The organism is Streptococcus parasanguinis, from assembly GCF_023109675.1.
Taxonomy (GTDB): domain Bacteria; phylum Bacillota; class Bacilli; order Lactobacillales; family Streptococcaceae; genus Streptococcus; species Streptococcus parasanguinis_I.
Genome location: NZ_JALDUR010000001.1, coordinates 274111 through 322258, shown reverse-complemented (window position 1 = coordinate 322258; position 48148 = coordinate 274111). Strand labels below are relative to the sequence as shown.

Sequence of the window (48148 nt, the reverse complement as noted above, 5' to 3'; positions counted from 1 at the left end):
TATCGTAAACTTGACCAGTTTACTTTCAAGGAACATTATGACAAACTCCCTGCTGTTATGTCCTGGGATGAGTTTGGATTCAAGAAAGGTGAACTTGCTTTTGTGGCGCAAAACTATGAGACCAACAAACTCATAACCATCCTTGATAATCGCCGTCAAACCACGATTCGAAACCACTTTTTGAAGTACCCATTGAAAGTTCGCCAAAAAGTGCAGTTTATTACAATGGATATGTCAGGAGCCTATATCCCACTAGCTCGTAGACTTTTCCAAAACGCCGAAATCATTATTGATCGTTTCCACATCATCCAACACCTTGGTCGAGCCTTTTTGAAGACAAGAATTGCCATTATGAATCAGTTTGATAAGAAGTCACTACCCTACCGAGCCTTGAAAAATCACTGGCGACTCTTCCAAAAGGACAGCCGTAAGTTATCTTGTAAATCATTTCACTCGAAGACCTTTGCTCAAACCTTAAGTCCACATGAAGTCGTTAGGAAGACACTAGACTTTTCAGAAGAACTCGCTAATTATTATAACCTCTATCAGCTGTTGCTGTTTCACTTTCAAGAAAAAAGAGTGGATGAGTTTTTTGAACTCATAGAGGAGAATATAGGCAAGGTCAATCACTACTTCAAAACTGTCTTTAGGACCTTCCTTAAACACAAACCATACATCAAAAATGCGCTAGAAACACATTACTCAAATGCAAAATTGGAGGGCACCAATAAGCTTATCAAAGACATCAAACGTCTGGGCTTCGGTTTTAGAAACTTTATTAACTTTAGGAAGCGTGTTTTCATCACTCTGAACATACAAAAAGAGAAGACCTATCAGGTCCTCTCTAGATGTTAGCTTTTCGTCACCCACTACAGTTGACAAAGAACCAAAATAAGACAGTAACCTCAGAATAGATACTGTCTTATCTCTTTTTTTACTTAAAGCCTTGATAGACTTGACAAATGGTAGAAAAGAACCGTGAGTTCTTGCCAGAAGCTGAAGTTAATCCTTCAACCTGGAAAACCCGCAGAGGTAACTTTTTCTATACATCTCGATTTTTCTGGCAATAATCATTAACCGATAAATATGTCTGTGAATCACCCAGCGACTCCGCTATGTCCATAATCCGCGGTGGTAGTAATCCTACTCGCTGGACAAGTTCGTGATCGCTGAATAATTCCCGTGGACTGCCGGCGAAGCCAAACTTCCCGTGTTCCATAACATACACCGACTCAAACTCGGTGGCGACCCAATCCATGTCATGGGTGATGGTCACAACTTGGTGGCCCGAATCAGCCAACTGATGGAAAATTGCGGTCAACTTGCGCCGGCTTTCCCAATCAAGCGACATCATCGGCTCATCAAATAAATAAATCGCCGGATCCACTGCTAAAACTGTGGCAACGCTCAACAGCTTGCGTTCCGACAATGACAGGTCATATGGACTTTCAGCTGTTTTATCATCCAAGCCAACTCTTTTTAGAGCCGCTAAAGCCCGCCTCGTAATCGTGTCGTGGTCATCCATGACCTGCGCGACACTCCACTCCACCTCTCGTTGAACGGTCGGGTTGAAAAGCTGATCGTCAGGATTCTGAAAAGTAATCCCAACCTTCAGTAACTTTTCGACTGGTTTAAGATCATTAAAATTTTCTCCATCGATCTTAATCACACCGGTTTGTGGTGTCAGCAAGCCCGTCAACAATTTGAAGAGCGTTGATTTGCCGGCACCATTTTGGCCGACAATCGCCACCATCGGATCGGCGAAGAGTTTGTCTTCAACATCCAAGCTAAAGGACCGTTCCGGATAAGTGAACGTCAGGTGGTTCAGTTCAATTGTGGACATAACAAACCTCCTTCAGTTCAGCGTCATTCACCGGATACCGGCCATCAGCCAAGTGCCAATCCATTTTTTGAGCAAGTTGCTGGATTGTCGGGGCTGGAATCTGCCAGTCAGCTTCCAAATGATTAAACACCTCACCCGGCCTGCCCTGGGCTACCATTTGACCCTCGTGCAGCACCCACACAACGTCGGCGACTTCGCACAAATCGTCAATTTCACTGGTGACAATGAAGACAGTCGTCTCTTTGACTTGGGCCAGCCATTGGAAAAATTGTCGGCGGCCAAGGGGATCCATCTGACTGGTCGGATCATCCATAATCAAAACAGCCGGGTTAGCCGCAATCGCCGTGGCAATTGCCAACCGCTGGCTCTGACCACCGGAAAGGCTTTCGGGACGCAAATTCAGCTGTTCAATCAGCCCCATTTGCGTTGCAACTTCTTCAACCCGTTTTTGAATCAGTCCTTCAGCCATTCCCTGATTAATCAAGTCAAAGGCGATTTCATCGGCAACCGTGTCTGCCAACCCGCTTAGTTGGCCAGCTGGATTTTGCAGTACAACTCCATTCATGGCATTATAAACGGGCCAATTGTCGGACACTCGCTGGCCAAACATGTGCCAGTCGCCCTCAATCTCAGCAGACACCATTTTGGGAATGACCCCTGCCAGCACACGGCACAAAGTCGATTTGCCGGAGTGGCTATTCCCGATAATCCCAACCACCTGGCCGGTATGAACCTCCGCGTTAATCTGACGCAGTTGTGGTTGCTCAGTACCCGGATAACGGGTGGTCAAATTTTCAATTACAATCCGTTTATCTTCGTCCATATCTTCCACCCAATCAATAAAATTGCCAATCCAGTCAGACCAATGTGCAGCGTCCGCGACAGGCGATACACGCGCTGGGAGGTTCTGACAGTCCGGTTGGGATTATCAAAACCTCTCAGTTGGAGAGAAATCGACCGCGCCATCGATTGATCCAAGGTCTTAATCACCAATGGAATTAGAACCGGCAGGACTGACTTTAATTTCTGAATCAACGTTTTTTGCGGATTGGTTCCGCGAACTTTTTGTGCCTGCTGGATTTTCCGCATATTGCGCATCATTTCCGGCAAAATATAACACACCGACATCAGAACGTAGACGGTTTTATAAGACAATCCGGACAGTTCCAAATAGGCCGCGTTTTCTGAAATACTCGTGGTCACCATAAAAAAGCCACTGGTCAAAATAATCACCAATACTCGACAACCCAGAGTGGTGGCGTAAATCAGGCCTTCTTTGTAGAACGACACCCCAAGCACAGAAAACAGCACAGTTTGATTCCGACTGTAAAATAATCCTTGGATGATCAGCATGGTGCAAATCAGAAACAAGCTGAATCCCAGCGCCTTAAAGATGGTAGAACTCAATTTGGAAAATAACAATAGCAGTGTTGCGACAAGAATTAATCCGGCCTGAAGCAATAAATTCATACTGGCAAAGCTCAACAACGTCATGTCCAAGATGAACAAGAGCTTAGTAATCGGATCGATCACCTGGTACCACTTGAGCTTGACCCGTGGCGCTCCAGAAATCAATGTTTGATCAGTCATCATTTATCACCGCTAAAGAAGTGCACCATCCGCTTCGGCAGCTGACGATAGATGAAGAATGCCAGGTAGGCCACGCAGACTTTATCCAAAATATCCAAGACAAACTCATCGGTAAATGAGGCCAGCCACACTGGTGCATGATTGGCGACCATTACCGCAAACAATGAGTCACCCCAAGCGATACCGGTCTGACCACCCCAAAAGATGACGTTGAGTGGCGTTGAAATGGCAGCTGAAACGATGGCAATAATAATAGCAGAAACAAATACTCGTCGCGCTGACGAGAACCACCCATTGGCGTGCAAAACTCCGACAGCAATCCCAATTCCGATGCTGGTAATCGCATACACGGTTGAAATTGGCGATAAGGTCAGCCCATAGATCACGTTGTTGATGAAACCACTGATGGCACCGGCAACCGGCCCAGCCAACATGCTGGCAAGAAAGGTTCCCAAAGACCCCAGCCAAACGGGCAACTTTAACCCCTCCGCCAAGGCTTTGGCAACATAGTTAATCCCCACGGCAGCGGGAATCAAAGTCATGGTGGCAGCACTTAACTTAAATTTCCACATACTGGTACGATGAATCGGTTCTGTTTTCATAATCTTCTCCTTTTGTTTTTAAAGAGCCGTGTCTGTTTAGACTTTCGGACGCAACGCTCTATAGATTTTCGATTTGAACCGCTTCTCCTTTCACAGATCCCTTAGTCGACATCAGGGATTTTCTTGAAAATGATTGTTCAACAGTTCACAACTAATCATACTACGATTTTCATAGAAGTCAAGAATTTCCTGAAATTTTTTTGGAAACGTTCGGGAATTGAAAAATAGAGCAAGCGCCCATGAGAATGATCGCTAGACGATTAAAAGAGGCTACTATAAAAAAACAAACACCATTTCTGGTGTTTGTTGTGAACAGAGAAAAATTGTTCTTTTATATAAATCTAATAACTTCTTTAAAGTTTTATTTATTAGTGTTATTCGACCATCTTCTGAAACTTTCCTCTGTGAGAAAAGTGCTAGAAACAATAATGTTTCTAGCACTCGGAATTATTGAGACCTTAGGCTCAATAATTAGTCATGGAACTTCTTCGAAGTTCGCTGACGTCCGCACTCACCTATGGAAAGTTTCTAAGATGACTTTGTCTTTAATATGAACAAACACCATCTCTGGTGTTTGTTTCATTTTATAACGGAAGCACTAGCTTATTTTTTCTTTTTTTTCAAAATATAAGCTGCAATGCTTGCCAAGACAAAGGCTAAAACAAGGCTAATAATGGAGATCGTCGTACCCGTATTTGGTAAGAATCCTAAGATTTTGCCTGGTTTTTTTGGCTCAGGTTGGCTTGGTTTTTTAGGCTCAGGTTGACCCGGCTTTTTCGGTTCAGATGAACTTGGAGGAGTTGGTTGTTTTGGAGTTTCTTTTGGAACATGCTTGTTAGTAATCACAACATTTCCTTTACCATCCTCGTCGTTACGAGCTTCATAGCCCTTTGGAACACTGACTTCTCTCACTGTATAAGTGATGGTGTTTCCATTTGCTTTTTCATCTAAATCTGCAAAGGTATGGGTCCACTTGTTTTCAGCTGACAATTCTACTTCTTGACCGACTTTTTGATCATTGGCATAGAGTTGAACGCGAATACTCTTCGGACGAATTCCATCCTTGTCATTCTCATCATCCCATTTCTTAGTGACCGTGACGCTTGTCTTACCAGGTGCATGGGTATTGGTAATGGTATAAGCAGCCTGATCAATTGTAGTCGTATATTCAGCTACCTTCTCTTCTTGAAGGGTATAGACGATTTCTTTACCATCCTTGAATTTTGGTAGACCAGTAAAGTTCTCTTTCCAATCTGTCGCATTGGTCAATTCTTTTTGAGCAACTGGATCGCCATTGGCAAGAAGATGTACCACGATTCTATCTGGGCGAAGACCATCTTGATTGTCATGGTCATTCCAGATCTTAGTCACTGGAATATCGATCACTGCTGGCGTATGGGTATTGGTCAAGATCGTATGCGCAGCGTCAGAAGTATCAGCACTGACTTGGTAGTCTTTAGGAACATCTACTTCTTCCACACGGTAGCTGATGGCTTGACCAGCTTTCTTTTCAGCTAATTTGGTAAAGGTATGAGTCCATTGATTGTCCGCTGACAATTCAACTGGATCTCCTACTTTTTCATCCCCAGCATAGAGTTGAACCTTAATCGATTTTGGACGAAGACCATCTTGGTTGTTGGCATCTTCCCATTTCTTCGTGACTTTCATCTCTGTGAGAGCTGGTTCATGCGTATTGGTCAAGACAACATTGGCCTTGTCCTTATCATTTACCGTTACTTTGTAACCATCTGGGACAGTTACTTCTTTGACTGTATATGCAATTGCTTTTCCAGCTGCCTTGGCATCAAGGTTTTCAAATGCACCTTTCCAGTCATTCGCAGCTGAAAGTTCTAATACTTGGTCTGTTGGAAGACCATCTTTGTACAATTGAACTTGAATGCTGGCTGGACGGAGACCATCTTGGTCATCTCCATCTTCCCATTTCTTGCTCACTTCTACTTTGGTCTTTTCTGGTTCGTGCGTATTGGTCACGACTACTTGACCTGGATTCGTTGCTTCGACGGCTTGCGTGTAGCCTTCTGGAACATCAATTTCTTTGACTGTATAGTTGATAACTTGGCCAGCTTTCTTCTCGTCTAGATTTGAGAAGGTATGGGTCCATTTGTTATCTGCTGACAATTCAACAGCCTTACCAACCTTTTGATCACCAGCATACAATTGAACCTTGATTGTTTTTGGACGAAGGCCATCTTGGTTGTCTTGGTCATCCCAAACTTTTGAAGCTTCAAGATCGATATACTTGATATCTGCTTCATTAGCGATCTCAACTGGGACTGCTTTTGATCCAACCGCTTTTCCATCCACCGTGACGTGGTAGATTTGTTTGTCCGCATCATAGGTGACAACCACGGCATGTTCTGTTTCATCCAACTTGTAGTTTGCAGGTGCTTTGGTTTCTTTTAGCGTATAGGTTCCTTCTGTTAAGGTGTTAAAGGCAAGTTCCCCTTTTTTATCAGAAGTGGCCGTCGCAACAACCGCGCCATTTGCATCAGTTAAGGTAAATTCAGCACCTTCAAGGACTTTCTTAGGATCATCCTTGTCCACCTTCTTGACGTGGAAAGCAGCCGAGAAGATTTGTGCAGTTACGGTATTAGACTCACGATTTCCTTCGTGACCTTTCGCCTTGTAACCAAACTGGTTATGAGCTTGAACAAGACCAGAACGACCGCCGTTGTCTTCGTTGTCTTTGGTACGTTTTTGCATCAAAGCCTTGACTTCATCGGTTAATTCACTTGGATTTACGACTGGGACACCAAAGCTTGCTTCTCCACGCGCAGGAATCGTAGTACCAGCATTTGCAACTAACTTGATTCCTGTTACTTGACTGTAATCAGTCACAGCTGTCGTCCAGATATCCTTGTCAGCAGCTTGCGCCATGGTATCTGTCGTAACGCCTGTATCAGTTGTATAGTAGACCGTCCATCCTTCTGGAGCTGTCACTGGTCCACGAAGGCTGACCGTGTATTCTGTCATCCGACCAGATCCGTCTAGTGTGTTAACGTCTTTTACTTTTGGTAGGACATCATAGACGACTCCGTCTTCTACTGCCTTATCCGTATTATTTTTAATGGTGAGTTTGTAGTTAAAGGTTTCACCAGGTTTGAAGGTACGCGTCACAATCGAAGCGTCTGACAGGTCATCATTTTTAGCGATATATTTGCGTGCATAGATTCCTTCAGCCGCAACAATCGTATAGTTTGATTGAGCATATGGAATTTTATCCGTTGTTGAACCATTTCCGTTCAGATCGTAAACGTCTTCCGTGACCCGATCAGGGTTGGCATTTTCAAGATCGTGGATCCCGTTTCCAGCGACATATACTTTATTTGTGAAGGTACCACCATCATCTTTCCCTTTCAGATCAGCCACAATAAACGGTAGACGCACGCGGTTAAGATCTTGCAGAGAAGCCTTAATAAACTCTTTTTGGTCCAAATGCATGATGAGAGCTGTCCGTCCAGAGTTGTGGTAGTTTTCAATGACATCGTAGCTCTTTAAGAATTTCATACCTTTTTCATTAGAGGCAAGGTTTCTCTCAAAATCTTTATAGTCGACTTTAAGGGTATTTGGATCATAAAGATCAATGATTCGCAGGTCTCCATAATCCTTATCAGGATCTAAAACTACTTTGGTTGCCATCAAACCAAAACGAATATTTTGTCCATCAGTATAGCGAACATCATTGTAATCAGTCGTTTTTGCAATTTCAAAGCTTTCCTTCATAGGAATCAGCTTAAAGCTCTAATCTGCTGACTGATCTTTGGCAACGTTTGACTGTGTTTTATAAGTCACACGGCCTGTATTCTTGTAGACATTTTTGGTCGCATCATTTTCATCGTAACGCGTCTTTTCAGGATCCTTGAAGCTTGTATAGGTATTGAGGCGAATTCCTTGACCAGATTTTAGGACAAAATCATCCTTCATTTCCATCCGCCAACCGACAACGGTTCCATACTTGGTTAAATCAATCAAGCCATTGCCGTCTTTGTCTGTTTCTGGCTGAATTTCTTTTTTACTTCCATCGTCCAAAGTAAGGATCAAGCGTTTCACGTATTTGCTGACATACTCACCAATACCGTAATTTCCTTGCATGAGACGAGCGTAATCAATTTTGGTAAATTTTAACCGAGAGTCAACTGTCTCATCATAGAAAACAAAATTCTTTTGTGGTGAAGGAGTTTTGTTATCAAAGGCTATGATCCACTTATAATTTGCTGCCTTGTATTCAGTTGAATCATAGACATCACCATCTGCTTTTTTGGCAAAACTTCCAGCCCCTTCCAGGTCACGAGAGGTCAAGCGGAAAATAAGAGAATCTTCAGCTGTAATATCCGGTTCTCCCTCTCCACGGTTAGCAGGGATCCCAACAACACTACCTGTATTTGTCAAATCCTTACTGAGAACATCCTTCAGCGTTTGATCCTTCTCTAATACCAAATCCGGGAATTTCAAGTAGAGGTAACTTGTATTCTTGATTTTTGCCATGAATTCTTGGTGATAAGCTGCTGGATTACCGTTTGCATCTGCTGTAAACGTCTTAGAAACGGTGCCATCTCCATTATCTACCCAACCTTCAGACTTAGCTGTATCTAAAACAGCTGTCCGGGTATTGCCATTTTTATCTGTATAGGTTGGCAACTTATCGGTAAGCGTTACTGATTCTAATTGACGATATTGTCCCCCATACTGTCCTTGCATTCCCTCCAATTGAAATGCAAATGGAACAGATGATGGGGTTTCAATATAATTTTTTCCGTCAGCCCCTTTGACAACACCAGGCATGGCTTCCGCATAGTCCTTGGACATGGCTTCGTTCAAGTTTTGGTTGATATACTTGGTTAAGCGATAGTCATTGTACTTGGGTTTCCAAATGATATCATTGAGTTTTGCTTCTTGACCATTGATATTCAAGGTACCCGTAATATCCAATGAATAATTGGTCGGTGCATAACCGACTTTAAATTTTCCAATAAATGGTAGAGTTAGGACCTCTGACTTTTGGTAATTGTTAAAGTGAAGTGTGACTTGATAATCATCTCCAACTTTTGTAACCGTTGGTTTGTCATGCTCTGAAGCACTATTGAAGTCAGGGAAACTAACTTCTCGTAAGTACTTTCCAGGAACCTTCAAGGTCACCGTTACTTCATTAATATCCGTTGTCAAATTCTTAGGGGTGATCTGGATATAACCAGACATGGTATCCCCTGTATAATAGGACATTCCACCTGGATGATCTTGTTTATCCCCATACATAAGGGTAACATCCAAGGCCCCATTATCCCCGACTGCTAGCTCATTGGCAAAGGCTGTGATCGCCCCTTGACCAAGCTGGCCTAGCATCATGAAAATTGTTAAAATGGCAAAACCTTTTTTTCAAAAAGTCTTTCCATAATGAACGAAGCTTTTTCATGTCTTATCTCCTTTACTTTTGTTAGCCTTCCAAAAGGCCCTCCCTTTAATTTTATCACTTATTTTTTAAAATATCCTTTGCTTTTCAAACTAAATCATCACTATTCAATAATATAGACATTATTTACAATGATGTCTATATTATAAATCACTATCTGGTACTGATTTCCCCTTTCTTCTATCCAAGGGCAAGAAAATAAAACATTTATAAACAAGGAGGAGCAGTCTGCCAATTCTTATTCTTCCTTGATTTTCTTCATACAAAAAAACTCAAACACATCTGCTAGAGTTTTATACACCCTACTATTGATTGGTTATTTCATCTAACTCTTCACCACTTGAAGGAACCCTTTGTTTTTCCTTCTATCTCGCACCCACAGCATAGTTAGTCCAAAAAGGTGGCTGCCAAACAAGGCGGTCACAAAAATCAGCTTGCCCTTATCCGGATTGGAAAGTGGGAGAGTTCTAAACCCGTAGCGAGCCAACTCAATAAAGATCGGATGCGAAAAGTAAAGGGCTATACTCATTTGCTTTAAATACTGTAAATCATAGCTTTTCAAAAAGGACGATCGCAGGCAGGCATTGACAAAATAGACCGTCACAATAGGAAGTAATAAGAAAAAGTTCTTATCGATTCCTTCATGTTGAAAAATGATGGTACCTTCTATACAGAACAAACCAAAGGCGAGAGCTAGCTTTTGCCAACGGTGAACCTTAAAGGTTTGTGCATGAAATTGATCATAGAGATAGTATCCCATATAGATAAAAATAGGCGTGTAAAAGAGACCATTTCGCGCTGTAAAAAATAAATTGCTGTAGAGCTGGTAACCTTTGAGAAGACTTGTGGTGTCCAGATAAGCCGAATAGGTCTCGATCAAGCCCCAGCAGTAAAGAAGAAAGGTGATCAACCCCGTCCAAACCATACCTAGACGTTTGACCAATTGATTGACCAAAAACAAGCCCAGCAAAAAGGCTGGGATATACCAGAGTTGGTAGCACATCCCCAGATAGATCAGTGCAATGAGAACACCTGCTGGAAAAAGATAGATAGGAAGATGGAGACTAGAGAAAAAGAGCCAGGCATAAGGAAGGTAAACAAAACTCCAAAACAAATAGATTTTTACGATTTTGACCAGATAGGCCTTCATTTTCTTAGAATTCCCTAGGGATTGCTTGAGGAAAAAGCTGGCACAGACGATAAAAAATGGCACTGCTAGCCGGCCAAGCATACTCTTGAGACCAAAATGCAGTGGCTCATAAGAGGTCAAGCGACCACTATGCACCAAAATCACTGCAATCGCAAAGAGGTATTGAAAAAAGCTGATACTAGAGGTGTTATAGAGGGGATTCTTTTGCATGGTCCTACTCCTTGCTCAAAGCAGTTTCTATGGTTATTTTAGCATGAAAGGGAAGGCCAAGCAAGGAATCTTGCATCCTTATCTACCTTTTTTCCTCTATTTTTGATATACTCAAAGCATGCATAAACAAACCATTATTGATTTTAAAGAGCTTGGATTGCGCCACCTTTTCACCAAGCCCATAAAGGAATTAAAAACTAGAAACCTCGATCAGGTAGAGGCTCTTCTTAGAGAAGTCGAAGCCTACCAAGAGAAAGGCTTTTATGCGGTTGGCTATGTCAGCTATGAGGCTGCTCCTGCTTTTGAGAAGAAGTTTGCTGTCCATCCAGCCCCTCTCATGGGAGAGTATCTCCTCTATTTTACGATCCACGAGGAGGTCGAAACCCTTCCTTTTCCAGAGGACTATGAAGCTGTGGATCTTCCAGCCAATTGGAAGGAAGAGGTAGAGGCACCTGCTTATCAAGAAGCTATCGAGACCATCCATCACCATATCCGCCAGGGAGATACCTACCAGGTCAACTACACTGTCCAGCTTTCTCAAGAGCTAAAGTCTGACCCTTTGGCCATCTACAACCGCTTAGTGGTTGAGCAAAAGGCCCATTACAATGCCTTCATCCAGCACGATGATGTCTCCATCCTCTCCATCAGCCCTGAGCTCTTTTTTGAGCAAGACGACCGGCTACTGACCACGCGCCCTATGAAGGGAACGACGCGCCGTGGTCTCACTAACCAAGCAGATCTTCAAGAAGCTGCTTGGCTAGAAGCTGATCCGAAAAATCGAGCAGAAAACATGATGATCGTCGACCTCCTCCGCAATGACATGAACCGGATTTCGGAGATTGGAAGTGAGCAGGTGACCCGTCTTTGCCAAGTCGAGCAATACTCCACCGTTTGGCAGATGACCTCGACCATTGAAAGTCGCTTACGAGCTGAGGTCGACCTGGTCCAAACCTTCCGAGCTCTCTTTCCTTGTGGCTCGATTACAGGAGCACCGAAGATCTCCACTATGGAAATCATCCAAAAGACGGAGAAGGCTCCTCGAGGTGTCTACTGTGGAACGATCGGCATCCTTCTTCCAAAAGGGAAACGGATTTTTAATGTTGCCATCCGGACCCTTCAAATGCAAGGGAATCAAGCCATCTATGGCGTGGGAGGAGGCATCACTTGGGACAGTCAATGGGAAAGTGAATACCAGGAAACCAAGCAAAAATCGGCGGTTCTTTACCGGCAAGAACCTCGCTTTGAGCTCCTGACGACTGGCCGCATCCACCAAGGAGAGTTGACTTTCTTAGACCAACATGTAACACGCTTGAGAGAAGCTAGTCGCTACTTTGCCTATCCTTATGATGAGCCAAAACTCTTGAAAGAACTTCAAGATAAGCTTGCTCATTTAGATCTCTACCTTGACTATCGTTGTCGGATCGCCTTGCACAAAAACGGGACCTTTCACCTAGAGATCACGGAGCTGACAGACTTGCCTGCTAGCTATCTACAGGCCCAACTGACCGAGCAGAAGCTTGATTTAGCGACGCCATTTACTTATTTCAAAACGAGTCAGAGAGACCATCTCAACCAGTCAAATCACGAGCAAATTTTTTATCTGCCAGATGGAACCTTGCTAGAGACGACGATTGGCAATCTGGTGCTGGAGATAGAGGGACAACGCTATACCCCACCAGCTCACCTCCCTTTGCTGGACGGCATCTACCGGCGCCATCTTCTTGAGACCCAGCAGGTGGAAGAAAAACTCTTGACTCTGAACGATTTAACAGACGCTGATCGTATTTATGCCTGCAATGCTCTTCGTGGTCTCTACGAACTCGATTTTCAAAGAAAGGATTCCTGATGAAACTTATTTTTTTACATGGACTAGGGCAAGATGTCCTCTCTTGGCAAGGTGTCCAATTTGCACTTTCATCCTTGCACTCCAAAACTTTTGATATTTTCTCTCATCCAAAAGAAAGCTATCAGGAAGTCAAAGAAAGGTTGATGGAGCGCCTCCAGCAAGAAAGCGAACCCTTTATTCTGGTAGGACTCTCACTAGGTGGCGTGCTCGCTCTTGATCTCTCAAGACAAGACTTCCCGCAACTCAAGGGCTTGGTCCTTGTAGGAACACAGTACAAACTCAACACCAATCCCCTCTATCGGCTCCAGATTCTCCTTTTTCGTCTGCTTCCCAAGCATGTCTTTGAAAAACAAGATGCCAATAAACAACAGATGCTTCAAATCTTGACCGAATTAAAAGGGCTCAATTTAACCGATACCGTTAAAGTTTGCCCTCTTCCTAGCTTGGTGATTTGTGGTAGCAAAGATTGGGCCAATCAATCTTCTTCTAAAAAATTGGCCAAGCTCCTGCCAAAAGGCCGCTATCAAGAAATCGCAGACGGAGGTCATCTACTCAATACCGAAAAACCCTATGAACTGGCCCAAGCCATCAAGGAGTTTGTTGCTGGGTTCTAAAATGAAGAGGCTAACTTTTAGAACAGTTATTCTTAATATATATAAAGTCATTTTTAAAACTTTCCTTAGGTGAGTACGGACGTCAGCGAACTTCAAAGAAGTTCCATGACTAAATCAAGATACAAAGGGCGTCTGCGGATAAAGTCAAAATAGGAAGTTTAACGAAGAATCCTTAGATTCTAAGAAAACTTATCTTTTTGACACAATCCGCAGCCCGTGTTCAATTAGTTTTGGACCCCTTCGCTTTTTAATTTCAAAGCTCAGGCTAAAACAGTTTCCCAAACTGTTTTACTCCCAAAACTCCCGAGTGCTAGAAACATGATCGTTTCTAGCACTTTTCTCACAGCGGAAAGTTTTAATATATTTTGGATTGAATTTCAACATTAGAAATTCTTTTTATTTCTTTGTAGAGTCACCTATTCAACATTTTTATTTTTTAAGAAGTCTTTACCGCAATTTTTTAGAAATATTTGAGAATTGCTTGATAGTTATTTGAAAAGCAAGCTGTATACTAAGAGTGTAAAGAAAACAACTAGTCATTTGGACGAAGGAGAAAACCATGGAAAAAGTATTAGAAATTTCCCATTTGAGTAAAAAATTTGGTCATCAATACGCCTTAAATGATGTGAATCTCACCATTCGCAAAGGCGACGTCTATGGCCTGATCGGTAAAAATGGCGCAGGGAAAACCACCCTCATCAAGGTCATCACCCAGCTGATTCAAGAAACTGACGGAAGCGTCTCCCTCTTTTCTTCCACGAATCGCTCTCAGTGGACACAAGCCCTGAAACGGGTCGGATCTGTCATCGAGAGTCCTGTGGCTCACAAGCATATGACCGCTTATCAAAACCTAATCTACTATTGCAAGGCACGCCATATCCCCAATCCCGACCAGGTCATCAAAGAAACCTTGAACTATGTCGGCCTGAATAATACGGGTAAGAAGAAATTCCGCGATTTTTCACTCGGGATGAAACAACGGTTGGGAATTGCGATTGCGCTCATTGCCAAGCCCGACTTCCTCATTTTGGATGAACCCATCAATGGTCTCGATCCAGTCGGAATCAAGGAATTCCGTCAGATGATCAAGCGCCTCAACGATGAACTCGGTATGACCATCCTCATTTCCAGTCATATCCTTTCCGAGCTTTATCTGGTGGCCAATCGTTTTGGTATTGTCGACCAAGGACGACTGATCAAAGAAATTAGCAAGGCTGAATTCGAAGAACAAGGAGAAGACTACATCATCCTCAAGACTAGCCAGCTAGCCCTTGCGAGTCAACTGATTCAGGATCAGCTCCATCACCGCATCAAGGTCATCGATAAGGACGGAGAAATCCATATCTTCGGCCAGACTCACGATATTAAAGTCATTGTCAAAGCCCTCGTTCAAGCGGATATTGACGTGGACGAAATCTACTATGCCCGCCAAGATCTGGAAAAATTCTTTACGGATTTGGTAGACTAGTCCAATCACCGTCTTCCTCTATTACCTATCCCACATATTTCATTTAGGAGATTTATCATGTTGCATACCATTCAAGCAGATTTTTACAGACTTTTTCGCTCCAAAGGTTTTTGGATTACAGAAGCCATTCTCGTTCTCAACATCCTGTCTGGAGTCATCTTTGGAGCTACTGGCTACGTCGGCGTCAATACGGAATCCAAATTGCCCCAAGCGACCGAAGTTTGGACAGGCTTTAAAGCCTTGACCAACTACTCTTCCAGCATCAGTGTGACTATCCTCTTTACCATTATTGTCATCACCTTGGTCCTGGGAACAGACTTAACGCAAAACTTATACAAGAATAGTCTGGCCTATGGTGTTTCGCGTACCAGCTACTACTTTGCCAAAAGCGCCGTTGTCCTGACCATTGCTCTCTTTCAATTTCTTGTTTCTTATGGTCTCGTCTTCTTGATCGCGACCCTCTACAATGGACTTGGCACCATGCCAGAACACTTCTTGGCTCATTTTGGACTGACCGTGCTGATTCAGTTCCTCTCCACCTTGGCTTGGGTCAGCATCATTTCCTTCCTTCTTTATGCTAGCCAATCCATCACCTTGGCCTTCGTTGGCTACTTTATTGGAAATATCCTCTTAAGTCTACCTGCGCTTTTCTTTAAAGATATTGACATTCTCCACTATCTAAACTTGGAGTTCCAATATTCCATGGTCCAAAGCACCACAGCAACGAACAACACTCTCTCGATTGCCCTTGGATTCATCCTTGTTTTCGGCTTCCTAGGACTGGCTACTTTTAAACACAAAGATTTATAACAAAAAGGCTTGAGCAATGCTCAAGCCTTTTTTCTTAGTGTAATGGTCAAAATAAACCAGTCTGCCGCCGTTGCCAGTTGTAAGTCCCCGCCTAAGATCTCTACAAAATTTTGAATGATATAGAGACCCAAGCCAGATGACTCTTCTGTATCCGATAGATTTTCTGAGTAGAAGCGACTAGCCAATTGGTCTAAATGCTGAATCGGTTGTTGCACAATATTGCGCAGCTCGACCCGAATCGTGTCTGCATCCGACATCAAGGTCAAACGCGCCTGCTCCTTTCCATGTTTGAGGACATTGCTGAGCATATTTTGCATGAGGCGCTCCCAGAGCTCTGGATCCGTAGCATAATGAAGATGCTCTTCTAGCTCTACCTCTAGGGCAATCCCCGCCTCAGACAAGCTATCATAATACTGGAACAACTGCTGGGTTAAGACTTGGCTGAGATCGACATCTGAAATCCGAGGCTGAATAGCTCCCTCCATCAAGCGTCTGTATTCCAAGAGAGATTCCAGGCGTTTTGAGACGACTTGAAGATTGGAAGCAATTTTCTTCAGCTTTTCCTCTTCCTGCGTCCCTCCTTTGATGATTTGTTGGGTATAGCCTGATGCAATGGTCAAAGGCGTCCGGATATCGTGAGCAATATTACTGATGGCCATATCCAAGGTCTTTTTCTCTTGAAAGGCAATCCGATTGGTCCGCTCGATCTGGTCAAAGAGATCACTGACCTGCTTGGTCAAGGCGACCAATTCTTTTTTTGAGACCTGAGAGGTCAGCCGTACCCCACTCCCGCTTTGAAGCTTCTGTTGAATCTGCTCCTGCAAATCCCTTAAGGCAGAAAGCAAGCGAGCATAACCCAAGCCCAAGAGAAGGACAAGGACGACAAGAATTAGAACTAAAACCCACATTACTTGTCTCCTTTCAAGCGAACACCCAAGCCCCAGACCGTTTCAATATAGTCCTCATCTGGATCAAGCTGGGCAATTTTCTTTCGGAGATTGCTCAGTTGGGCATTGAGGGTATTGTCACCAGGCAGATAGACTTCTTCCCAGACCGCCTCATACAATTCTTCCTTGGTGAAAATCTTCCTTGGATGCGCCAGCAAGGTCTCAAAAATTTGAAATTCTTTTTTGCCCAAGCGAAGCGTCTGTTCTCCGGACTCCAATTCAAAGGTTTCTGGATTTAAGACCAAATTCTTAAAGGAAAGCTTTTGCGACGCTTGAGCTTCCTGTGCCGGAGAGACGTGATTTCTCAACTGCACCGTCACCCGAGCGGCCACTTCGTCCAGATTAAAGGGTTTGACAATATAATCATTGGCCCCTGCAAGGAGATACTGGCTAATGAGGTGTTTGTCTCCAAGAGCCGTCATCATGATAACCGGTGTCTGACTCTGCAAACGGATCTCCTCCAGAACCTGATCTCCATTTTTCCCTGGAAGCATGATATCGAGAAGAACCAAATCAACAGCTTCTTGCTGGAAGAGCCGCAGCCCTTCTGTACCTGAAAAAGCCTGAAGCACCTCATGGTCTTCGCTTAACAAACTATACAAAATTTCTTGGATATCATTATTATCCTCGATTAATAAAATCCGTGCCACTTGCCTCGCTCCTTTTTCCATTGAACTCCAAATCATTTCTATTTCTCTAGCCTATCAAATAAAAGCTCCTTCGTCAATGAAAATCTGACTAAAAGCCTATAGTCCCCAGGTAGATCTGCATGTTAGATCATCACAAGATGAACTTGACGATCCTTTCTTTCAAAGGGTATAATAGGACCAATGACACAATAGGGAGACTCATCTATGAAAAATAATGCTAAAACTAAAATCAGTCTTGTATCCATCCTTGTCATCCTGGGCGTTGCTGCAAGAATGATGCGAGTCATCCACCGCCAGCAAATCAGGGAGCAAAACAGACAAACCATTCAAACGACTAAAAAGGTTGCAGAGTTTCAGAAAACACTAGACGAGGAAGAAACGAAGAAACGCAACGAAACCTTCAACAAGATTTATAATGAATCCCTTGTTCGGACAAAATTTGAGAACTGGCAAAAAGTCGATGAAGTCCATGGTTTGGGGCAAAGAGCTGGGCAATTTTATATCTATAACTTTGGAAAAAAGGAAGAAATCCTTTTAGAGAATACAGATCAAGCATTTGTTCTACCCATTCGAGACAAGAGCAATAACGTCACATTTGAGGCCATCTTTGCCCACAAGGACGGTCAGTGGCACATCATGAAGCCAGACGGAAGTTCACAGTTGCAACTAGGAGCAGCCAACATTTCCGCTGAATCTAAGTTTGTCATCGAGAACAATGTCTTAGATTACGACCAGTAAATTCGTAAGGACTTGGCTAAACAACATACAAAAAGCTTAGGACCCCAGCTTGTGGTTGGGATTCTAAGCTTTTTCGTTTATAGGAGAGAGGCGGCCAGCAAGTACCGAAAACTTTTATTCTACAGAAGCCCCATTGGTCGCAATGACTTCTTTGTACCAATAGAAGGATTTCTTACGGGAGCGATCCAAGCTTCCCTTACCTTCGTTGTCCCGATCGACATAGATAAAGCCGTAGCGCTTCTTCATTTCTCCTGTCCCGGCAGAGACCAGGTCGATACAGCCCCAAGTCGTATAACCCCAGAGGACAACGCCATCTTCGTGGATGGCATCCCGCATGGCCTTGATGTGGGCAGCGAGGTAATCAATCCGGTAGTCATCCTCAATCTCCCCGGCTTCATTTGGAGTATCAACGGCGCCTAGTCCATTTTCTACAATAAACAGGGGTTTTTGATAACGATCCCAGATGGTGTTGAGGGTAATGCGGAGACCAAGAGGGTCAATCTGCCAACCCCATTCTGAGCTTTCTAGGTAGGGATTCTTCAGAGAAGCAAAGATATTGCCCGCTGTTTTTTCCCTTTCAGCTGGATCCCCTGAAGCGACCCGACTGGCATAGTAAGAGAAGGAAATAAAGTCTACCGTGTGTTCTTTCAACAATTGAAGGTCCTGCTCGGTCATCTCGACCGTGATCCCCTGACGCTCCCACTCTTTCTTGGCATAGTTAGGGTATTCCCCACGCGCCTGCACATCGATGAAGAAATAGTTCTTGCGATCTTCTTCTAGACCAGCCCAGACATCTCGTGGAGCACAGGTATGCGGATAGTTTTGCCCTGCTGCTAGCATACAGCCAACCTTATTGTTAGGATCAATCTCATGGGCTAGCTTGGTAGCAATGGCTGAAGCGACCAATTCATGGTGAGCCGCCTGGTATTTGACCTGCTCCTCATTCTCCCCTTCTTCAAAGCAGAGACCTGCTCCCATAAAAGGCGCATGGAGGATCATATTGATCTCATTAAAGGTTAGCCAGTATTTGACCAAGCCCTTGTAGCGAGTGAAGAGGGTCCGGCAGAGTCGTTCATAACATTCCAACATCTTACGACTACGCCAACCTCCATACTCGGTAATCAAATGCATGGGACAGTCAAAGTGAGTAATGGTCACCAAGGGTTCAATGCCATACTTATGGCACTCCTTAAAGAGGTCTTCATAGAACTGTAGACCTGCCTCATTCGGCTCTAGTTCATCTCCTTTAGGGAAGATCCGAGACCAGGCAATGGACAAACGATAGGTTTTAAAGCCCATTTCCCCAAAGAGAGCAATGTCTTCCTTGTAGCGATGGTACATATCAATGCCATCCTTAGCCGGATAAAAATAGCCCTCTTCAAAGTCGAACATCTTTCTCTGACCCGTAATAATGGCGGGCCGATCAGGCCCAATCGGCACTACATCCACATTAGCCAAGCCACGGCCGTCTTCATTATAAGCTCCCTCACACTGGTTAGCAGCCGTCGCCCCACCCCAAAGGAAACCATCTGGAAATTGAAGTTTATCGGTCATCTCTCTACCTTACTTGATTTGATAGTTCTATTATAACCTTCTCTTTCCAAAAAATCCTACAAGATCCTATGAAAAACTGATACTATTTTAAGGTAACTCCTACACTTGGGAACATAAAAAGACCGGATGACTCCGATCTTTTAAATAGTTCATTTTCTCAAATTCTGTTTTAAGAATAGCTAAGGTTGACGTTAAATGATCACGCGTCCTATTTCATACGATAAAAATCAATCACTAAACCAGCTGGGCCTTTAACTAGCAGGCTTTCGGTTTCCCAATCGGTTACAACTGGACCGTTTAAAACCTGGATACCAAGTTCTTTCAACCGTTGGTAGTTCTGGTCTACATCCTCAACCTCGATATGAAGAATGATTCCTGACTGAAAGTTTTCCAAAGGAACCAAATGATTTTGAGACAACATGAGACAGTGACTGCCAATCGTGAACTGAGCAAAACTGTCGTCAACATAATCGGCTTTTTTATCCAAAATACGCTCCAAGCTAGCACAAACTTGGGTAACATCTGAAACGATAATATCTAATTGATTTAAATTCATTTCTTATCCTCCACAAAAAGACCGGATTGCTCCGATCTTTTTAAGTTCTGCTCTAAGAAAATCAAAGAATAAACAAGGCATCGAACCGCAGACAGTACTGGAGTACGGCAAGGTGAAGATAACGCAGTTTACATTTGATTTTCGACGAGCAGGATTATTTGATTGCGCGTGATTGCAACCCTTCTTCTTCCAAGAAGAGACGGAATGGTACGAGTTCTTCTGCTTCGTATTTTTCCTTGAAGGCTTTGATGGCTTCTTCTGAGTGTTGTTTTGGATCCAACTCAAGAACTTCTACTGGAAGTGGACGGTGTTGCGTGATGCGAGCATCGATGACAACTGTCTTACCTTCTTTGTTCAATTTAACAGCTTCAGCAACGACTGCGTCGATGTCTTCGATACGGTTTACAGTGAATCCTACAGCACCTTGAGCTTCAGCGATTTTCGCATAGTCAGCATTAGGGAAGTCACAACCAAACAAGTGTTTGTTTGTGTCTTCGTATTTGTCCTTGATGAAGGCATATTTACCATTTGAGAAGACAACGTTGATAACTGGAAGATCGTATTGAACGTTTGTGATAACGTCTGGGTAGCACATGTTGAATGCACCGTCACCCATGATGTTCCATACTTGGCGATCTGGATTGTCTTTCTTAGCAGCAATACCACCAGGAAGGGCGATCCCCATTGTCGCAAAGAGTGGAGATGTACGCCACATGTTCTTAGGTGTCATGTGAAGGTGACGAGTAGATGTTTGAGTAGTGTCACCGACGTCGATTGAGTAGATAGCATCTTGATCAGCGTATTTGTTAATAGCATTGTAAACTTGATACAATTGCAATTCACCCTCAGTTTTACCTTCGAGTTTGTTCATGTAATCACGCCAGTTTTGGTTGTTCTTCACGTTTGCACACCACCATGGAGTAGATTCAACTGGATTCACTTTATCAAGGATTGCTTTCGCTGCTTGACCTGCATCACCAAGAATTGAAGCGTCTAGGGCATGACGTTTACCAAGTTTGTAAGGGTCGATATCGACTTGGATGAATTTTTCAGTGTTCTTGAAGGCTTCGTAAACTTCAGCAAATGGGAAGTTTGAACCAAGGAAAAGAACAGTGTCTGCTTCAAAGACCACTTCGTTGGCTGGTTTCCAACCAACACGGTAAGCAGAACCTGTCAAACCTTCGTAGTTCCATTCGAAGGCCTCGAAGTTTTTACCAGTTGTAATGATTGGTGCTTTAATTTTACGAGACAATTCAGTGATCACATCACCCGCACCAACTCCACCGAAACCAGCGTAGATCACTGGGCGTTCAGCATTGTTCAAGATTTCAACAGCTTTATCGATTTCCACTTCGTTCAAGGCAGGAGCGATAAAGTGACGTTCATAAGAACCTGATCCGTAGTAAGAGTTTTCGCCGATTTCTTGGAAACCAAAGTTTACTGGAATTTCAACAACGGCTGGACCTTTTTTAGAAACGGCAGCACGGCAAGCTTCGTCGATTACTTTTGGTAATTGTTCTGCGTAAGCTACACGTTTGTTGTAAACAGCGATACCGTTGTACATTGGGTTTTGGTTCAATTCTTGGAAGGCATCCAAGTTCAATTCGTTAACTGGACGTGATCCAAGGATAGCAAGGAATGGAGTGTTATCCATAGCTGCATCGTAAACACCATTGATCAAGTGAGTCGCACCAGGTCCACCTGAACCAACTGCAACCCCGATAGAGCCACCAAATTTAGCTTGCATAACCGCTGCAAGAGCACCAGTTTCTTCGTGACGAACTTGCAAGAAACGGATATCTTTGTCTTCAGCCAAAGCGTCCATGAGTGAGCTAAGTGTTCCTGATGGGATACCGTAGATCGTGTCTACGCCCCATGTTTTCAATACGTTGAGCATTGCTGCAGATGCAGTAATTTTCCCTTGAGTCATTCTAACTCTCCTTTAAATCTATTTTGATCCTTTAAAAATGTAGCATAGCGCTTCTACTTCATCTTTGCGATCAGGTTTCGTTTTGAAAATGAGTTTTTTCTGACATTTCTCATGAAAACGATTTACAAAACGATTACAGTATTAATTTATCACAAAGAGAGTCACATGTATAAGAATCTGCTCAGAGATGCTCAATCCCTATTACATAACAGATGCTGATTTTGAGAAATTTTTACAAACTATCCTACAATAGGGTATTTTACTATAGTTTTATACTTATCCCTTTTCCTTGTCGTTCTAGGAAAAAGAGAAAAAGAGTGATACAGAATTCTGTACCACTTCTTATTTTCATTAATCAATCTTTGCGACATTGAGGAGCAGAGAGCTAGTTAAAACAGACAAAGAACTAAGGGCCATGGCAAGACCTGCTAGTTCTGGATTGAGGGTCAATCCCAGTCCTACAAAGACTCCAGCTGCAATTGGAATCCCAAGGATATTGTAGATAGAGGCCCAGAAGAGATTGAGTAAAATCCGACGGAAGGTCTTTTGACTCATGTCAAAGGCGCGCACAACGCCAAGCAAATCATTTTGCGTGAGCACGATGCCACCGGACTCGATCGCAATATCCGTTCCAGATCCCATAGCGATCCCCACATCCGCGATCGAGAGAGCTGGAGCATCATTGATCCCATCTCCAACAAAGGCTACCTTACTACTTTCTTGCAGTTTTTGGATGGCGCTAGCTTTTTCTTGAGGAAGGACATCAGCAATGACGGTGTCAATTCCCACTTGCTTAGCAATAGCTTGGGCCACCCGTTCATTATCCCCTGTTAACATGACCGTTTTCAAGCCCCGTTCTTTGAGCTTTTTGATCGCTTCTTTTGAGCTAGCCTTCGGAGCATCTTGAATGGCAATCAAGCCAATCACTTGCCCATCCACAGACAAACTGATCACTGTTTTGGCCTGCTCTTGCAAGTCTACCATCCGTTTTTCAAGCTCCGGATCCATCGCTGTCCCGTCATGAAGTTTGCCATTTCCCAAGGTCACCAACTGCTGGTCGATCTGACCTTGGACCCCTTTTCCTTCAATCGCTTGGAAGTTTTCCACAGGGGATAACACCAAACCTTTTTCTTCTGCTCGTGATAAAACCGCTTGCGCTAGGGGATGTTCTGAAAAAGTTTCAAGACTAGCAGCCAGTGTCAAGACACGCGCTTCATCTCCTACAACATCGGTTACAAGTGGTTGGCCAATGGTAATGGTCCCTGTCTTATCAAACACAACGGTTTGAATCTTTTGCACTTCTTGAAGAACTGTTCCATTTTTAATCAGAACCCCCATCTTGGCACTACGACCAGTTCCGACCATAAGGGCTGTTGGCGTCGCCAAACCAAGGGCACACGGACAGGCAATAATGAGGACAGAGACTGCATAGAGCATGGCCTCTTGGAGCGACGCGCCCAGAAGCACGGACCAAACCCAGAAAGTCGCAATGGCCAAAATCGTCACCACTGGAACAAAGATACCTGAAATCTTATCCGTCAAATCTTGAATAGGAGCACGACTGGATTGGGCCATTTTGACAAAGTCCACAATTTGAGATAAGAGGGTCTCACTACCGACTTTTTCAGCCTTAAAGAGAATGGTCCCATTGCTGTTGATAGTGGAGCCGATAACTGCATCACCAACTGATTTTTCCACAGGCAAGCTTTCACCTGTCACCATCGACTCATCAATGGTCGTACTTCCTTCTACAATCGTCCCATCAACCGCAATCTTTTCCCCAGGACGGACCCGAATCAAGTCATCAATTTGGATATCTTCTGCCGCCACCTCGACATAGTTCCCATCACGGAGAACTTGAGCCGTTTTTGCCTGCAAATCCAACAACTTTTCCACAGCCTCGGAGGCATTGTTACGCATCCGTTCCTCAAAGACTTGTCCTAAGAGGATAAAGAAGATGATAAAACCCGCAGCCTCAAAGTATACTGGCTGACCAGTAAAAAGGGCAAATACACTATAGACATAGGCTACCAGGGTTCCAAGAGCTACCAAGGTATCCATATTGGAATGGTGCTTCTTAAATGAGGCCCAGGCACTCTTGATAAAAGGAACTCCTGCTACCAACATGATCGGTGTTGTCGCTAGAAAAGTCCCCCAGTGACTGACTGAATGGGATACAAATCCTGCCATCATCCCGATCATCAAGATCAATAAAGGAAGAGTAAAGATACTAGTAATCCAAAAGCGACCCAGTAAACCTAAGACACGACGGCGTTTTTCCACAACCGTGTAGGAACCCTTTTGCATCTTCATTCCACATGAAAACTCGAAGTCCCCTGTTTCTGTCGGGGTAAAGGATATCACCTTATCCACACCGACTTCCAAAGGCTCTAAAATCCCCTGATCTTCAAACAAAATTTCCTTGTAACAGCCGGAAGGATTGACCCGATGGAAGGTGATTTCAGCAGGGATCCCTTTTTGAAGTTGAAATTCTTTGGGACTATAGCCCTTTTCTGCTGTAATACGGATCTTTTGCACTCCGTTTTCCACAACTGCTTTTTGTTTTTCTACCATACCTACTCCTTTATTCCACAATCATTTGACCATGCATCATGTTCATTCCACATGAATACCCATATTCGCCCGCTTTTTCTGGCGTAATTTCAATGACATGTTTTTCACCTAAAGGCAAATCTTCATGAACGCCAAAATCTGGAAAGATCACTTGAGCCAGACATGAAGATGGATCCTTGCGATTAAAGATGATCCGGGCTGGAACATTTTTTTTCAGGACAATGGTTTCAGGCGAATAGCCCCCCATGACTTCGACTTCAATTTCTTGATAACCTGATTTCTGACGAGCGTGGCCGCTTACCTTTTCATGCTCTGCAAAGAACCACCAAGCAATAAAAGCAACCAAAAGTAAACAAACAATACTAATTAACAATCCAAACATGGAATTTCCTTCTTTCTATTACATACAATTGCAAGGGACTGTTTCGACAGCCTCTGCTTTCTTTTCTTCCAGGACCTGCTGCAGCTGATTAAGATCTGCAAGCGTAAAGTCACTCTCCTGAATCAAGTTTTCAAGCACCTGGACAATTCTTTTTGAGCAAACCTTGTCTTTCACCTCCTCAACCACCAAGTCTAAACTCTGGTCCTGCTTCAACAAAGCCGAGTAGACAAAGGCTTTGCCAGATTTTTCTCTGGTCAGACAGCCCTTTTCAACCAAGCGCGTCAAGAGGGTCTTGATGGTCGACTTCGACCAGTCAAAGCGCTCGGACAAGACGGCGATCAAATCCCTGCTGGTCTGCTTGCCTTCCATCCAGATAATTTTCATGATGCGCCATTCCGCATTGGAAATTTGCATGGCTTCTCCTTTCTAAATCTACATTTGTAAATCTTATGATGCTATTCTACTCCTAAGATTTACATTTGTCAACCAAAAAGACAAAAAAATTTCCTCTTGGAAATAGAGGAAGGTAGACAATCTGTTTTTACAAAAAATCATCTAAAGAAATCTAAAAAGAAATAGAATTGATTTCAATTATAAGAACCATTCAAATATTTCCTGAAACTTTCCGCCGTGAGAAAAGTGCTAGAAACACTATTGTTTCTAGCACTCGGGAGTTTTGGAACCTTAGGTCCAAAACTAAGTCATGGAACTTCAAAGAAGTTCGCTGACGTCCGTACTCACCTAAGGAAAGTTTTTAAGAAGACTTTATCTTCAATCTGAAATTTTTCTTTGAAGATTTGTCTAGTTGGGCTTTTTCGCTCCCTATTTTGTCTCTATAATGTCTCCTGCAGAGCTTGGGCTAGAACTCGGTAACCAGCCACACTTAAATGGAGGCCATCTGTCGTATAGGCTTCTGCCAACTGCCCCTTTTCATCCAATAAAGACGAATACACATCGACATAGCTGACCTGGTGGTAGGCCTGAGCCAATTCGCGATAGGCCTGGTTGAGGGACTGAATTTTTTCATTGGTCCGCACATAGACCTTTTGTTTGTAGCGCTCTTCTTGACTCACCGGTAAAACCGAGATCAGGTTGATGTGGGTCAGCGGAAAATCTCGCATAATTGCTTGTAAGACCGCTTCTACATTGTCTAGGGTTTCCTTTTGAGGAATTTCTTTTCCGATATCATTGGTCCCGATCAAGAGAAAGATCTGATCCACCGCCGTTCCAAAGACATGGGCGTCTAGATGCTCACGAAGGAGATCCGTCTTATAGCCTCGCACTCCTCGATTGACCATGTGCTTGGGACTTTGTAATAGTTCATGAATGGGAAAATACTCTACGATGGAGTCTCCGATAAAGATCAAACCAGGCTCCTTCAGAGGGGCTTGATTGAGTTCCCGATAGGTTGTTATGATTTTCTCCTGCTCCTTTAAGAGCCAGTCTTCTAACAGTTGTACCGCCATCTATTTCTCTCCCTTCACTTGTTCCCAGGGGGTCAATCCTAGATACTCTTCGATCACCTGGTAGACACCACCTTCTTGATGGCTCGGTGCTAGGTGTTTGGCAACAGCTTTGACAGCTTCTTCTGCATTGGCTACAGCATAGGAGTGACCTGCCATTTCAAGCATTTCGATGTCGTTTCCACTATCACCAAAGGCCATGACCTGGCTGGCGTTAAGCTGCCACATCTCCATTAATTGAGCCAGTCCCCAAGCCTTGTGAATGCCAGCTTGTAAGAGATCCATGCTGCCAAAACCGCTCGAAACCGCCATCAGCTGATCTCCAAAAGCTTGTTGGACTTCCTGGCTCACTTGATCAAGACGATCCAAGCCTACCACCAAGCTCATTTTAAGCACCTGATCAAATAGATCTGCTGTCAATTCCGGAACAAACTTCATCCGCTTGTACAAGGCTTCAATCACTTCTGGCTGCATGAATTTCTCAACTTCTGTAAAGACCGTTCCTTCCTTGACAAAGCCACCATTGACAGCTGACACAACCAGCTGGTCTGAAATTTCCCGCCCCTTAAAATAAGCAAGAACCGCCTCTACTAGTTCTCGATCCCAGAATTTTCCTAGAATCATCTGGTCATCCTCAAAAATCCGAGCTCCGTTGGCGACGACTAGAGTCACCCGTTTGACCAAAGGACCCAAGAGCTGGCGCATGCGATGGATTTCATTTCCCGTCGCAATGACAAAGCGAATCCCTTTTTGATCCAAGTGGTCCAATAGCCTTTCCAGGCGCGGAAGATCTACCTCTCCTCGCTCATCTAATAAGGTTCCATCCATATCTGTTGCAATCAACTTAATCATACAATCTAACCTTTTCCCTTTCAAAGGGTGTAAATTATCTGGTTCCATTATACCACAGATCAAGCCAGTCAAAACCACCCGTGAAAACAGGTGGCTTCCTCTTGGGTTGAAGGTTCCTACTGATGGCCAGGGGATCTTATGAATATAAGCCCTTTTCCACACTTTCCTGAATTAACTCTTCTGTTAGTTTCCATAATTCTTCCGATTCACTTTTTATGAACTTTTTCTTTTCTAATACCATCTCTGAACGGATATGATCAGGATTATAATTGACTTCTGACACTTCCAAGTGATTAATCAGTGGTACCAATGCGTCAATCACTCTTGCATATCTTGCCTCAGGACTCTGCCCTTTTTCAAACTCCAACCACGAATTTTTCATATTCACATAGGTTGCTTCTGGAAGGAGGCTCATTGTTTTTTCTATAGATGCTAACTCTCTATCATGAGAATGAAGCTTTTTTTCATCATCAAACACCCAAGTATCTCCAGCATAAACCTCACCTAAATCATGAATCAATAACAGAAACATGACCTTTTCCATATTCAATTTTTCGGGATAATAATCTTGCAGAACCATCGCAGCTATCGCACCCTGCCAGGAATGCTCGGCACTATTTTCAAACCGTCCATCAAGAGTTCTATTAAACCTTGTTACTGACTTTAATTTCTCGATTTCTTTAATAAATTCAACTGTCTGATTCAAATCACTCATGGCGACTCCAACCTCCCTATTCGAAATTACGACTATCATACCAGAAATCCTGTTTTCCATAAATGAATTCCCGTATTTGCAAAAAGAAAATAATTCAGATTGGATACAAAATCATCTTAGAAAATTTCCTTAAGTGAGTATTTGAATGAGCCTAATAGTATCTATCATTTTAATTTTTTAGGATCACTTAAATTGTTTAATGTAAAAAAGTCCACAATCTATTTCCACTGACGCCTTGATTTTTGTAATTTCTTGCATCATGTGAATTTTAAAAAAACTAACCAGTCTTTACCGGTTAACTTTAGAATGAGACAAACTATTTTAAAGTAAAATAAGTTAATCGATTCTAAAAGTAAGTAAAAATGAGTTCCTATTTTTAGAATGAATCAAGAAAATACAAAAACTTTCCGCTGTGAGAAAAGTGCCTGAAACAATACGTTTCAGGCACTCGGAATTATTGAGACTTTAGGCTCAATAATTAGTCATGGAACTTCTACGAAGTTCGCTGACGTCCGTACTCACCTAAGGAAAGTTTTTGATATGACTTTGTCTTAAATCTGAAGCTCCTGGTTAGCTTCTATTTTTCACCCAACAAAAGCCCAAATAATGGCAATCAACACTGCTGGAAGGAGATTGGCAACCTTGATTCGTTTGCCCCAGATGAGGTTGATCCCCACACAGAGAATAAGGCTGGAGCCGACTAGTGAGAGATTGGACAGGGCTTGTGGGGTCATAATCGGTGCGATCAAATGAGCCAAAAGTGTGATCAAGCCCTGAAAGATCACGAGTGGCACCACCGCAAAAATCGCGCCTTTTCCTTTTGAAACGGTCAAGACCAGAACGATAACCATATCCAGAATAGCCTTGGCCAACAAGGTCGAGGTGTCGCCTGTCAGGCCATCCTGGACAGCTCCGACCACCGCCATAGCCCCGATACAAATGGTCAGGGTCGTGTTCATAAAGGCATCGACAAAGCTGGTATCGCCTTGGTTGCCCGTCTTTTCCTTCAGCCAGGTTCCCAGTCGCTCAAAGCCCTCCTCAATCTTCAAGAGTTCCCCGATAACGGTCCCGATCACTAGACTCAGAATCAACATCATACTGCCGTGACTTTCTACATGACTTCCATGCACCACCAGCATCTTTTCCAAGGTCCCTGCGATGCCCAAGACAAAAACAGCAACACCCGTCACTTTCAGAAGGGTCTCATGAAAATCTTCTGACAAACGTTGACCGATGAGCAGTCCTAAAAGCCCACCAAATACGACCCCTAAGGCATTATAGAAGGTCCCTAAACCGATCATTTACAAACTCCTTTATTCATTTTCATTCTTTTTCAATCGCTTTCAAAGACCAGTATCCCGTCTCTTCATACTGGTCAATCAAGTCCTTGGCTGTTTGCGTAATCTCCTCTGGATAATGCAGGCTTTCTAGGGTATTGACCGCATTCTTGGTCACGGCTGACCCTGGTTTGATCTGGTAGTCAAAGACGATCTTGCCATCCACATAGCGACTATCAAAATGGTAATTATCATTGACCTCACCAGAAGCTGAGACCAGCTCAATATCATGACTGGAGATCATGTAGAGGCAGTTTTGGGCAGCCAACCAGCGGACAATCCCAAGGCCTGATCCGATCCGCTCGATAGTATTGGTCCCCTTAAAGAGCTCGTCAATAAAGAAATAGTGAAAACCAGGCTTTTTCAGATGCTGAATCATACGTAAAATAGCTTTACTCTCAGTGATAAAGTAGCTATCTCCAACTTCAATATCATCGCTCACATCCATAGCCGTTAGGACATGACCATAGGGAAGGGCTAATCTTTCGCCATAGGCAAAGCCTAACCCTTGAGCCAGAATGGCATTGATGGCGACAGTTTTCAAATAGGTCGATTTCCCGGACGCATTGTCCCCACTGATGACCATATTTTTTTGAAAATGCACATCATTCGCAATCGGATTGGACAGCAAGGGATGATAGAGCGTCTCTCCCTCAATGCCACCCGTTTCCGTAAAGACCGGCTGACAGACCACTTCTAGGTCTCGCTTGTGGCGCAAGAGACTAATGGCGACTTCCATCTCTCCAAGGAGATCCAGAAGCTTCTGAGCCTCCTTTTGATGAGCCTTCACCTGATTGTAAATATAAACCTGAGCGATCTGCGGGAGTAAAAAGAGGACGTTGAGGTAGAGGAGAACAATTTCCATCTCAGAGGTCCCCGATGGACTCTGCAAGACACTGGCAAGGATCCGCGTTTTCTTAAAGGGTTTGACCGCTTGCTTGAGTGCTTCTTGTTGTGGCAAGGCTAGATGGCTCAAGCGTTCTGCCGAAGCAAAGATGCGGACCAGATAGCTAACATTATCCAGACGGATTTTATTGGACCAATTGTGCAAACTCGAAAAGACAATATTAAAGACCACACTGATCACCAAGAGGGTAATCGCCCCGACTGGCTCAAAGGGGATGGCAAAGAGACAGACAATGGGAAGGCAGGCCAAGGCTAGATAGAGGGGCAAACCTGCATAATGCTTGCCGGGATTTGCGACAATGCTCCGCGCCATGTTGTGGTTTTTCTTGCCCAGTTGGTTGAAAATGACCTGGACCTTGAGGCGCAAATCAGGATGCTCTTCAAAGAAGGCTTCTAAGTCATGAAGCTGGTCCTGAGGCTGGAATTCCAGCAGGCGCATCTTTTGATAGAGAGCCTCTGCTCCAAGGCTCGATTGGGTATAGTTGAGCTGATCAAAGACCGCATCCAAAGCCAAATCATGCCAGGTCTGATCATCCACTTGGCTATCGATCGTCTTTCCCTTAGCTGGATAAGCCAGACTATCTATCAAACTTTCTTCTGTGTCTTTCTTGCGAAAGAAAGGCGCTCCATCCCAAGCCTTCTTCAGCTTTTGCTTGAGGCGGATGGCTGTAAGAAATTTGGTTGCCCAAATCACCACGATCAATCCTAGGATCCCAAGCGGGATCCAGTTCACATTTCCTTCCATGCTCTATTCCTTTCCACTCTGAGGCCAGTCCAAGTGGACATGTTCCTTCATTTCTCGGTATGCCGTGTCCACTCTCTCCTTGGTCTCCTCATCCAGCTTGTCGCGGTATTTGCCACCCTGGATAAAATCTTCCAAAATATAGGTCTGGTACTTGTACAAGTCATAGCCTTCAGGAGAATAGGTTCCCTTCGGAGTCCGACTAACCCAGGTTGGATGAGCAGTAGCCGTCTTAATCCGTGTCTTGCGGCCAATCTTTTCGATGGTCACATCCATCAAGACTCCTCGTTCTGTCCATTGAGCTGTCTCCACGTCCCCCATGGTTTCCAGACGCTGATTGGACAGAAAATTCCCCATTGAGTAGATGATAAGCTTGTTTTGACCATCTTTATTGACCACTTCAGCAGGCTCTACAACATGGGGATGTCCGCCAAAAACGATATCAGCGCCCCAAGAAATCATTTTATGATAGAGTTCTTTTTGCTCTTCTGTCGGCTCCAATTGGTACTCAATTCCCATTTGGGGCATGACAATGGTGATATCGGCCTCTTGCTCCGCCTTTTGGATCTCCGCCTTCATCCGCTCTTCATCCAGATCAGACAAGACATCTGCTTGCTCCTCTGGAGTAAGGGTCGTTTCCATTCCATTAAACCCATAAGCGTAGGCTAGAATAGCAATCTTGATGCCATTCACTTCCTTGATCACCAAGGGGGCCTGGCCTCTCTTTTCATGCGTGTAAACACCGACAGGGGTGATGCCTGCATCTTCAAAGGCCTTGGCTGTCGAATAGACCCCTTCTAGGCCTGAATCCAGGATGTGGTTGTGTCCCAAATCCATGACATCATAACCAGCATCCTTGATGGCTGGTACGACTTCGCTTGGCGCATTAAAGAGGGGATAACCTGACAAATAGTAATTCGGGTCAATGGTTCCCTCAAAATCACCCAAGGCCAGATCCGCCTTTTGTAGCCAGGGTTTGACATACTCATAATTTTCATGAAAATCATAGGTCCCATCTTCTTTTTGTGCACTCATATAGACCAGATCATGATAGAGCTGATCTCCATTAGCCATGATCCGCGCTGTATGAGGAATCTGATCAGCCGGTGTTTTTGCCTTGTACACAACCTCTGGCCGTTCCGTTGCGGTGATCGGAAAGCCTTGGAACTTTTGCACCCACAATATGGCATTGGCCACGATAAAAACGACGGACAAGAGCACATAGACAAACTGTTCATTCGTCAGCTGAATCCTTGAAAAGAGGCGATCAAAAGCCCAATCAAAGGCCGCCGATAGCTCTTTTCCCATCGTCTTGATGGTCCCTTTCACATTCTCCCACTTCTCTAACATTCCTACCTCTTCTTCCTACCTCAACAGATTGAGCTGTCATTGAAATACTTTCTCTTCATTGTATCACAAATTTCCAGAGGAGAATAAAAGTTCTGCAAAACAGAACTTCTAAATGATTTGATATTAAAAGAATGGTTTCTTCAAAGCAGAAAACATCATCACGATTTTCAACTGATGCAAGCATCTACTGAAACTTTCCGCTGTGAGAAAAGTGCCTGAAACATAATTGTTTCAGGCACACGGGAGTTTTGAAACCTTAGGTTCAAAACTAAGTCATGGAACTTCTATGAAGTTCGCTGACGTCCGTACTCACCTAAGGAAAGTTTCTAAGATGCTTTTTCTATTATCTCAAAGCTTTTAACAAATAACCATATCCTTCTTGCTCCATCTCTTCTTTTGGAATAAAGCGCAGAGAGGCCGAATTGATACAATAGCGAAGACCACCCTGGTCTTTTGGTCCATCGGTGAAGACATGGCCGAGATGGGCATTGCCTGAGCGGGATCGAACTTCGATCCGCTCCATCCCGTGGCTATGATCCTGGTAATAGTGGACAACATCTTTGGCAATGGGACGGGAGAAACTTGGCCATCCACAGCCAGAAGCAAACTTATCCTTGGCAAAAAAGAGAGGTTCCCCCGTCGTAATATCCACATAGATGCCCTCTTCAAAGGTCTGATCATAGGCATTGTGGAAAGGACGCTCCGTCGCACTTTCTTGAGTGACTTGGTACTGCTCTGCTGTCAGTTTCGCCTTTAGGATTTCTTGATCTGGCTTCTGATAAGCTGCTGGATCAATCAAGGGCTGCTCAGCATCTGTCACATCGATATGGCAATAGCCTCCAGGATTCTTCTTAAGGTAGTCTTGGTGGTAGTCCTCAGCTAGGATATAGTGGCGCAAGGGTTCCAACTCAACCGCGATTTTGCGTCCCAGTTGCTTTTCTTCTTCCGCAAACACTTGGGCGATCACTTCACGATCTGCCTCGTCTGTATAATAGACACCCGTCCGATATTGGCGGCCTCGATCATTTCCCTGTTTGTCAATGGATAAGGGATCGATCACCCGGAAATAGTAGAGCAGAATCGCCCGTAGGGTGATTTTATCTGGATCGTAGATGACTTGTACAGTCTCTGCGTGATCCGTTTCCTTGATCAGTTGGTAGTTGGTCGTTTCTACCTGGCCATTGGCATAGCCCACCGTCGTCTGTTCTACACCAGGGATCCGTGAAAAATATTCCTCTAAGCCCCAAAAACAGCCACCTGCTAAATAAATCTCTGCCATCTTTTTTCCTCGCTTCCTGCATTCCCTACAAGGAACGCTTCTTACTATTAGCTCCATCATAATCCAAGAGCCTCAGATTTTCAAGGATTCTGCATCAAAAATCCCTTCTACTATATGTAAAAGGGATTCAATCCTTCTTATTTTTCAAATAAGAAAAAGAGCGAGTAATAAAAATTCCAAAACGATAGGGTTAACTGATGTAGAAAATCATGAAGGACTACCATGACCAACACCTCCTCTGAATATCTGTGGACAAGCACCAGGCTAGTATCAACTACAACACCACCGTCGGTCCGTAGACCTGTAACTGAGGTTTCACAACCTCGTAATGCCAGTGATCATAAGCTCGCCAAGCTTGAAAGGCCTCTTCGTTCAATGCTAGCCCGCCCAGACCAATCAATAGACTGGCGGTCTGATAAAACTTTTCCAACTTAATCAACAGACGATTGTCTACCCGCCTAGCCTTTCGTAAACCTTTCAACATCTGATCTAGATTTTCTCGAAATCGAAGGGTATCTGAACTAGGGGTGAATCCCTTAGAAAAGGCTGTTTGAAGAAGGGTGATCGTCGTCCTTGCCTCTTGAATCACATCCCTTTCTTCCATAGAAATCACCTTCCTTTTCACCTCCATTGTACACCTTTTTCTCTCTATAAAAATGGAAAATTCCTAAAACTAGGAACAGAATGAGGCTGGGACAAAAGTCCTAGCCTCTCAATTGTTTCTAGATTGTCGAGCAAGACGCAGTGGTTGAGTGGACTCTACTACGCTGATTTCATCAGCTTTTACAGCCCTACTCAACTGTGCGGAGGTGGGACGACGAAATCGAATTCTAACGAATTACCGATTTCTGTCCCACTCTCATAAAAAACTTCCCCAAGTTTCCACTTGAGGAAGTTTTTTTCGAAAGATTAGTCAATGTAGTGCAATTTCCCACGGAAGTCTTCTAGGCTTTGGTAGCCTTTTTCTTCCATGATGGCTTTGAGCTCCGCAGTGATGCGTTCAAACGCTCCAACTCCTTCTTTATGGAGTGTCGTTCCGATTTGCACCATACTAGCCCCACAGAGGATATGTTCAAAGGCATCGCGACCAGTCAAGACGCCCCCAGTCCCCACAATCTGAATTTCTGGATTCAGACGTTGGTAAAAAGCATGGACATTGGCAAGAGCCGTTGGTTTGATGTATTCTCCACCAATCCCACCAAATCCGTTCTTAGGACGAATCACCACGGATTCATCCTCGATGTAGAGGCCATTTCCGATCGAATTGACGCAATTGACAAACTTGAGCGGGTATTTGTTAAAGATCGCTGCTGCTTGATCAAAATGAACGATATCAAAATAAGGTGGCAACTTGATGCCTAGAGGTTTGGTGAAATAGGCAAAGACTTCAGACAAGATCCGATCTGTCGTATCAAAATCATAGGCGATCTGAGGTTTCCCAGGGACATTGGGACAAGATAGGTTCAACTCTGTCAAGCCTTTAAAGTCACTATCTTGCACCTTTTTCAAGATGGTATGAGTTTCTTCAGGAGACATGCCGACGAGAGATAAGAAGAAGGTCCGGTCTGGATCCGTTTCTTGCAACTCCAATAAGTAATTCAAATAATAGTCCAACCCTTGGTTAGGTAGCCCCATTGAATTGATCGAACCAAGCGGCACATCTTGGTAGCGTGGCTCTGGATTACCAGCACGGAATTCTAAGGTCGCTGTCTTGGTCACAAAGGTCCCCGCAGCTGAGTTCTTCACTTCTTCTAATTCCTCAGTGGTCATACAGGCTACACCTGCCGCATTCATCAGGCAGTTGTCAAATTCAAAACCAGCAATTTGCGTTTTTGTCGATACCATCTTGTACTCCTTTTTTGAAACACCACCAACAGAATTATTCGGGATGCTCTCTATTTTCTTCTTTCATTATACCATCACTTGGAAGCTTCCGGACTATCAAAGCTAAAAATTCTTCCAAACATTCGGACTTTCCTAGTCGCGATAAAATTTTCAGAAAATTCAACTTTTTTCTTTACAAGCCAAAAAAAGTCTGCTATAATGATCCATGTAATAAAACATGACATTGTTTGTCAACTGTCTCAAAACCACTCCCCTAGCGGGTTTGCTGGTTTTCGTTTCATTCACAAAGGAGAATTAACATGACAACTGCTAAAGAATATATCCAAAGCACTTTCGAAACTGTAAAGGCTCGTAACGGCCATGAAGCTGAATTCCTTCAAGCTGTTGAAGAGTTCCTCAGCACTTTGGAACCTGTTTTTGAAAAACATCCTGAATACATCGAAGAAAACATCTTGGCTCGTATTACAGAACCTGAACGCGTAATTTCTTTCCGTGTTCCTTGGGTTGACCGTGAAGGAAACATCCAAGTAAACCGTGGTTACCGTGTTCAATTCAACTCTGCTGTAGGTCCTTACAAAGGTGGTCTTCGTTTCCACCCAACTGTTAACCAAGGGATCTTGAAATTCCTCGGTTTCGAACAAATCTTCAAAAACGTCTTGACTGGTCTTCCTATCGGTGGTGGTAAAGGTGGATCTGACTTCGATCCTAAAGGAAAAACAGACGCTGAAGTAATGCGTTTCTGCCAAAGCTTCATGACTGAATTGCAAAAACACATCGGTCCTTCTCTTGATGTTCCAGCTGGTGATATCGGGGTTGGTGGACGTGAAATCGGATACCTTTATGGTCAATACAAACGCCTTCGCCAATTTGATGCTGGTGTCTTGACTGGTAAACCTCTTGGTTTCGGTGGTAGCTTGATCCGTCCAGAAGCAACTGGTTATGGTTTGGTTTACTATACGGAAGAAATGCTCAAAGCCAACGGCGACAGCTTTGCTGGTAAGAAAGTCGTGATCTCAGGTTCTGGTAACGTTGCTCAATACGCTCTTCAAAAAGCAACTGAACTTGGTGCAACTGTTATCTCTGTATCTGACTCAAACGGTTACGTGATCGACGAAAACAGTATTGACTTCGACCTTCTTACAGACGTCAAAGAAAAACGTCGTGCACGTTTGACTGAATACGCTGCTGAAAAACCAACTGCTACTTACTACGAAGGTTCTGTATGGACTTATGCTGGTAACTATGACATCGCTCTTCCATGTGCAACTCAAAACGAAATTGATGGCGATGCTGCAAAACGTTTGGTCGCTCAAGGTGTGAAAGTTGTCTCTGAAGGAGCAAACATGCCAAGTAACATCGATGCCATCAACGTATACAAAGAAAATGGTATCCTTTACGGACCTGCTAAAGCAGCCAATGCTGGTGGAGTTGCTGTATCTGCTCTTGAAATGAGCCAAAACAGCCAACGTCTTTCATGGACACGCGAAGAAGTGGACGGACGTTTGAAAGACATCATGACCAACATCTTCAATACTGCTAAAACAACTGCAGAAACTTACGGACTTGGTAAAGATTACCTTGCAGGTGCCAACATCGCTGCCTTTGAAAATGTTGCAAATGCGATGATTGCACAAGGTCTTGTATAATCAATCGATATTTTTCTTTAAGGCCTTCGGGTCAAAGCCTCTCAACTCCTGAATCCAGTGTGTTTCGGGAGTTTTTTATATCTAAAAGCCTCTGTCAAGACACCCCGTCCCAAGTGAGGAAAGCCATTTTTTAGATAAGGAACTCGACCGTCTCTAATGGGGAGATTTGAGCCTTCTCTTTTTCTGTATCTTTTTCTAAAAAAATTTTATTTTTTTTACTTTACCCCCTTGCATTTTTAATAAATTAGTATTAAACTATAGCAAAAGGAGGTGTGCTTATGTTTCTTTTAGCTCAAGAAAAATCAGATACGATCGAATTCCTTAAGTCTGAATTGGTCCAATTACTCTCCAATATGCGACAAGAAATCGCAGCTAGCCGTCAATCACAGACCGGTGCAGCTTGCCATCATATTGAATATTGCATGGACAAGATCCAAAGGGCAAAAAGTTCCGTAGCCATTGCCCTCCCCATCGAATCCTTAAATCTTGAAATCACGACTATGCTGCGTAAGCAACTCATCGTCTTGCCACCAGAGGCTCGAAAAAATTGGGACCAGATTAAAAAGCTGGATTTCAAATACTGCCACTTAAAATAGACCAAAAAAGAGAGTGGGACAGAAATCGGTAATTCGTTAGAATTCGATTTCGTCGTCCCACCTCCGCACAGTTGAGTAGGGCTGTAAAAGCTGATGAAATCAGCGTAGTAGAGCCCACTCAACCACTGCGTCTTGCTCGACAATCCAAAAATAATTGAGAGGCTAGGACTTTTGTCCCAGCCTCTTTTTTGTGTTACATGATCCCGTTCTTTCCTGTCGGTAGGCTAATCCCTGCTTCCATCAAGGCATCATGGTAGAGTTTATAGTAGGTATGATAGACAGTCGTCTGGGTTCCATTTTGCGCAGTCATCGCAATTCGGAAGGAATAACGACCATTTTTTTCGATCTGTGGGCCTAAAATCGTAGGACCTGTCAACACCTCTGGGTGTTTATCTTGTTCAGACTGATTAACCTGAGCAATCACCTGATAGATCTTGTCGAGATCGATATTTGCATCTAGCGGAATATCGATCAGCACGCGCATATCACCACGTGAGAGATTGCTGACGACGGTGATGTTGCGATTCGGAACAAAGTGGAGAGTCCCATCAAAGTCCCGCACCTGGGTCGTGCGAATCCCGACACTGCTGACGATGCCGGCAATATTAATAGACCCATTCGTGAGACGAACATTGTCTCCCACGTCCAACTGGCGTTCTAAAAGGATGAAGAAACCATTGACCAAATCGGAAAGAAAACCCTGAGCTCCCATCCCAATCGCCACCCCAGCAATCCCAGCACCAGCCAAGAGACTAGAGACCGGAAGACCTAGAATCGACAAAATCCAGTAGATCAAGATGAAATACAAACAATAGTTTAAAAGGCTCTCAACCAAACGGAGAATCGTATTTTTACGGGCTTCATCCTGCACCGTATACTTAAAGGATGGGGTTAAGATCCGCTTAACCAGGCTATGGATGACCTTTTTAGCAATAAAAAATAAAAGAAAGACAAAAATCAGAGAGATACATTTTGATATCAGATCATCAAAAATCTTCGTCCAGTCTATTTTACTGAAATAACGTTGGAAAGCTTGACTCATTTATTCGGGCCTTTCTATCAAAGAATAGTATGATTATATCAAATATTCGGAAATAAGGCTATTTTTTGAAAATTTCATTGCTTTTCCCCCCTAACTATCGTATAATATTCCTTAATTATTTTTTAAGGAGGTCCTACATGATTCATCGATTGATTACCACTTGGAATAAAACCAACCTTATGAAAAGGATCGCAATCGGGATTGTACTTGGTGTTATCCTAGCCCTTATCTTCCCGAAAGCATCTGGCATTGGACTCTTAGGTCAGTTCTTTGTTGGAGGGCTCCGTGCGATCGCACCCCTTCTGGTCTTTGCGCTTGTCGCAAACGCTCTCTCCCAACACCAAAAAGGGACAGAGACCAATATGAAAAAGGTCATCGTCCTCTATCTCCTAGGAACCTTTGCAGCTGCCTTCGTCGCTGTTTTGGTCAATTACATCTTCCCAATCACCATTACCCTGACTGGAAAGGCCGCTGAAGGATCCTCTCCAAACGGGATTGGCGAAGTGATTAGTAACCTCTTGCTCAAGATCGTCGACAACCCGGTCAACGCCTTGCAGCAAGCTAACTACATTGGAATCCTTTCTTGGGCAACTGTCTTTGGGATCGCCATGAGAGAAGCGAGCGAACATAGTAAAGACCTCCTACAAACCCTAGCAGACATCACTTCAAAAATTGTTGAGTGGATTATCAACCTAGCTCCATTTGGGATCTTAGGCTTGGTCTTCACGACCATCGCTGGCCAAGGACTCAGTGCCCTTAGCAACTACGGGATTCTCTTACTTGTTTTGGTTGGTACCATGGCTTTTGTAGCCCTGGTCATCAATCCATTGATCGTCTTTTTCATGATTCGCAAGAACCCTTATCCCCTTGTTTTTAAATGCCTCCGTGTCAGTGGAGTAACAGCCTTCTTCACGCGAAGCTCTGCAGCCAACATCCCTGTCAACATGCGTCTCTGTGAAGAATTGGGGCTGAATCCAGACACCTATTCTGTCTCCATTCCACTTGGTTCAACTGTAAACATGGCAGGCGCTGCGGTGACGATCAATATTTTGACGCTCGCTGCTGCCAATACCTTGCACATTCAGGTTGACTTTGGAACGGCGCTCATCCTGAGTGTCGTAGCGGCTATCTCTGCTTGTGGAGCATCTGGAGTTGCGGGAGGATCTCTCCTTCTCATCCCTGTTGCTTGTAGCCTCTTTGGTATCACCAATGATTTGGCCATGCAAGTCGTCAGCGTCGGCTTTATCATCGGGGTCATCCAAGACTCTTGCGAAACAGCCCTCAACTCTTCGACAGATGTGCTCTTCACCGCCATCGCCGAAATGAGTAGCTGGCCAAAAGAAAAACGCTATTAAATGAGCCTATCTCAAATAGACAAGAAAACCCAGATCTCGCGATCTGGGTTTTCTTATTTCTTAAAGTATTGTTTGCTTTCTTTGATGATGACAGGGGAGAGAGCTAAAAGGGCAATTAGGTTAGGCAAAGCCATCAGCCCATTCACAATATCCGCGATCACCCAGACCAAATCCAGCTTAAGGAAGCCTCCCAGTCCAACCATAAAAACAAAGAAGGTCCGATAGAGGTTGATATGTTTAACACCAAATAAGAATTCAAAACACCGCTCTCCGTAATAAGACCATCCAAGTATGGTCGTGGTCGCAAAAAGCACCAAGCATAGCGTCAGAATGATGCCTCCGACTGGACCAAAGACGCCTGTAAACGTATCCTGAGTCAGGGTACTAGTGCTGCCCTTAGCCATCCACTCACCTGAAACCAAGAGCGAAAGTCCTGTCAAACTACAAATAATAATGGTATCAATAAAGGTTCCTGTCATGGAGATCAAGCCCTGCTCGACAGGCTCATTGGTCTTCGCTGCGGCTGCTGCAATGGGTGCTGATCCAAGCCCCGATTCATTGGAGAAAACTCCACGCGCCACCCCTTTTTGGATAGCCATTTTAACCGTCGCTCCTGCGAAACCTCCCATGGCTGCAGTCCCTGTGAAAGCACCTGAAAATACCGATTTCAAGGCTGGAAGCAATTGGTCCAGATGCAAGAAAATGATCGTGACAGTCGCAAAGATATAGGCAGCAGCCATAAAAGGAACCACTTTTTCAGAGACTTTGGAAATCCAGTGAATTCCACCAAAGATGATGGTCGAAACCACTAGAGCAATCACTACACTAGCCACTTCTGGAGTTGTTCCAAAACTAGCTTGAAGGGATCCCGTAATGGAATTAACCTGGGTCATGGTTCCGATCCCAAAGAGGGCTACCAGCACTCCTGCAACCGCAAAGAAAATAGCCAGTGGTCGCCACTTCTCTCCCATCCCGTGAAGAATGTAGTACATCGGACCACCTGAGATATGACCGTTGTCATCCTTGGTCCGATAACGAATGGCTAAGAGCCCTTCTGCATACTTGGTCGCCATTCCAAAGAAGGCTGCCATCCACATCCAAAAGAGGGCACCTGGGCCACCCGTCTGAATCGCTGTAGCCACCCCTACAATATTCCCCGTCCCTACAGTAGCCGCTAGAGCTGTCGCAAGGGCTCCGAAACTCGAGATATCCCCGTGTCCCTCATCTTCTGTAAAGATCAGGCGAAAAGCTTTTGGAAGGTAGCGTATCTGAAGCAAACCCAAACGAAGGGTTAGGTAGATCCCTGTTCCTACCAAGAGCACCAACAGCGGGGCGCCCCACACTAGATTATCGAGCTGTTGAAAAAACTGCAATACATGATCCATTTTCTGTCTCCTTTTTCATCGACCGCTCGACAGAAAAGAGAAAAAGAAAGAGCACATGTCAAACATGTACTCTGGTCCTGCTTAAAATAGGGGACTTCCCCTATCTTTCGCTCTGTCCTTTTACCTGAGAGTTTGAGTAGATGCATCCTCTACCTTGCCCCTTCGGTGCCATTTCTGGTCTCTCCAGAGTTCCGTCCATTCACAGTCACTCACGCTCCTGCAAACTTCATTCGGTCGTATGTAATTTTCTCTATTTTAATCGATTTTCAAAAGTTTGTCAATCATTTCTGAAAATATCTTGTAAACCACCTGAAAATAAACGGTTTTTAATCACTCAAGGAGAAGTGATTGGTCATGAGGTTGCTAGCATCGAGCAAAATCTTGTCCAAGAGTTGATCTGTCGCTTCCTGGATTTGATCACTCATGGCTTGGTTTTCCGCCTCAAAATCAACGGTTTCACCTGCTGCAAGTGCACGATCGACTTTATTGATGCGCGCATGTCCCCAGGCCATTGTCGTTTCTTGGTAATCGTCCAAATCACCAACATGGTGAGCATAGTGAGGATCTGCTAGTCCTGCAATAATCCGGTTGGCCCAGTAGAAGGAATCCGTTGTTACCTTAGCCGTCGTATTGGCAAAGTAGTCTGGCGTTGTGTCCACTTGGGTAAAGAAAGGAACGGCTGTATTGTAAGGCATGGAGCCATAAGAAATCCATTGGATGCCTGTCGTTTCTTGTGGTTTATTGGGACGCAATTGCAGAATCGCTGTCTGGCTGGTCCGGTTGATCCCGATCGTCCGGAAGGTCCGCTGACTCACGTGATCGCCTTCAGGACCATAAGGATCGTAGATGGTATCTTGGTAGTGGTTGCTCAAGATATATTTGACATCTTCAATCGTCACCTTGCGATAAGGTTTTTGGCACCAAGGAATCTCGAAGCTCCGTGGATCCTGCTCAATTTCAGGATTGAGGAAACGCTGGATGGCCCAAGCCCGCGGTGTATTGTAGTGACGGTCCTTGTCTTTTTGGCTACCAAAGGCATAGCGTGGATTAAAACCTTTCCCTTCTTGATCCAGAATCAAATGGTGCTCTGTGACAAAACGTTCAAGATCCGGGTCACAAAGAAACTCATCTGGATTACCAAATTCAAAATAATCACTTCCCAGTTGGTTGGGGTTGGTCACATAGGCATCATCAGGGACACGGCGCGCCATCCAGTGGTGACCTCCGACGGTCTCCAACCACCAGATTTCATTCACATCTGAAATGGCGATCCCGTTGGATTCATAAGTTCCGTACTCTTCCAAAATCTTTCCGAGACGCAAGACCCCTTCGCGGGCTGTCTTGACATAAGGCAAGACCAAAGTCAGCATGTCTTCCTCACCGATGCCACTCTCTACAAGAGGATCTGCCCCTAGCACACGGCTATTGGTCGTAATGGTCTCTGTCTCACTCATGGCTACATTATAGACATTGATCCCAGCTTCTCCCCAGATCCCGTCTTTAGGAATGGCATCTGGAACCGCTGTATAGCGAACTGGATTATCTGGTAAGTCGATTTCAAAAGTTGATAATACCGACTTGTAATGACGCGGTTGATCTTCTGGTTTGACCACGATCAACTTCTTGGGCGTAAAAACGCCATTTTGAGAATCCTCTGTTCGTGCTACAATGGTCGAACCATCATAGCTAGCATTTTTTCCGACTAGAATCGTTGTACACGAATCTGCACTTTCACGTTTACGCATGCGTATCCTCCCAAATCATTCATTGCCTCTATTATAGCACTTTTAAAAAGGAGGACCTACTGAAAATCAGATTTAAAAGCGAATCCTTTTCAACAACTTTCAAATATTTTCATTTTATAAAAATTTAAAAAACCTAGCTGATAAACAGCCAGGGTTTAACTTATCCTTTAAACGTAACAATGGTTGCGCCACTTCCACCTGCATTTTGGGGGGCATATTCAAAACTTTTGACGTGTTTGTTGCGGCGGAGATACTTGGTCACCCCTTCACGGATGACACCCGTCCCGATCCCGTGGATGATATCGACTTGGGCCATGTTGTTGAGCAGGGCCTGATCGATAAAGCCATCTAGCTCTTGCATGGCCTCTTCATAGCGTTTCCCACGGAGGTCTAGACGCGCTCTCGGCCCACTCGTGTTCGAGCGTTTGACGACATTCACTTGGCGTTTCTTAGGTTGAGTCGCTTCTTTTTCAGCCTTGATGAGGTTGAATTCTTTTTCTTTCAAGGTCATCTTGATCAAGCCGACTTGCGCCTCCCAGCGACCATCTTTGAGTTGCTTGACCAGGGTTCCGCGTTGGCCATAGCTGATAACCAAGATTTCATCTCCCACCTTAGGAGCACGCGCCTTTTTGGCTTTTTTCAAGACCTTGTTTTTAGAAAGGTCGACGGTTTCAGGCGCTAGTTTTTTCAACTGAGCCTTGGCTTCAATGATCTCATGTGGTTTTAACTGGGATTTAGCATGAAGCCCTTGAAGGATACGGTCACTCTCTGAGAGGGCCATGTCCACAATTTCCTTGGCTTCTTCTCTCGCCTTATTGAGCTCTGTTTCTCTCTCTCTGGTCAGTTCGTTATAGAGTTTTCGAAGAGCACGATTGAATTTGAGATTTTCTTGTTCGACCTCTTGAATGATATCCAAGCGCTTGCGACTTTCTAAGGTCTGCGCCTCCAATTTTTCAATAATCTGATTGACATCATTATCCGTATTGGTCATCTTCATGGCATCCTGGATAATGGTCTCAGACAAGCCCAAACGGCGGGCAATTTCAAAGGCATTGGAGCGACCAGGAACTCCTTGCATGAAGCGATAGGTTGGACGCAGACTCGCTGTGTCAAACTCCATGCTGGCATTTTGCACTCCTGCAGTCTCAATCCCGTAGGCCTTGAGCTCTGGATAGTGGGTTGTTGCCATGGTCTTAATTCCACGTAAGCGCAAGTCTTCTAGGATGGCAATAGCAAGGCCAGCCCCCTCTTGAGGATCGGTTCCAGCCCCCAACTCATCCAGAAGGATCAAGGAGGCGGTATCCACTTGATTCAAGATAGATACGATATTGGTCATATGACTGGAGAAGGTCGACAAGCTCTGCTCGATCGATTGTTCATCTCCAATATCTGCAAAGACCTGTGAGAAGATTCCCACACGACTACCTGGATCCGCTAGGATGGGAAGACCAGACTGGGCCATAATTTGCGCTAGTCCCAGCGTTTTTAGCATGATGGTTTTCCCCCCTGTATTGGGACCGGTAATCACGATTTCTGTCAAGTCCTCGGTAAAATGCAGGTCATTCGCGACGGCATTTTCAATCAAGGGATGACGTAGTTGCAAGAGCTGAATGGAACGATTGTTACTAACCTCTGGTACCACTGCCTTATAATCGCGCATAAACCGATACTTGGCCTTGATCAAGTCTAAGTGACCGATAATCCAAGCGTTATTTGCAATCTCTGCTGCATGAGGGCGCAGGGTGTCAGACAATTCCTCCAGAATCTGAATGATTTCATACCGTTCATCGGCCCGATGGTTGGCAATTTCTTCATTAAGATTGACGACTGCCCGAGGCTCGATATAAACGGTATTCCCGCTTGCTGAGATATCGTGGACCACCCCTGCAATTCGGTTACGATAGGTGTTTTTTACGGGTAGAACATTGCGGCCATTCCGACTAGCAATCACAGCATCCGCCAGCATATCGGCCTTGCTTTTCAGCAGGTCTTGTAGAATCTCTCTGACCTGGTGTTCATTTTCCTGGATTCGGCGACGAATTTTGGCCAATTTTTCACTGGCAAAAGACTCGACAAAGCCTCCTTCGTTGATAGCTTGAAGCCCACCTTGTAGGCGTGGTAAATCCACCAAGTTGTCAAAGAGGCGATTGAGCCTTTCCAGACGGACATTTTCCAAGTTGTCGTAGAAATCCTTGAGCTCATGTGTCACCCGAAGGACAGCTTTTAGCGCTAGTAATTCATCGATATTGAGGGCTGCCTCCATCTCCAAACGCTTGGCCACTGAACGGACATCTTGAATGGTCGATACTGCAAAGCGAGGCTCTTCCAAGAGGATCTGCTCCATATCTTCTAGCTCCATAAAGGCCGTTTCGATGCTTTCTTTTTTATCAGTTGGAGTAAGGGCTGCTAGCTCCATCTCCCCTTGTTCTGTCTGTAGATAAGGTTCAAAGAGTTGCTTGACCTTGTCAAACTCCAGAATATCTAAGATTTTTTTATTCATGTTTCTCCTACAAAAAAAGTGAGCGTCCTTCCTTGAATCGGACTTGTCTCACTCCTTTCTTCATTTTTGCTCCTTAAGCTCCGATAATCGCAGTCACCCACAAGTTGTGGAACAGGCTGGAACTGATCGGGGTATGAAGGATGATAAAGCGGATCAATCCACTTGCATTTAGTCTATTTTGGATGGAAGCCATGGGAACTGTTGAGAGAATAGTCAAGCCCATCTGGATCACCAAGAGGGTTATCACGACGGCGATCACACCCGCTCCAATTTGATACTTGCGATCCTCCAATTTTTCTGGCTGGGGAACCAAGTGCATAAAGATTCCAATCACGCGGCCGATCAAATAAACCAGCACAAAAATCAACACATAAGCTAACCCTGCATAAAAGATGTCATCTAATTGAAACAGGTAGCGGTTGGCATAAAAATAATTCACCGATTGCTGAGTGGGACTCGAAAAAGGAACCCATAGAGACAAAACCTTAGCCAGTCCCTTGTAGCTACCACCTGCAATCAAGAGGGCCACCAAGGTCACTAGAAAGTAATAGGACTGGAGGATGATGCCTCTTGCATAGCCAATATAAAAGCTCCATGCCAAAATCAATAAGATTAAGAAAGTTAACATGTATCTCCTCTTATTTAGATGATTTATCCTTTAAGTCGTCTAAAGCTTTGCGACGAAAATCATCTAGTTCTGTTTCCTTGTCGTCAAACTCAATCTCTCGATTCAGTTGCATGGACAAACTATTTACTGCCAATAAGATCGCGATGGTTTCATCGTCAGCCTCTGGCATTTGTTCCTTAATTGCTTGGTATTTTTCTTTCGCAACACGTTCGACTTCTTCCATAAACAAATTATCATGGTTGGTTGTTAAAGTGAGCGCTTTGTTTCCAAATGTAAATTTATATCTATTTAAGCTCGCCATAAAAATCACCTCACGGTATTATACCAAAAAAGGCTAGCTTTGTCAGTAGCAAAGCCCCTCTTCACAGGGATTTTCCAGTGGATTCTTTCTTTCTTTTTGCTCCCTCTCTCCCTGAATTTGTGGTACAATAGTGGTTATGGAAAGTATGACACTCACTCCAACACAGGAGCAAATCCTTGATTTTGTCCATACCTATCGCAGTTCTCTCACTCAAAGCAAGAACCCTCATATGGATTATTTCTTTCGACTAGAGGGAGCGACCGTTTCGATCTACAAGTCTGGAAAGGTCCTGCTCCAGGGCAATGACCTCACTCCTTACCTGAACTTTTTCGGGCAAGATGCTGGGAACCTTAAGCGTTCTACTTCATCTGCACGACAAGATCTAGCCATGATCGGAACCGATGAGGTCGGAAACGGCTCTTATTTTGGTGGACTCACCGTTGTCGCATCCTTTGTCACACCTGACCAGCACGACTGGCTCAAAAAGCTTGGTGTTGGTGATTCGAAGACCTTGGATGATCGAAAAATTCAACAATTGGCTCCTCTCCTTGAGGAAAATATCCAGCACCAAGCACTCTTATTGTCTCCAAAGAAGTACAATGAAGTCATCGCTTCTGGTTACAATGCTGTTTCGGTCAAAGTAGCCCTGCACAATCAGGCCATCTACCTTCTGTTAAATAAGGGAGTCCAAGCAGAGCGAATTGTGATCGATGCCTTTACAACTGCTAAAAACTACCAAAAATACGTAAAAGCTGAGAAAAATCAGGTCACGCAAGCCATTGAGTTGGAAGAAAAAGCCGAAAGCAAGTATCTAGCTGTGGCAGTTAGCTCCATCATCGCCCGCAATCTCTTCCTTCAAAATCTGGAAGATCTGGGCAAGGAACTGGGTTTTAATCTTCCTAGTGGAGCAGGAGCTAAATCAGACCAAGTGGCCGCTAAATTGCTTCAGACCTACGGGATGAAAGCTCTGGATTATTGTGCCAAACTCCATTTTAAAAACACAGAAAAAGCAAAGAAATTACTAGAAAGATAAGTCATGTCAAAAAGAAGTTCAAAACATACATCGAGCTCACCTGTGGTGAGATTCCTTAAAGAATGGGGCCTCTTCAGTATCATTGTTGGTCTCATCATCGCCTCTCGCATTTACCTCTGGGCTCCGGTCAAGGTAGATGGCCATTCGATGGATCCGACTCTGGCCGATAGCGAGTACCTCCTTGTGGTCAACCACCTCTCAATCGATCGTTTCGACATTGTTGTTGCCAGTGAAAAAGATGACGACGGCAAAACCAAGGACATCGTCAAGCGGGTCATCGGTCTTCCTGGAGATACCATCCAATATGATAACGATACCCTCTACATCAATGGGAAAAAGACCAATGAGCCTTATTTGAAAAACTATATCGCTCGTTTCAAAAAAGATAAATTGCAATCGACCTACACTGGAAAAGGCTTTGAAGAAAACGGAGAACTCTTCCGCCAATTGGCCAATACAGCTCAAGCCTTTACAGTGGACAAAGATGGCAATCCTAAATTTACTTTGAAGTTGCTTGACGATGAATATCTCTTACT

General features: G+C 44.2%; 40 protein-coding genes, 1 pseudogene and 1 riboswitch (1 of these 42 cut by a window edge). Of the genes and pseudogenes, 11 read left to right on the top strand and 30 right to left on the bottom strand.

The window, feature by feature from the left end; all coding sequences use genetic code 11:
* Positions 1 to 848 (top strand): annotated as a pseudogene (locus M1G14_RS01465) (ISL3-like element IS1193 family transposase); the annotation flags it as partial.
* A gap of 194 nt (positions 849 to 1042) precedes the next feature.
* Here the strand turns inward: M1G14_RS01465 and M1G14_RS01460 are convergent.
* From M1G14_RS01460 to M1G14_RS01430, 7 genes are all read right to left on the bottom strand, one after another.
* The gene (locus M1G14_RS01460; RefSeq protein ID WP_155199861.1) at positions 1043 to 1843 is read right to left on the bottom strand and encodes an energy-coupling factor ABC transporter ATP-binding protein; all 801 of its coding nucleotides are present in this window, start codon (positions 1841 to 1843) and stop codon (positions 1043 to 1045) included.
* Positions 1830 to 2666 carry an ABC transporter ATP-binding protein gene (locus tag M1G14_RS01455; RefSeq protein WP_045759846.1) on the bottom strand — a complete coding sequence of 279 codons (837 nt, stop codon included), beginning with the start codon at positions 2664 to 2666 and terminating at the stop codon, positions 1830 to 1832. Before M1G14_RS01455 ends, M1G14_RS01460 begins: the two co-directional genes overlap by 14 nt.
* Entirely contained in the window at positions 2642 to 3433 is a 792-nt protein-coding gene (locus M1G14_RS01450; RefSeq protein WP_171963570.1) for an energy-coupling factor transporter transmembrane component T, read from the bottom strand. The genes M1G14_RS01455 and M1G14_RS01450 overlap by 25 nt, the downstream gene beginning before the upstream one ends.
* Positions 3433 to 4035: a hypothetical protein gene (locus tag M1G14_RS01445; protein WP_023919079.1), complete on the bottom strand. Its 603-nt coding sequence runs from the start codon at positions 4033 to 4035 to the stop codon at positions 3433 to 3435. Before M1G14_RS01445 ends, M1G14_RS01450 begins: the two co-directional genes overlap by 1 nt.
* A gap of 603 nt (positions 4036 to 4638) precedes the next feature.
* Positions 4639 to 7779 (bottom strand): Cna B-type domain-containing protein, encoded by a 3141-nt coding sequence (locus M1G14_RS01440; RefSeq protein WP_247926162.1) that lies wholly within the window; start codon positions 7777 to 7779, stop codon positions 4639 to 4641.
* A gap of 18 nt (positions 7780 to 7797) precedes the next feature.
* Entirely contained in the window at positions 7798 to 9399 is a 1602-nt protein-coding gene (locus M1G14_RS01435) for a hypothetical protein (protein ID WP_247926161.1), read from the bottom strand.
* 389 nt (positions 9400 to 9788) lie between these two features.
* On the bottom strand, positions 9789 to 10823 hold the full coding sequence (locus M1G14_RS01430) for an acyltransferase family protein (RefSeq protein ID WP_247926160.1): 1035 nt from the start codon (positions 10821 to 10823) through the stop codon (positions 9789 to 9791).
* 118 nt (positions 10824 to 10941) lie between these two features.
* Here M1G14_RS01430 and pabB point away from each other — a divergent pair, with 118 nt between their 5' ends.
* The 4 genes from pabB to M1G14_RS01410 all read left to right on the top strand — a co-directional run bounded on the left by pabB (position 10942) and on the right by M1G14_RS01410 (position 15561).
* Entirely contained in the window at positions 10942 to 12669 is a 1728-nt protein-coding gene (gene pabB / locus M1G14_RS01425; RefSeq protein WP_049522542.1) for an aminodeoxychorismate synthase component I, read from the top strand.
* Positions 12669 to 13283 (top strand): alpha/beta fold hydrolase, encoded by a 615-nt coding sequence (locus M1G14_RS01420; RefSeq protein WP_247926159.1) that lies wholly within the window; start codon positions 12669 to 12671, stop codon positions 13281 to 13283. The genes pabB and M1G14_RS01420 overlap by 1 nt, the downstream gene beginning before the upstream one ends.
* Positions 13284 to 13842: 559 nt before the next feature.
* Positions 13843 to 14751 (top strand): ABC transporter ATP-binding protein, encoded by a 909-nt coding sequence (locus tag M1G14_RS01415; protein ID WP_049474128.1) that lies wholly within the window; start codon positions 13843 to 13845, stop codon positions 14749 to 14751.
* Between the two features lie 57 nt (positions 14752 to 14808).
* Positions 14809 to 15561: an ABC transporter permease gene (locus tag M1G14_RS01410; protein ID WP_247923630.1), complete on the top strand. Its 753-nt coding sequence runs from the start codon at positions 14809 to 14811 to the stop codon at positions 15559 to 15561.
* Between the two features lie 20 nt (positions 15562 to 15581).
* On the opposite strand, the gene M1G14_RS01405 is transcribed toward M1G14_RS01410, so the two are convergent.
* On the bottom strand, positions 15582 to 16469 hold the full coding sequence (locus M1G14_RS01405) for a sensor histidine kinase (RefSeq protein ID WP_247926158.1): 888 nt from the start codon (positions 16467 to 16469) through the stop codon (positions 15582 to 15584).
* Positions 16469 to 17158 (bottom strand): response regulator transcription factor, encoded by a 690-nt coding sequence (locus M1G14_RS01400; RefSeq protein WP_247926157.1) that lies wholly within the window; start codon positions 17156 to 17158, stop codon positions 16469 to 16471. Before M1G14_RS01400 ends, M1G14_RS01405 begins: the two co-directional genes overlap by 1 nt.
* Before the next feature lie 204 nt (positions 17159 to 17362).
* Between M1G14_RS01400 and M1G14_RS01395 the strand changes: the two genes are divergently transcribed.
* Entirely contained in the window at positions 17363 to 17896 is a 534-nt protein-coding gene (locus M1G14_RS01395; RefSeq protein ID WP_247926156.1) for a hypothetical protein, read from the top strand.
* A gap of 114 nt (positions 17897 to 18010) precedes the next feature.
* On the opposite strand, the gene M1G14_RS01390 is transcribed toward M1G14_RS01395, so the two are convergent.
* From M1G14_RS01390 to M1G14_RS01320, 15 genes are all read right to left on the bottom strand, one after another.
* Complete coding sequence (locus tag M1G14_RS01390; protein WP_247926155.1) at positions 18011 to 19450, bottom strand: 6-phospho-beta-glucosidase; 1440 nt, start codon at positions 19448 to 19450, stop codon at positions 18011 to 18013.
* A 208-nt stretch (positions 19451 to 19658) separates the two neighbouring features.
* On the bottom strand, positions 19659 to 20006 hold the full coding sequence (locus M1G14_RS01385; protein WP_201089039.1) for a VOC family protein: 348 nt from the start codon (positions 20004 to 20006) through the stop codon (positions 19659 to 19661).
* Between the two features lie 154 nt (positions 20007 to 20160).
* Positions 20161 to 21936, bottom strand: a complete 1776-nt coding sequence (spxB, locus tag M1G14_RS01380) for a pyruvate oxidase (RefSeq protein ID WP_247926154.1) — start codon at positions 21934 to 21936, stop codon at positions 20161 to 20163.
* 351 nt (positions 21937 to 22287) lie between these two features.
* Positions 22288 to 24510 (bottom strand): heavy metal translocating P-type ATPase, encoded by a 2223-nt coding sequence (locus M1G14_RS01375; RefSeq protein ID WP_049522549.1) that lies wholly within the window; start codon positions 24508 to 24510, stop codon positions 22288 to 22290.
* A 10-nt stretch (positions 24511 to 24520) separates the two neighbouring features.
* Entirely contained in the window at positions 24521 to 24892 is a 372-nt protein-coding gene (locus tag M1G14_RS01370; RefSeq protein ID WP_024056338.1) for a cupredoxin domain-containing protein, read from the bottom strand.
* Positions 24893 to 24910: 18 nt separating this feature from the next.
* Positions 24911 to 25306, bottom strand: a complete 396-nt coding sequence (locus tag M1G14_RS01365; RefSeq protein WP_049506522.1) for a CopY/TcrY family copper transport repressor — start codon at positions 25304 to 25306, stop codon at positions 24911 to 24913.
* A gap of 419 nt (positions 25307 to 25725) precedes the next feature.
* Entirely contained in the window at positions 25726 to 26358 is a 633-nt protein-coding gene (locus tag M1G14_RS01360; protein ID WP_049483048.1) for an SGNH/GDSL hydrolase family protein, read from the bottom strand.
* Positions 26359 to 27207, bottom strand: coding sequence for an HAD family hydrolase (locus M1G14_RS01355; protein ID WP_049523127.1), 849 nt, complete (start codon positions 27205 to 27207; stop codon positions 26359 to 26361).
* Between the two features lie 136 nt (positions 27208 to 27343).
* The gene (locus M1G14_RS01350) at positions 27344 to 27922 is read right to left on the bottom strand and encodes an HD domain-containing protein (protein ID WP_042759908.1); all 579 of its coding nucleotides are present in this window, start codon (positions 27920 to 27922) and stop codon (positions 27344 to 27346) included.
* Between the two features lie 584 nt (positions 27923 to 28506).
* A complete protein-coding gene (locus M1G14_RS01345) occupies positions 28507 to 29223 on the bottom strand; it encodes a DUF554 domain-containing protein (RefSeq protein ID WP_049523126.1) in 717 nt (238 codons plus the stop codon).
* Between the two features lie 22 nt (positions 29224 to 29245).
* Positions 29246 to 30910, bottom strand: coding sequence for a MutS-related protein (locus M1G14_RS01340; RefSeq protein WP_247926153.1), 1665 nt, complete (start codon positions 30908 to 30910; stop codon positions 29246 to 29248).
* A gap of 3 nt (positions 30911 to 30913) precedes the next feature.
* Positions 30914 to 32257 (bottom strand): CapA family protein, encoded by a 1344-nt coding sequence (locus M1G14_RS01335; RefSeq protein WP_425608331.1) that lies wholly within the window; start codon positions 32255 to 32257, stop codon positions 30914 to 30916.
* Between the two features lie 343 nt (positions 32258 to 32600).
* The gene (gene msrB / locus M1G14_RS01330; RefSeq protein WP_247926152.1) at positions 32601 to 33536 is read right to left on the bottom strand and encodes a peptide-methionine (R)-S-oxide reductase MsrB; all 936 of its coding nucleotides are present in this window, start codon (positions 33534 to 33536) and stop codon (positions 32601 to 32603) included.
* Positions 33537 to 33810: 274 nt separating this feature from the next.
* A complete protein-coding gene (locus M1G14_RS01325) occupies positions 33811 to 34167 on the bottom strand; it encodes a helicase BlpT (RefSeq protein WP_070595509.1) in 357 nt (118 codons plus the stop codon).
* Positions 34168 to 34445: 278 nt separating this feature from the next.
* On the bottom strand, positions 34446 to 35381 hold the full coding sequence (locus tag M1G14_RS01320) for a dihydroorotate oxidase (protein WP_049474144.1): 936 nt from the start codon (positions 35379 to 35381) through the stop codon (positions 34446 to 34448).
* A gap of 299 nt (positions 35382 to 35680) precedes the next feature.
* On the opposite strand from M1G14_RS01320, the gene gdhA reads away from it, so the two are divergent.
* A complete protein-coding gene (gene gdhA / locus M1G14_RS01315; RefSeq protein WP_247926151.1) occupies positions 35681 to 37027 on the top strand; it encodes an NADP-specific glutamate dehydrogenase in 1347 nt (448 codons plus the stop codon).
* A gap of 278 nt (positions 37028 to 37305) precedes the next feature.
* Complete coding sequence (locus M1G14_RS01310) at positions 37306 to 37623, top strand: hypothetical protein (protein WP_049490820.1); 318 nt, start codon at positions 37306 to 37308, stop codon at positions 37621 to 37623.
* A 193-nt stretch (positions 37624 to 37816) separates the two neighbouring features.
* Here M1G14_RS01310 and M1G14_RS01305 read toward each other — a convergent pair whose 3' ends face one another.
* Positions 37817 to 38665, bottom strand: a complete 849-nt coding sequence (locus M1G14_RS01305; RefSeq protein ID WP_247926150.1) for a mechanosensitive ion channel family protein — start codon at positions 38663 to 38665, stop codon at positions 37817 to 37819.
* A 137-nt stretch (positions 38666 to 38802) separates the two neighbouring features.
* Here M1G14_RS01305 and sstT point away from each other — a divergent pair, with 137 nt between their 5' ends.
* Positions 38803 to 40020 carry a serine/threonine transporter SstT gene (gene sstT / locus M1G14_RS01300; protein WP_045759865.1) on the top strand — a complete coding sequence of 406 codons (1218 nt, stop codon included), beginning with the start codon at positions 38803 to 38805 and terminating at the stop codon, positions 40018 to 40020.
* A 53-nt stretch (positions 40021 to 40073) separates the two neighbouring features.
* Here the strand turns inward: sstT and M1G14_RS01295 are convergent, their stop codons facing one another.
* From M1G14_RS01295 to M1G14_RS01275, 5 genes are all read right to left on the bottom strand, one after another.
* Entirely contained in the window at positions 40074 to 41405 is a 1332-nt protein-coding gene (locus M1G14_RS01295; RefSeq protein ID WP_049523311.1) for an alanine/glycine:cation symporter family protein, read from the bottom strand.
* 102 nt (positions 41406 to 41507) lie between these two features.
* Positions 41508 to 41602, bottom strand: a riboswitch (glycine riboswitch).
* A 129-nt stretch (positions 41603 to 41731) separates the two neighbouring features.
* Positions 41732 to 43150 carry a C69 family dipeptidase gene (locus M1G14_RS01290; RefSeq protein WP_049523313.1) on the bottom strand — a complete coding sequence of 473 codons (1419 nt, stop codon included), beginning with the start codon at positions 43148 to 43150 and terminating at the stop codon, positions 41732 to 41734.
* Between the two features lie 160 nt (positions 43151 to 43310).
* Positions 43311 to 45650, bottom strand: coding sequence for an endonuclease MutS2 (locus M1G14_RS01285; RefSeq protein WP_049523315.1), 2340 nt, complete (start codon positions 45648 to 45650; stop codon positions 43311 to 43313).
* 73 nt (positions 45651 to 45723) lie between these two features.
* Complete coding sequence (locus M1G14_RS01280) at positions 45724 to 46278, bottom strand: CvpA family protein (protein WP_049506576.1); 555 nt, start codon at positions 46276 to 46278, stop codon at positions 45724 to 45726.
* Positions 46279 to 46288: 10 nt separating this feature from the next.
* Positions 46289 to 46579 (bottom strand): hypothetical protein, encoded by a 291-nt coding sequence (locus tag M1G14_RS01275; RefSeq protein WP_049471900.1) that lies wholly within the window; start codon positions 46577 to 46579, stop codon positions 46289 to 46291.
* Between the two features lie 136 nt (positions 46580 to 46715).
* Here M1G14_RS01275 and rnhC point away from each other — a divergent pair, with 136 nt between their 5' ends.
* Together rnhC and lepB are read left to right on the top strand one after the other, a co-directional pair.
* On the top strand, positions 46716 to 47612 hold the full coding sequence (gene rnhC, locus M1G14_RS01270; RefSeq protein WP_049506577.1) for a ribonuclease HIII: 897 nt from the start codon (positions 46716 to 46718) through the stop codon (positions 47610 to 47612).
* A 3-nt stretch (positions 47613 to 47615) separates the two neighbouring features.
* On the top strand, positions 47616 to 48148 hold the 5' portion of the coding sequence (gene lepB / locus M1G14_RS01265) for a signal peptidase I (RefSeq protein ID WP_014713905.1). It continues 118 nt past the right edge of the window; the window shows 533 of its 651 coding nt (coding positions 1-533); its start codon is at positions 47616 to 47618; its stop codon lies off the right edge, out of view.

What these genes read in the sequence shown, in the direction of transcription:
- M1G14_RS01460 (WP_155199861.1), bottom strand. Translation starts at nt 1,843, where the DNA reads ATGTCCACAATTGAACTGAACCACCTGACGTTCACTTATCCGGAACGG.
- M1G14_RS01455 (WP_045759846.1), bottom strand. Translation starts at nt 2,666, where the DNA reads ATGGACGAAGATAAACGGATTGTAATTGAAAATTTGACCACCCGTTAT.
- M1G14_RS01450 (WP_171963570.1), bottom strand. Translation starts at nt 3,433, where the DNA reads ATGACTGATCAAACATTGATTTCTGGAGCGCCACGGGTCAAGCTCAAG.
- M1G14_RS01445 (WP_023919079.1), bottom strand. Translation starts at nt 4,035, where the DNA reads ATGAAAACAGAACCGATTCATCGTACCAGTATGTGGAAATTTAAGTTA.
- M1G14_RS01440 (WP_247926162.1), bottom strand. Translation starts at nt 7,779, where the DNA reads ATGAAGGAAAGCTTTGAAATTGCAAAAACGACTGATTACAATGATGTT.
- M1G14_RS01435 (WP_247926161.1), bottom strand. Translation starts at nt 9,399, where the DNA reads ATGATGCTAGGCCAGCTTGGTCAAGGGGCGATCACAGCCTTTGCCAAT.
- M1G14_RS01430 (WP_247926160.1), bottom strand. Translation starts at nt 10,823, where the DNA reads ATGCAAAAGAATCCCCTCTATAACACCTCTAGTATCAGCTTTTTTCAA.
- pabB (WP_049522542.1), top strand. Translation starts at nt 10,942, where the DNA reads ATGCATAAACAAACCATTATTGATTTTAAAGAGCTTGGATTGCGCCAC.
- M1G14_RS01420 (WP_247926159.1), top strand. Translation starts at nt 12,669, where the DNA reads ATGAAACTTATTTTTTTACATGGACTAGGGCAAGATGTCCTCTCTTGG.
- M1G14_RS01415 (WP_049474128.1), top strand. Translation starts at nt 13,843, where the DNA reads ATGGAAAAAGTATTAGAAATTTCCCATTTGAGTAAAAAATTTGGTCAT.
- M1G14_RS01410 (WP_247923630.1), top strand. Translation starts at nt 14,809, where the DNA reads ATGTTGCATACCATTCAAGCAGATTTTTACAGACTTTTTCGCTCCAAA.
- M1G14_RS01405 (WP_247926158.1), bottom strand. Translation starts at nt 16,469, where the DNA reads ATGTGGGTTTTAGTTCTAATTCTTGTCGTCCTTGTCCTTCTCTTGGGC.
- M1G14_RS01395 (WP_247926156.1), top strand. Translation starts at nt 17,363, where the DNA reads ATGAAAAATAATGCTAAAACTAAAATCAGTCTTGTATCCATCCTTGTC.
- M1G14_RS01390 (WP_247926155.1), bottom strand. Translation starts at nt 19,450, where the DNA reads ATGACCGATAAACTTCAATTTCCAGATGGTTTCCTTTGGGGTGGGGCG.
- M1G14_RS01385 (WP_201089039.1), bottom strand. Translation starts at nt 20,006, where the DNA reads ATGAATTTAAATCAATTAGATATTATCGTTTCAGATGTTACCCAAGTT.
- spxB (WP_247926154.1), bottom strand. Translation starts at nt 21,936, where the DNA reads ATGACTCAAGGGAAAATTACTGCATCTGCAGCAATGCTCAACGTATTG.
- M1G14_RS01375 (WP_049522549.1), bottom strand. Translation starts at nt 24,510, where the DNA reads ATGGTAGAAAAACAAAAAGCAGTTGTGGAAAACGGAGTGCAAAAGATC.
- M1G14_RS01370 (WP_024056338.1), bottom strand. Translation starts at nt 24,892, where the DNA reads ATGTTTGGATTGTTAATTAGTATTGTTTGTTTACTTTTGGTTGCTTTT.
- M1G14_RS01365 (WP_049506522.1), bottom strand. Translation starts at nt 25,306, where the DNA reads ATGCAAATTTCCAATGCGGAATGGCGCATCATGAAAATTATCTGGATG.
- M1G14_RS01360 (WP_049483048.1), bottom strand. Translation starts at nt 26,358, where the DNA reads ATGGCGGTACAACTGTTAGAAGACTGGCTCTTAAAGGAGCAGGAGAAA.
- M1G14_RS01355 (WP_049523127.1), bottom strand. Translation starts at nt 27,207, where the DNA reads ATGATTAAGTTGATTGCAACAGATATGGATGGAACCTTATTAGATGAG.
- M1G14_RS01350 (WP_042759908.1), bottom strand. Translation starts at nt 27,922, where the DNA reads ATGAGTGATTTGAATCAGACAGTTGAATTTATTAAAGAAATCGAGAAA.
- M1G14_RS01345 (WP_049523126.1), bottom strand. Translation starts at nt 29,223, where the DNA reads ATGATCGGTTTAGGGACCTTCTATAATGCCTTAGGGGTCGTATTTGGT.
- M1G14_RS01340 (WP_247926153.1), bottom strand. Translation starts at nt 30,910, where the DNA reads ATGGAAGGAAATGTGAACTGGATCCCGCTTGGGATCCTAGGATTGATC.
- M1G14_RS01335 (WP_425608331.1), bottom strand. Translation starts at nt 32,257, where the DNA reads ATGTTAGAGAAGTGGGAGAATGTGAAAGGGACCATCAAGACGATGGGA.
- msrB (WP_247926152.1), bottom strand. Translation starts at nt 33,536, where the DNA reads ATGGCAGAGATTTATTTAGCAGGTGGCTGTTTTTGGGGCTTAGAGGAA.
- M1G14_RS01325 (WP_070595509.1), bottom strand. Translation starts at nt 34,167, where the DNA reads ATGGAGGTGAAAAGGAAGGTGATTTCTATGGAAGAAAGGGATGTGATT.
- M1G14_RS01320 (WP_049474144.1), bottom strand. Translation starts at nt 35,381, where the DNA reads ATGGTATCGACAAAAACGCAAATTGCTGGTTTTGAATTTGACAACTGC.
- gdhA (WP_247926151.1), top strand. Translation starts at nt 35,681, where the DNA reads ATGACAACTGCTAAAGAATATATCCAAAGCACTTTCGAAACTGTAAAG.
- M1G14_RS01310 (WP_049490820.1), top strand. Translation starts at nt 37,306, where the DNA reads ATGTTTCTTTTAGCTCAAGAAAAATCAGATACGATCGAATTCCTTAAG.
- M1G14_RS01305 (WP_247926150.1), bottom strand. Translation starts at nt 38,665, where the DNA reads ATGAGTCAAGCTTTCCAACGTTATTTCAGTAAAATAGACTGGACGAAG.
- sstT (WP_045759865.1), top strand. Translation starts at nt 38,803, where the DNA reads ATGATTCATCGATTGATTACCACTTGGAATAAAACCAACCTTATGAAA.
- M1G14_RS01295 (WP_049523311.1), bottom strand. Translation starts at nt 41,405, where the DNA reads ATGGATCATGTATTGCAGTTTTTTCAACAGCTCGATAATCTAGTGTGG.
- M1G14_RS01290 (WP_049523313.1), bottom strand. Translation starts at nt 43,150, where the DNA reads ATGCGTAAACGTGAAAGTGCAGATTCGTGTACAACGATTCTAGTCGGA.
- M1G14_RS01285 (WP_049523315.1), bottom strand. Translation starts at nt 45,650, where the DNA reads ATGAATAAAAAAATCTTAGATATTCTGGAGTTTGACAAGGTCAAGCAA.
- M1G14_RS01280 (WP_049506576.1), bottom strand. Translation starts at nt 46,278, where the DNA reads ATGTTAACTTTCTTAATCTTATTGATTTTGGCATGGAGCTTTTATATT.
- M1G14_RS01275 (WP_049471900.1), bottom strand. Translation starts at nt 46,579, where the DNA reads ATGGCGAGCTTAAATAGATATAAATTTACATTTGGAAACAAAGCGCTC.
- rnhC (WP_049506577.1), top strand. Translation starts at nt 46,716, where the DNA reads ATGGAAAGTATGACACTCACTCCAACACAGGAGCAAATCCTTGATTTT.